The 56,980-nt window shown below is 36.9% G+C and carries 69 protein-coding genes and 2 pseudogenes (2 of these 71 only partly in view); 27 read left to right on the top strand and 44 right to left on the bottom strand.

Annotated features, from left to right (window positions below; translation table 11 throughout):
• Positions 1-862, top strand: the 3' end of a protein-coding gene (locus MIDI_RS02005; RefSeq protein ID WP_148234098.1) for an AsmA family protein. 1,796 nt of this gene lie to the left of the window's left edge; 862 of the gene's 2,658 nt are visible here — the last part of the coding sequence; the start codon falls outside the window, past its left edge; its stop codon occupies positions 860-862.
• A 21-nt stretch (positions 863-883) separates the two neighbouring features.
• Here MIDI_RS02005 and MIDI_RS06235 read toward each other — a convergent pair whose 3' ends face one another.
• From MIDI_RS06235 to MIDI_RS01985, 4 genes are read right to left on the bottom strand one after another with little or no spacing between them, the layout of a single operon-like run.
• Positions 884-1,456 (bottom strand): RDD family protein, encoded by a 573-nt coding sequence (locus tag MIDI_RS06235; RefSeq protein WP_013950919.1) that lies wholly within the window; start codon positions 1,454-1,456, stop codon positions 884-886.
• Positions 1,449-2,729 (bottom strand): serine--tRNA ligase, encoded by a 1,281-nt coding sequence (serS, locus tag MIDI_RS01995; RefSeq protein ID WP_013950918.1) that lies wholly within the window; start codon positions 2,727-2,729, stop codon positions 1,449-1,451. Before serS ends, MIDI_RS06235 begins: the two co-directional genes overlap by 8 nt.
• The gene (gene tatC / locus MIDI_RS01990) at positions 2,707-3,474 is read right to left on the bottom strand and encodes a twin-arginine translocase subunit TatC (RefSeq protein WP_013950917.1); all 768 of its coding nucleotides are present in this window, start codon (positions 3,472-3,474) and stop codon (positions 2,707-2,709) included. Before tatC ends, serS begins: the two co-directional genes overlap by 23 nt.
• A complete protein-coding gene (locus tag MIDI_RS01985) occupies positions 3,440-3,733 on the bottom strand; it encodes a hypothetical protein (protein WP_041185369.1) in 294 nt (97 codons plus the stop codon). The genes tatC and MIDI_RS01985 overlap by 35 nt, the downstream gene beginning before the upstream one ends.
• A gap of 126 nt (positions 3,734-3,859) precedes the next feature.
• Here MIDI_RS01985 and MIDI_RS01980 point away from each other — a divergent pair, with 126 nt between their 5' ends.
• From MIDI_RS01980 to MIDI_RS01965, 4 genes are all read left to right on the top strand, one after another.
• On the top strand, positions 3,860-4,147 hold the full coding sequence (locus tag MIDI_RS01980; protein ID WP_237697405.1) for a hypothetical protein: 288 nt from the start codon (positions 3,860-3,862) through the stop codon (positions 4,145-4,147).
• Entirely contained in the window at positions 4,147-4,470 is a 324-nt protein-coding gene (locus MIDI_RS01975; RefSeq protein WP_013950915.1) for a cell division protein ZapA, read from the top strand. Before MIDI_RS01980 ends, MIDI_RS01975 begins: the two co-directional genes overlap by 1 nt.
• A 1-nt stretch (position 4,471) precedes the next feature.
• Positions 4,472-4,897, top strand: a complete 426-nt coding sequence (locus tag MIDI_RS01970) for a 6-pyruvoyl trahydropterin synthase family protein (RefSeq protein WP_013950914.1) — start codon at positions 4,472-4,474, stop codon at positions 4,895-4,897.
• A gap of 182 nt (positions 4,898-5,079) precedes the next feature.
• Entirely contained in the window at positions 5,080-5,649 is a 570-nt protein-coding gene (locus MIDI_RS01965; RefSeq protein WP_013950913.1) for a hypothetical protein, read from the top strand.
• A 445-nt stretch (positions 5,650-6,094) separates the two neighbouring features.
• Here MIDI_RS01965 and MIDI_RS08460 read toward each other — a convergent pair whose 3' ends face one another.
• The 4 genes from MIDI_RS08460 to MIDI_RS01950 all read right to left on the bottom strand — a co-directional run bounded on the left by MIDI_RS08460 (position 6,095) and on the right by MIDI_RS01950 (position 9,244).
• A complete protein-coding gene (locus MIDI_RS08460; RefSeq protein ID WP_041185368.1) occupies positions 6,095-6,532 on the bottom strand; it encodes a hypothetical protein in 438 nt (145 codons plus the stop codon).
• The gene (locus tag MIDI_RS01955; RefSeq protein ID WP_013950912.1) at positions 6,529-6,858 is read right to left on the bottom strand and encodes a transposase; all 330 of its coding nucleotides are present in this window, start codon (positions 6,856-6,858) and stop codon (positions 6,529-6,531) included. The genes MIDI_RS08460 and MIDI_RS01955 overlap by 4 nt, the downstream gene beginning before the upstream one ends.
• Complete coding sequence (locus MIDI_RS09235; RefSeq protein ID WP_237697404.1) at positions 6,758-7,075, bottom strand: hypothetical protein; 318 nt, start codon at positions 7,073-7,075, stop codon at positions 6,758-6,760. The genes MIDI_RS01955 and MIDI_RS09235 overlap by 101 nt, the downstream gene beginning before the upstream one ends.
• Before the next feature lie 474 nt (positions 7,076-7,549).
• The gene (locus MIDI_RS01950) at positions 7,550-9,244 is read right to left on the bottom strand and encodes a protein-disulfide reductase DsbD family protein (protein WP_013950911.1); all 1,695 of its coding nucleotides are present in this window, start codon (positions 9,242-9,244) and stop codon (positions 7,550-7,552) included.
• Between the two features lie 72 nt (positions 9,245-9,316).
• Between MIDI_RS01950 and MIDI_RS01945 the strand changes: the two genes are divergently transcribed.
• On the top strand, positions 9,317-9,898 hold the full coding sequence (locus MIDI_RS01945; RefSeq protein ID WP_013950910.1) for a ribonuclease HII: 582 nt from the start codon (positions 9,317-9,319) through the stop codon (positions 9,896-9,898).
• Positions 9,899-10,176: 278 nt separating this feature from the next.
• Here the strand turns inward: MIDI_RS01945 and MIDI_RS01940 are convergent, their stop codons facing one another.
• From MIDI_RS01940 to MIDI_RS01915, 6 genes are all read right to left on the bottom strand, one after another.
• Positions 10,177-10,815, bottom strand: a complete 639-nt coding sequence (locus MIDI_RS01940) for a DsbA family protein (RefSeq protein ID WP_013950909.1) — start codon at positions 10,813-10,815, stop codon at positions 10,177-10,179.
• A 20-nt stretch (positions 10,816-10,835) separates the two neighbouring features.
• Positions 10,836-11,558 (bottom strand): ribonuclease PH, encoded by a 723-nt coding sequence (gene rph / locus MIDI_RS01935; protein WP_013950908.1) that lies wholly within the window; start codon positions 11,556-11,558, stop codon positions 10,836-10,838.
• Between the two features lie 2 nt (positions 11,559-11,560).
• Positions 11,561-12,208, bottom strand: coding sequence for a protein-L-isoaspartate O-methyltransferase family protein (locus MIDI_RS01930; RefSeq protein ID WP_013950907.1), 648 nt, complete (start codon positions 12,206-12,208; stop codon positions 11,561-11,563).
• Between the two features lie 84 nt (positions 12,209-12,292).
• Positions 12,293-13,084: an enoyl-ACP reductase FabI gene (locus MIDI_RS01925; RefSeq protein ID WP_013950906.1), complete on the bottom strand. Its 792-nt coding sequence runs from the start codon at positions 13,082-13,084 to the stop codon at positions 12,293-12,295.
• Positions 13,085-13,102: 18 nt separating this feature from the next.
• On the bottom strand, positions 13,103-13,597 hold the full coding sequence (locus MIDI_RS01920) for an RT0821/Lpp0805 family surface protein (RefSeq protein ID WP_013950905.1): 495 nt from the start codon (positions 13,595-13,597) through the stop codon (positions 13,103-13,105).
• 90 nt (positions 13,598-13,687) lie between these two features.
• Entirely contained in the window at positions 13,688-14,389 is a 702-nt protein-coding gene (locus MIDI_RS01915; protein WP_013950904.1) for a phosphatidylserine decarboxylase, read from the bottom strand.
• Between the two features lie 90 nt (positions 14,390-14,479).
• Between MIDI_RS01915 and MIDI_RS01910 the strand changes: the two genes are divergently transcribed.
• Positions 14,480-15,028, top strand: a complete 549-nt coding sequence (locus MIDI_RS01910) for an LOG family protein (protein WP_013950903.1) — start codon at positions 14,480-14,482, stop codon at positions 15,026-15,028.
• 714 nt (positions 15,029-15,742) lie between these two features.
• On the top strand, positions 15,743-15,865 hold the full coding sequence (locus MIDI_RS09675) for a hypothetical protein (RefSeq protein ID WP_272940980.1): 123 nt from the start codon (positions 15,743-15,745) through the stop codon (positions 15,863-15,865).
• 307 nt (positions 15,866-16,172) lie between these two features.
• Here MIDI_RS09675 and MIDI_RS06230 read toward each other — a convergent pair whose 3' ends face one another.
• The gene (locus MIDI_RS06230; protein ID WP_013950902.1) at positions 16,173-16,373 is read right to left on the bottom strand and encodes a hypothetical protein; all 201 of its coding nucleotides are present in this window, start codon (positions 16,371-16,373) and stop codon (positions 16,173-16,175) included.
• 54 nt (positions 16,374-16,427) lie between these two features.
• Positions 16,428-16,796, bottom strand: coding sequence for a hypothetical protein (locus MIDI_RS06225; protein WP_013950901.1), 369 nt, complete (start codon positions 16,794-16,796; stop codon positions 16,428-16,430).
• A gap of 577 nt (positions 16,797-17,373) precedes the next feature.
• On the opposite strand from MIDI_RS06225, the gene MIDI_RS08455 reads away from it, so the two are divergent.
• Positions 17,374-17,598 carry a hypothetical protein gene (locus tag MIDI_RS08455; RefSeq protein ID WP_160162204.1) on the top strand — a complete coding sequence of 75 codons (225 nt, stop codon included), beginning with the start codon at positions 17,374-17,376 and terminating at the stop codon, positions 17,596-17,598.
• Positions 17,599-17,860: 262 nt separating this feature from the next.
• Here MIDI_RS08455 and MIDI_RS01890 read toward each other — a convergent pair whose 3' ends face one another.
• The 4 genes from MIDI_RS01890 to gyrA form a co-directional block, all read right to left on the bottom strand.
• Positions 17,861-19,081, bottom strand: a complete 1,221-nt coding sequence (locus tag MIDI_RS01890) for a WlaTC/HtrL family glycosyltransferase (protein ID WP_272940992.1) — start codon at positions 19,079-19,081, stop codon at positions 17,861-17,863.
• Between the two features lie 64 nt (positions 19,082-19,145).
• Positions 19,146-19,379: an O-fucosyltransferase family protein gene (locus tag MIDI_RS01885; protein ID WP_160162202.1), complete on the bottom strand. Its 234-nt coding sequence runs from the start codon at positions 19,377-19,379 to the stop codon at positions 19,146-19,148.
• A 143-nt stretch (positions 19,380-19,522) separates the two neighbouring features.
• Positions 19,523-19,708, bottom strand: a complete 186-nt coding sequence (locus MIDI_RS08450; RefSeq protein ID WP_160162201.1) for a hypothetical protein — start codon at positions 19,706-19,708, stop codon at positions 19,523-19,525.
• Positions 19,709-19,844: 136 nt separating this feature from the next.
• Positions 19,845-22,553 carry a DNA gyrase subunit A gene (gene gyrA / locus MIDI_RS01875; RefSeq protein WP_041185633.1) on the bottom strand — a complete coding sequence of 903 codons (2,709 nt, stop codon included), beginning with the start codon at positions 22,551-22,553 and terminating at the stop codon, positions 19,845-19,847.
• 279 nt (positions 22,554-22,832) lie between these two features.
• Here gyrA and MIDI_RS09670 point away from each other — a divergent pair, with 279 nt between their 5' ends.
• The gene (locus MIDI_RS09670) at positions 22,833-22,961 is read left to right on the top strand and encodes a hypothetical protein (protein WP_272940948.1); all 129 of its coding nucleotides are present in this window, start codon (positions 22,833-22,835) and stop codon (positions 22,959-22,961) included.
• A gap of 556 nt (positions 22,962-23,517) precedes the next feature.
• A complete protein-coding gene (locus tag MIDI_RS01870; RefSeq protein ID WP_013950893.1) occupies positions 23,518-24,159 on the top strand; it encodes a carbonic anhydrase in 642 nt (213 codons plus the stop codon).
• A 440-nt stretch (positions 24,160-24,599) separates the two neighbouring features.
• Here the strand turns inward: MIDI_RS01870 and mltA are convergent, their stop codons facing one another.
• Positions 24,600-25,751, bottom strand: coding sequence for a murein transglycosylase A (gene mltA / locus MIDI_RS01865; RefSeq protein ID WP_052567667.1), 1,152 nt, complete (start codon positions 25,749-25,751; stop codon positions 24,600-24,602).
• Positions 25,721-26,368, bottom strand: a complete 648-nt coding sequence (locus MIDI_RS01860; protein ID WP_013950890.1) for a Tim44/TimA family putative adaptor protein — start codon at positions 26,366-26,368, stop codon at positions 25,721-25,723. Before MIDI_RS01860 ends, mltA begins: the two co-directional genes overlap by 31 nt.
• Before the next feature lie 108 nt (positions 26,369-26,476).
• On the opposite strand from MIDI_RS01860, the gene secB reads away from it, so the two are divergent.
• Genes secB through MIDI_RS08865 form a run of 3 tightly spaced genes read left to right on the top strand, consistent with a single transcriptional unit; the run spans position 26,477 to position 27,496 of the window.
• Entirely contained in the window at positions 26,477-26,950 is a 474-nt protein-coding gene (gene secB, locus MIDI_RS01855; RefSeq protein ID WP_013950889.1) for a protein-export chaperone SecB, read from the top strand.
• A 25-nt stretch (positions 26,951-26,975) separates the two neighbouring features.
• Positions 26,976-27,227, top strand: a complete 252-nt coding sequence (locus tag MIDI_RS01850; RefSeq protein WP_272940979.1) for a flagellar biosynthetic protein FliQ — start codon at positions 26,976-26,978, stop codon at positions 27,225-27,227.
• A 5-nt stretch (positions 27,228-27,232) separates the two neighbouring features.
• The gene (locus MIDI_RS08865) at positions 27,233-27,496 is read left to right on the top strand and encodes a hypothetical protein (protein WP_013950888.1); all 264 of its coding nucleotides are present in this window, start codon (positions 27,233-27,235) and stop codon (positions 27,494-27,496) included.
• 573 nt (positions 27,497-28,069) lie between these two features.
• Here MIDI_RS08865 and MIDI_RS09025 read toward each other — a convergent pair.
• The 9 genes from MIDI_RS09025 to MIDI_RS01810 all read right to left on the bottom strand — a co-directional run bounded on the left by MIDI_RS09025 (position 28,070) and on the right by MIDI_RS01810 (position 33,774).
• Positions 28,070-28,381, bottom strand: coding sequence for a hypothetical protein (locus MIDI_RS09025; RefSeq protein WP_272940991.1), 312 nt, complete (start codon positions 28,379-28,381; stop codon positions 28,070-28,072).
• 372 nt (positions 28,382-28,753) lie between these two features.
• The gene (rimM, locus tag MIDI_RS06210; protein WP_237697430.1) at positions 28,754-29,065 is read right to left on the bottom strand and encodes a ribosome maturation factor RimM; all 312 of its coding nucleotides are present in this window, start codon (positions 29,063-29,065) and stop codon (positions 28,754-28,756) included.
• Positions 29,035-29,268, bottom strand: coding sequence for a hypothetical protein (locus tag MIDI_RS01835; RefSeq protein WP_013950887.1), 234 nt, complete (start codon positions 29,266-29,268; stop codon positions 29,035-29,037). The genes rimM and MIDI_RS01835 overlap by 31 nt, the downstream gene beginning before the upstream one ends.
• 4 nt (positions 29,269-29,272) lie before the next feature.
• Complete coding sequence (gene rpsP, locus MIDI_RS01830; protein WP_013950886.1) at positions 29,273-29,533, bottom strand: 30S ribosomal protein S16; 261 nt, start codon at positions 29,531-29,533, stop codon at positions 29,273-29,275.
• A gap of 159 nt (positions 29,534-29,692) precedes the next feature.
• Positions 29,693-29,911 (bottom strand): hypothetical protein, encoded by a 219-nt coding sequence (locus MIDI_RS08445; protein WP_041185366.1) that lies wholly within the window; start codon positions 29,909-29,911, stop codon positions 29,693-29,695.
• Positions 29,908-30,093, bottom strand: a complete 186-nt coding sequence (locus MIDI_RS01820; RefSeq protein WP_041185365.1) for a transposase — start codon at positions 30,091-30,093, stop codon at positions 29,908-29,910. The genes MIDI_RS08445 and MIDI_RS01820 overlap by 4 nt, the downstream gene beginning before the upstream one ends.
• The gene (locus MIDI_RS07790; protein WP_041185426.1) at positions 30,053-30,280 is read right to left on the bottom strand and encodes a hypothetical protein; all 228 of its coding nucleotides are present in this window, start codon (positions 30,278-30,280) and stop codon (positions 30,053-30,055) included. The genes MIDI_RS01820 and MIDI_RS07790 overlap by 41 nt, the downstream gene beginning before the upstream one ends.
• Before the next feature lie 619 nt (positions 30,281-30,899).
• Positions 30,900-32,834: an ATP-dependent zinc metalloprotease FtsH gene (ftsH, locus tag MIDI_RS01815; protein ID WP_013950885.1), complete on the bottom strand. Its 1,935-nt coding sequence runs from the start codon at positions 32,832-32,834 to the stop codon at positions 30,900-30,902.
• Positions 32,835-32,913: 79 nt separating this feature from the next.
• Positions 32,914-33,774, bottom strand: coding sequence for a pyruvate, water dikinase regulatory protein (locus tag MIDI_RS01810; protein WP_013950884.1), 861 nt, complete (start codon positions 33,772-33,774; stop codon positions 32,914-32,916).
• Positions 33,775-33,922: 148 nt separating this feature from the next.
• On the opposite strand from MIDI_RS01810, the gene MIDI_RS01805 reads away from it, so the two are divergent.
• Positions 33,923-35,101 carry a hypothetical protein gene (locus tag MIDI_RS01805; RefSeq protein WP_013950883.1) on the top strand — a complete coding sequence of 393 codons (1,179 nt, stop codon included), beginning with the start codon at positions 33,923-33,925 and terminating at the stop codon, positions 35,099-35,101.
• A 5-nt stretch (positions 35,102-35,106) separates the two neighbouring features.
• Here the strand turns inward: MIDI_RS01805 and MIDI_RS01800 are convergent, their stop codons facing one another.
• The 6 genes from MIDI_RS01800 to dnaJ form a co-directional block, all read right to left on the bottom strand.
• Complete coding sequence (locus MIDI_RS01800; RefSeq protein WP_013950882.1) at positions 35,107-36,984, bottom strand: ribonucleoside-diphosphate reductase subunit alpha; 1,878 nt, start codon at positions 36,982-36,984, stop codon at positions 35,107-35,109.
• 117 nt (positions 36,985-37,101) lie between these two features.
• Positions 37,102-37,686 (bottom strand): 16S rRNA (guanine(966)-N(2))-methyltransferase RsmD, encoded by a 585-nt coding sequence (gene rsmD, locus MIDI_RS01795; protein ID WP_013950881.1) that lies wholly within the window; start codon positions 37,684-37,686, stop codon positions 37,102-37,104.
• A 16-nt stretch (positions 37,687-37,702) separates the two neighbouring features.
• Positions 37,703-41,065, bottom strand: a complete 3,363-nt coding sequence (dnaE, locus tag MIDI_RS01790; RefSeq protein WP_013950880.1) for a DNA polymerase III subunit alpha — start codon at positions 41,063-41,065, stop codon at positions 37,703-37,705.
• A gap of 450 nt (positions 41,066-41,515) precedes the next feature.
• Complete coding sequence (locus MIDI_RS08860; protein ID WP_192805755.1) at positions 41,516-41,677, bottom strand: hypothetical protein; 162 nt, start codon at positions 41,675-41,677, stop codon at positions 41,516-41,518.
• Between the two features lie 107 nt (positions 41,678-41,784).
• Positions 41,785-41,970 carry a transposase gene (locus tag MIDI_RS06815; RefSeq protein WP_041185411.1) on the bottom strand — a complete coding sequence of 62 codons (186 nt, stop codon included), beginning with the start codon at positions 41,968-41,970 and terminating at the stop codon, positions 41,785-41,787.
• A 433-nt stretch (positions 41,971-42,403) separates the two neighbouring features.
• A complete protein-coding gene (gene dnaJ, locus MIDI_RS01780) occupies positions 42,404-43,561 on the bottom strand; it encodes a molecular chaperone DnaJ (RefSeq protein ID WP_013950879.1) in 1,158 nt (385 codons plus the stop codon).
• Positions 43,562-43,712: 151 nt separating this feature from the next.
• Between dnaJ and MIDI_RS10150 the strand changes: the two genes are divergently transcribed.
• The 10 genes and pseudogenes from MIDI_RS10150 to MIDI_RS10570 form a co-directional block, all read left to right on the top strand.
• Positions 43,713-43,859 carry a DNA-3-methyladenine glycosylase gene (locus MIDI_RS10150; protein ID WP_083809677.1) on the top strand — a complete coding sequence of 49 codons (147 nt, stop codon included), beginning with the start codon at positions 43,713-43,715 and terminating at the stop codon, positions 43,857-43,859.
• A gap of 102 nt (positions 43,860-43,961) precedes the next feature.
• Complete coding sequence (locus MIDI_RS07785) at positions 43,962-44,186, top strand: hypothetical protein (RefSeq protein WP_148234092.1); 225 nt, start codon at positions 43,962-43,964, stop codon at positions 44,184-44,186.
• A 23-nt stretch (positions 44,187-44,209) separates the two neighbouring features.
• On the top strand, positions 44,210-44,437 hold the full coding sequence (locus MIDI_RS01775) for a hypothetical protein (protein ID WP_148234091.1): 228 nt from the start codon (positions 44,210-44,212) through the stop codon (positions 44,435-44,437).
• Positions 44,438-44,642: 205 nt separating this feature from the next.
• Positions 44,643-44,918, top strand: a complete 276-nt coding sequence (gene rpsT / locus MIDI_RS01770; protein WP_013950877.1) for a 30S ribosomal protein S20 — start codon at positions 44,643-44,645, stop codon at positions 44,916-44,918.
• Positions 44,919-44,931: 13 nt separating this feature from the next.
• Positions 44,932-45,636 carry a phosphatase PAP2 family protein gene (locus tag MIDI_RS01765; protein WP_013950876.1) on the top strand — a complete coding sequence of 235 codons (705 nt, stop codon included), beginning with the start codon at positions 44,932-44,934 and terminating at the stop codon, positions 45,634-45,636.
• Positions 45,632-46,561, top strand: a complete 930-nt coding sequence (gene ispH / locus MIDI_RS01760) for a 4-hydroxy-3-methylbut-2-enyl diphosphate reductase (protein ID WP_202795486.1) — start codon at positions 45,632-45,634, stop codon at positions 46,559-46,561. The genes MIDI_RS01765 and ispH overlap by 5 nt, the downstream gene beginning before the upstream one ends.
• On the top strand, positions 46,558-47,247 hold the full coding sequence (locus tag MIDI_RS01755; protein WP_013950874.1) for a glutathione S-transferase family protein: 690 nt from the start codon (positions 46,558-46,560) through the stop codon (positions 47,245-47,247). Before ispH ends, MIDI_RS01755 begins: the two co-directional genes overlap by 4 nt.
• Positions 47,248-47,250: 3 nt before the next feature.
• Complete coding sequence (locus MIDI_RS01750; protein ID WP_013950873.1) at positions 47,251-47,967, top strand: RsmE family RNA methyltransferase; 717 nt, start codon at positions 47,251-47,253, stop codon at positions 47,965-47,967.
• A 27-nt stretch (positions 47,968-47,994) separates the two neighbouring features.
• On the top strand, positions 47,995-49,203 hold the full coding sequence (gene gshA, locus MIDI_RS01745; protein ID WP_148234090.1) for a glutamate--cysteine ligase: 1,209 nt from the start codon (positions 47,995-47,997) through the stop codon (positions 49,201-49,203).
• Between the two features lie 84 nt (positions 49,204-49,287).
• Positions 49,288-49,910 (top strand): annotated as a pseudogene (locus MIDI_RS10570) (IS982 family transposase); the annotation flags it as partial.
• A gap of 376 nt (positions 49,911-50,286) precedes the next feature.
• On the opposite strand, the gene MIDI_RS01735 reads toward MIDI_RS10570, so the two are convergent.
• The 7 genes and pseudogenes from MIDI_RS01735 to MIDI_RS09660 all read right to left on the bottom strand — a co-directional run bounded on the left by MIDI_RS01735 (position 50,287) and on the right by MIDI_RS09660 (position 56,122).
• The gene (locus tag MIDI_RS01735) at positions 50,287-50,496 is read right to left on the bottom strand and encodes a hypothetical protein (RefSeq protein ID WP_041185363.1); all 210 of its coding nucleotides are present in this window, start codon (positions 50,494-50,496) and stop codon (positions 50,287-50,289) included.
• 40 nt (positions 50,497-50,536) lie between these two features.
• The gene (mnmE, locus tag MIDI_RS01730; RefSeq protein WP_013950870.1) at positions 50,537-51,649 is read right to left on the bottom strand and encodes a tRNA uridine-5-carboxymethylaminomethyl(34) synthesis GTPase MnmE; all 1,113 of its coding nucleotides are present in this window, start codon (positions 51,647-51,649) and stop codon (positions 50,537-50,539) included.
• A gap of 2 nt (positions 51,650-51,651) precedes the next feature.
• A pseudogene (locus MIDI_RS01725) lies at positions 51,652-52,224 on the bottom strand (epoxyqueuosine reductase QueH).
• 145 nt (positions 52,225-52,369) lie between these two features.
• Positions 52,370-53,230, bottom strand: coding sequence for a mechanosensitive ion channel family protein (locus MIDI_RS01720; protein ID WP_160162200.1), 861 nt, complete (start codon positions 53,228-53,230; stop codon positions 52,370-52,372).
• A gap of 180 nt (positions 53,231-53,410) precedes the next feature.
• Positions 53,411-55,450 carry a S9 family peptidase gene (locus MIDI_RS01715; protein WP_013950866.1) on the bottom strand — a complete coding sequence of 680 codons (2,040 nt, stop codon included), beginning with the start codon at positions 55,448-55,450 and terminating at the stop codon, positions 53,411-53,413.
• A 430-nt stretch (positions 55,451-55,880) separates the two neighbouring features.
• Positions 55,881-56,009, bottom strand: coding sequence for a hypothetical protein (locus MIDI_RS09665; protein ID WP_272940978.1), 129 nt, complete (start codon positions 56,007-56,009; stop codon positions 55,881-55,883).
• Positions 55,994-56,122: a hypothetical protein gene (locus MIDI_RS09660; protein WP_272940977.1), complete on the bottom strand. Its 129-nt coding sequence runs from the start codon at positions 56,120-56,122 to the stop codon at positions 55,994-55,996. The genes MIDI_RS09665 and MIDI_RS09660 overlap by 16 nt, the downstream gene beginning before the upstream one ends.
• A 407-nt stretch (positions 56,123-56,529) precedes the next feature.
• Here MIDI_RS09660 and MIDI_RS08435 point away from each other — a divergent pair, with 407 nt between their 5' ends.
• Both MIDI_RS08435 and MIDI_RS01710 read left to right on the top strand, forming a co-directional pair.
• Positions 56,530-56,673 carry a hypothetical protein gene (locus MIDI_RS08435; protein WP_160162198.1) on the top strand — a complete coding sequence of 48 codons (144 nt, stop codon included), beginning with the start codon at positions 56,530-56,532 and terminating at the stop codon, positions 56,671-56,673.
• A 151-nt stretch (positions 56,674-56,824) separates the two neighbouring features.
• A protein-coding gene (locus MIDI_RS01710) for a nucleotide transport protein (protein ID WP_013950863.1) crosses the window boundary here: on the top strand, positions 56,825-56,980 show its 5' end (the start). The gene runs 1,266 nt beyond the window's last position; 156 of the gene's 1,422 nt are visible here — the first part of the coding sequence; it begins with the start codon at positions 56,825-56,827; its stop codon lies beyond the right edge, outside the window.

Raw genomic sequence — 56,980 nt, 5'->3', positions numbered from 1 at the left:
CTTAACAACAGACAAGAGTTATGACAAAGTAAATACGTTTAGTTTATATAATTTCGATGGTTTAATAAAATTTAAGGCCTCACCGTTTATAATCGATGGAGTGAATACTATAGAAAACCTTAAGGCTTCCCTACAGCTTGACAATGGAATTATAAACCTAATAGACAGCAAATGTGATTTTTTTAATGGAGAAATCGCGTGGGTGGGAAGCCTCACTGCTGTAGAATATGTTCCTCAACTAAGCCTACGGTTTGTATTAAATAACGTCAACCCCGGCCTCGTATTAAAAACTTTTACTAATCTAGATAAGATGGATGGCTATATGAGTGCCAGCGGTTCCATCAATAGTAATGGAGAGACTTGGAGCTCTGCGATAAAAAAATCACTTGGACAAGTTAATATAATCGGTAAAAATATTAAGTGGACTGGTTTTGATTTAGACGAGATCACTAAAGCTCCTGATTTAACCTTAAGTGCTTCAGATAAAATAGCCAGAATAAACTATTATAGTAACTATGGCTCCTCATTTTTTAGTAACATGAAAGGAAGTATTGACATTAAAGGTTCATTATTGAGCTTTAATAATGTCGAATTATCAAACAATAGGGTAAGTGGGGCGATGGCTGCTAGGTACGATGTGCTTAGCCAAATGCTGAATTCTATTGCAAAATATTCCTTTATTCCAATTGGAGTAAATTCTCCCATAACTTTTGATGTGAAATCTATAGGCCAAATGCCAAAACTCAATACAGAATTCGACATAACCCAGGTAGTTAAATTCATCTCTTCGACTCAACCTGCCTCAGAACCTTTCAGTACTCCTACTAATGAAACAGAGTTGAGATCCACCGCAGCGGATTAATCAATACACGGATATTAGTAGTTAAATGTTAATCTTTTTCTCTACAGGTTTGGCATCACCACTCGGTCTCTTATCAAGAATTACTATAGTATTTGCAATCATATCATGTAAGCCTTGCTTTCTTTTAGTGAAAGAGGCCACAATAAAACCTATGCATAATAAAAGGGTTGAAGGAACATAAGAGAAAAACCTTATTATACACTGCTTCATTGTTGGAACAGCTCTAGACCTGGCATCAGCTATTTTACATCTTGTAATCATTTTTCCAGGAGTTTGACCTTTATAGTTCCAAAAACCAACAAAGAATAAGCCTATCATTAAAAACAATACAAACTGGACAAAAAAGTACTTGGCTAATATATGATTCTCACTTAAAAATTGCCATAATTCTTCAGAACTCACAGTATTATTTCTAGACCTAAAAAACTCGCCTATCATGACTGCTAGCCCTTTATTGTTGTACAGTAAAAAATCTAATGAGTTAGTAATAGGTGTTAACAGCAGAGCAATGATTAAAACGTCTATCGTACTAGAGAATATTCTGCGATTAAACGAAGCATACTCAAAGTTATCTAACAATTTCTTATCATCCATTTTTACTAGCCTTGATTACCGTTTTATTATTCATATAACTTTGTAACACTTTTGGGATAATAATGTCACCATTTTCGTTTTGATAATTTTCTATAATTGCCACCATAGCTCTCCCTACAGCCAAAGCAGAACCATTAAGCGTATGTAAAGTAACGATTTGTTTATTTCTTTCATCCCGGTAGCGTGCTTTCATTCTGCGTGCTTGAAAATCGCCACAATTAGAGCAGCTAGAAATCTCTCGATAACAATTTTGTCCTGGTAACCAGACCTCTATGTCATAAGTCTTCTTTGCAGAAAACCCCATATCCTGAGAGCATAGAAGCATAACTCTATATGGTAATTCTAACTTTTGTAACACACTCTCAGCAACTGAAGTCATACGTTCCAATTCATTCTCTGAGTCTTCTGGTTTGACTATGCTTACTAATTCTACTTTATGAAATTGATGTTGTCTTAACATTCCTCTAGTATCTTTACCAGCACTACCAGCTTCTGATCTAAAACATGGAGTATGAGCGGTCATCCTGAGAGGAAGCTGCTTTTCTTCAATTATCTGATCTGAAACTAGATTAGTTAATGGGACTTCTGCGGTTGGTATCAATCTAAATCCATCTTTGGTTTCAAAAGAGTCCTCACTAAATTTCGGCAGCTGACCAGTACCAAACATAGACTTTGCATTTACCATATAAGGCAAAGAAAATTCGGTATAACCAAACTGTTCAGTATGATGATCTAACATAAAATTTATTAACGCTCTCTCCATTAGTGCGAAGTCATTTTTCAGAATTACAAACCGAGAGCCAGAAATTTCAGCCGCTCTTTCAAAATCCATCCGGCCTTTATCGATATCAAAATGTTGTTTAGGGATAAAATCAAATTGTCTAACCTCTCCGACCTTCCTTATGACTATGTTATCTTCTTCACTCTTGCCAAATGGAACGTCAGTTGCTGGGTTATTTGGCAACCTACAAAGCAAATGTTGTAGCGCTGAATCTAGTTCTGCGATTTGTTGTTCAATTATTGGAGATTCTTTATTAATACTCTCCGCTTCTGAGAATAAACTTTCCGGTACAGGGCTGTTTTTTGATTTTAATATTCCTATCTGCTTTGCGATCTGATTTCTTTTATTTTGCAATTCTTGCAGGATAGATTTTTGTTTTCTGGTAGAGGCGTCTAATTCCAGTAATTGAGCAAGATCAATTTCCTCTCCACGTTTTTGCATACCTTCAATAAAGCTTTCTAGATTTTCCCTAATAAATTTTACGTCCCACATTTTTTCTGATTAACTTTCCTAAAATAATAGAGATTTCGTACAATAATAGTAGCGGAAGTGCAAGAGTGATTTGGCTAAATACATCCGGAGGGGTAAGAATAGCTGCAATAATAAAAATAATCACTATAGCATAACGCCTGAATCTTACTAAATGACCAACCTTAATAACTTCCATGCTAATTAAAATAACAAGAATGATAGGCAATTGAAATGCTAAGCCAAAACCTATTATTAAATCTAATATCAAATCAAGGTATTCACTAATCCTAGCTTCTAGAAGAATCGGTAAGTTAGAGTCAAAACCAAATTTCTCAAAGCTTAGAAAAAACCGCCACGCACCTGGGATCACCAAAAAGTAAACCATGGCTATACCCAACCCAAAAAGCAGTGTAGAAGAGATTACATAAGATAGAAAAATTATCTTTTCGCGTTTATATAGACCTGGGGTAATAAATAGATAAACTTGAGCAATAATAAAAGGAAAACTTAAAAAAAACCAGACATATAAAGATAGCTTTACATGCGTAGTTAGCCCTTCAGCAAGTCCGGTAAAGATTAATCTTCTTCCCTCTTTATAATTAAATGCTTCAGCAAGGGGAACCACTAAAATATTATAAATTTCTTCTGCAATAAAAAAGCAAATTATTGTGCAGAGAATAAACCATAAAACCGCAGAAATAACCCTAAGTTTTAAATCTCGATAATGCTCTTCAAATGTTTTTCTTACGAGTTTTTCTTTTGCCATCTTTTTTTAAGTTATTTAATTCTTTCTCTATCTCTTCTAAATCATAGGTCAGTTGAATTTCGCCCTCGAGATCAATTAAATGATCTTCTACATGCCTTAATTCTTTTTGAATAGGATACATACAACTTGAAATAATTTTTTTGCACTTTATTACTATATACCGCGTGTACTTCAAAGCTTTGAGACATTCCTGGGGGCCAAAAACTACTACGGCAACAATGCCAGCAACACCAAGCTCTGCAAGAGATATATCAAACATTCAAAAATCACTCTTATTGTAATTATTAATATTTTATCGTAGAATAGTACACTGTAAGGCGTTTTAATTATACCACAAAAATATCCTGGAGAAAACATTATGGGCGGTAAAAGCGCTCGGGAGCGTTTGTTTGATGCTATAGGTTGTCTTGAGAAATCTGTTAATCAAGCTATCGAAGAAAAAGAGGAAGCCTTTAATCGCATTGAGGAGTTGTTAGGCATAAATAGTGCATTAAAAGAAGAGATACAAAAACTTAAGAATGCTAATAATATAATGAATCAAGAGCTTCAGGAACTATCCCGTAAAGGTCCAACGCATGTAGCGATACATGAAGCACAACTGGATAGAAACTCGTCTTATGACGTCGATCTCTCTATAACCCAACTCAAAAATATGTTACTGAGGAAAAGTTAATGGCGATTGTGGATTTGAAAATAGGAAACTTATCTCTGCGAATTGAGTCAGAAGAAAAAGAAAAGATATTAATGTTAGCAGATGAAATCAACGGTAGAGTCAATCATCTTAAGTCAAATCTAAGAGGCTTAGCGGATATTAAGGCTATTTTAATTACTGTATTAATGCTGCAAGATGAGGTAACCAAAGCAAAAAACGCTTTTACCGCAAAAGCACAAGCTGTTGCAGAAGAGCAAAACCAAGCACTCACTAAATCATTTTATGAGCTGTTAGACCACGTTGGTGAAAAAATAAACGAATTAGCAAAAAATTTAACAAAATAATATGATTTCTTGCACAAGAAAAATAGAATTTGATGCAGCACATAGAGTAGTTGGGCATCAAGGTAAATGTTACAAATTGCATGGTCATAGATATATCGTTGAAGCAACTTTTGTAGCTAAGGAGCTATCTGATATTGGCATGGTTATAGATTTTTCTGATATAAAAGAAAAGCTTGGCGGCTGGGTAGGTAAAAATTGGGATCATAACGCCATCTTAAATATATCTGATAAAATTCTTGGAGATCAAATCAGTAGTAATATTGAGCAAACAATATACTATATGGACCAAAACCCAACCGCTGAAAATATGGCTAAGCATTTACTTCACGTTATATGCCCCCAGCTTTTTAAAGATTCGGGAATTAAGTGTATAAAAATCAGGCTCTACGAAACACCAAATTGCTATGCAGAAGCAGAAAAACAATAAGAGAATTCTCCAACGCATTTTTGGTCATAAATTTAATCCATTAAACCCTTTTATACACATTTGTGTAAAAAATTATCCCTTGAAGTTGCACATTTCAACACATACTATGATATGATAATCAATATGATAGCCATATAGGCTAGAGTGTTTGCATTGTTAACTATATTTCGGAGGTTTCATTTATGATAAACTACAATCATAATCCAACGCTATCTGTTACCCAAACCGACTTAGAAGACAACTCGGGAATTCAAAAACTATACCCGAGTTTAACAGACTTACAAGAGAATTTTGCCTATGAAAATTACAATCCAATGCTATATACTACCCACGGCGACTTAGAAACCAGCGAAGATACGTATGAGGCGCCGAAGCCTTCTGCCCCAACTGAATCTGAACTTCAACCGAGTTTAGCTTGTGGAGCTCCTGAACCATCTGCGCCGAAAGAAACAGAGCCCGAATCAGATTTAGCAGCAGCCTCAGTAGAATCACAATTTGAAGCTGACTTACAAGCAGATATAGCTCTGGAAGAGTCAAGATTTGAGGCCGATATGCAAGCAGCCATAACAGCTTCCTTAGAAGATAAATTTCAAGCTGATATAGAAACCGCTACAGCGGCTAGCTTAAAGAAAACTGGTTCTTCAGTCTACAGTTACGACCCTTACCAGTCATGTTCATCAGCTTTTAGGAGTGAAGACTATTTCTGGGAAGCTGGACATTCAAACTTAGATTCAGATTGGGTAATAGCTTAAAAAACCACTCTTATATGAAATTTATATCCACAGCTATAAATTTATCTATCTAAGCAATTTAGGCTACTATCATTTTTTAGTAGCCTAAATATGATTTCTTACCTACAATCTTCCGATCTGGTAATTTTCTACGTTTTTTTATCTACTTTCAATCCACTCAAGAAATTGCGTTAAGGAATCAACCTGGTCATCGTGCTCACAATTTGGAAAAGCTTATAATTCTCCGATAAAATCTACAAGCCAGTTTTGGATTCATAGGTAAATATATTCTACCACTTTCAAATATATTGGAGTTTATTATTAATCTAGTAGTTTTATCGAACTTAGGGGTATATTTAATAATATTAAGGCCGATTGCTGTGGTGTTTTCTTGAACAACCTGTTAGCCGCTCGCCCTTGTCCTCAACTATTACTGCGTTTGGCTTAAAATTGCTAGCACTATTGATTATAACCTTTCTAAGAGATGGATAATCCAATCTCTCTCTCGTAGCACATCAATTAAATAGTAATTTGCATTATATACTCCCCCAAGTTGTACTACACTATAATTATTAAGCCTAGAAGTTTTAATCGCACAGTCCCAGCTCTGATAAACCGTTTCAAACGCAGGCGGTTTTTCATAGTGTTTAATCTCAGTTTGACGTAAGGAGTATGCCCGTGAGCCTATTTTTCCATGAGATATATTGGGTTTGAAGACATAAGCCAAGAGCCCTGAGAAAGAGGTCTGCCAAGAAATTGTTTGGCGAGCGATGCCGTGGCGCTGGATTTGGCAAATCTCTTTCAATTGTCCGATGGCTGTTTCAATCAATCCACGCCCTGCAAGAAGCAGTTGTTTAAAAGCCGCAAGCGGGTTTTGTTTTCTTAAGCCGTGTGATGAGCTCAATACCTTGATTGCTCAGTGTTTTTGCTTATATACCACCGATCTCCGAATAGAAGGCCTGTCAAATATTGAGTCAGTTTCTCGACAACGGCTCGATCATCTGTATTACCCGAAGTCAGTGTGAATGACATAATCTCTCCTTGATCATTGAGGCCAAAGAACCATCCGGGTCGACGTTTCCCACGCTGAGCGACGCCTTTAAGGACCTTATTACGGCTAATACGTAAGTTATGACAAAACCTTCCAGCTTTTTGTTGAGTCAACGTACCTGTTTGTTTCCCTTTGCAGCAATTCAGCAGAATGACCAACGGAATGACCGCGTCTCGCATCCAGCTCAACAAAGCGATTGTAGCTGACAAGCTTTGGCAATTCCTCTCTGAGAGAGATTTGAACACAGTTTAGGTAAAAATCTTTGAATCCGGTAATGCCCTCAAATGAAACAAAACGAGGATCGTTATAACTTCGGAAAGCATCATCCCAGACTCTCGTTCCCTTTGTCTCTGCGAGTTTCTTAAGGATCTTTGGTACGTGAGTTGTCGCTTGCAAAAATCATCAATCAAACAAAATATTTCTACTAGGGAAACCACTTTCCTTATTTATCGTGAAATTGAGAGAAACTTAATGGTTACACAGCCTCTTTGAAGCCATATCAGATAATTTCTTTAAAACTTACCTCAAACTGGGGTTAATTAGAAGCCAATGCAAAAATATCGCTCATTTTTTCCTTCCTTCGTTAGGGCGCTACTGTATCGGGACTATAATGCACTTCATTAGCAATGCAACGTAAAATTTTTAGGGCCGCCAATTTTCAGCAAAATAACCTTAATTTAGTAAGGAGGTATACTGCTTATAAATGAAGAATTGAAAAAATAGAACTTGCCTCTCACTGCAAAAGAGTTGATTGGCGCCCCCCCCCCCGCGCCAGCGTCCTAAAAAAGGCCGCCAATTGCTCTCGGAGCGGTAAGAGGCTTTGGAATAAGCCTTTTCAACTATTCAAAGTTAAAGAAGTATATATCTCTTTCAATTACACTGATTGACCGCGTTTACGATATCTTTTTGCGATAAAATTTCTGGCAGAATTATTTTAGTTTTTGGACAATATACTATATTTAACGGTATGCCAACGCGGTTATGTTCTTTGATTAATTGCGCAGTTTCTTCTGATTTTTTAGTATAGTCAACCCGCATTAAAACTACGTTGCGCCTTTCTAAGAAATCAATTAAGCCTTCCTGTTCCAATACAAAATACTTATTATAATGACAATTCACACACCATGAGGCAGTCACATCCAATAACACAATTCTATTTTCTTCCAATAGGTGGGATAGAGTATGACTATCATAAGGGCTCCATCTTGCATCTGATTCTAAGTTCTGGTTTGTTTCAAGCTTATTAATTAATAGAGGAGTGGCAATTGAAGAGACTGCTAATACTGTAGCTATTACTATTAAACTTCTCGTATCTCTAGTATTAGAGAGGATAAATCTAGTAGTAACAAGTATGGCAATGAATAACAAAAAGCTTTTAAGGGTCAGCTGATAAAAAAGAATATATAAGAGCCAAAGAGTGGTGGCTACTAGACAGAGCGCCATAACCTTTTGTAATTTTAGCGTCCAAACGCCAGGTTTTGGAAAAATTTTTAGTATATTAGGAGCAGTGATCATTAGAATATAGGGCAGCGCCATACCAAGACCAATACTTAAGTAAATTATAAAAATCGCATATGATTTTTGGGTAATAGCAAAAGCGACTGAAGTTGATATGTAAGGTGCAGCGCACGGTGTTGCAAGTAATGTAGTTAAAACCCCTGAAGCAAAGCTACTTAAATAGCGCCAGTTTTTCTCGCTGATATTGACCAGTTTATCTAAAATTTTATTTGAGACTTTAAGATTAACTGCAAAATTTCCCCATAGATTATTGGCAAAGAGCATCAATATAATAACTAGTGCCATCAAAAATATTGGTTCATGAAAATGCATACCCCAACCAACCGAACGTCCTAAATTTCTCAAAGATACAACTACGGCAGCAAGCACTACAAATGCACTGATTATGCCAGCTATAGTACATAATAGTTCTGTTTTGGTATTAGCAAATTTTTTACTTCTTATTATGCCGAAAATTTTTAATGAAAGTACGGGAAGAACACAGGGCATAAAATTTAAGAATAACCCTCCTATCATGCCAAATATTACCATGAAAAGTAATTCATTTAGGTAGGTAGTAGTGGATTTTTGAGCAAGTTGTGATTCAAATGTATAATCAATTTGTTTACTAAATATTGCGCAAAAATCTTTACATGCCCCATATTCTAAATCTAATTGCACTTCTATAAGTTTTTGTGGATCAAGAGGGACTAGTTCTATAACAATCCTAGTGTTTTTCTCGTAAACGTAACTAATATTTTGATGTGGATCATTTTTTAGGCTAAGCCCCACCGGAAAGAAAACTTTGTAGTTAGCTAAATTGCTTATATTAGTAAGAGTTAACTGAAATGGGTAGCCTATATCTCCTTTTTTATTAGAATATATGTGGTAGCCGTCTTCTATTATTAGATCAATGAGTAGCTTATCTTTTTCTTGTGACAACTCAAAGCGTACGGGCTCCTTCAGCTGTTCTTTTTGAGAAACCAGCTCTGGCGCATCTTTAGCATAACAAAAGTCATTAAATAAAAACAAATATACAAAAAACAATATAAATTTTTTATGTAGCATTTCAATAGGGTAAGCTTTATGTGAATTATATCATAAACTATTACTTAAAAAGTTCAACCATAGCGCCAAAATATGACGGAGAAAAAGATAATTTTAGGAGTTGATGAAGTAGGACGAGGACCACTTGCTGGGCCAGTTGTGGCCGCAGCAGTTATTTTATTTGATGGACATGAAAATATATTAATCAAAGATTCAAAAAAAATTCCAAAAAATAAAATTGGCTCTATTGCTAATGAAATTAAAAAGTATTCTGCCTATGCAATAGGAATGGCTTCAGTTGCGGAGATAAATGAATTAAATATATTACAAGCAACAATGCTTGCGATGCGTCGGGCTATAGCTGGAATAGAGCAAAATTACCACCTTATAAGAATTGACGGTAACCAAAATCCTTTTAAGGAGTCGATAGAGCTTGGAAAAACAGTAGAGCTTTTAATTGATGGCGATGTAATATGTAGGTCCATAGCTGCGGCCTCTATTATCGCTAAAAGCTATAGAGATAATCTTATGAGAGAACTGCACCACCAATATCCCTATTATTGCTGGCATGAAAACAAAGGATACGGCACAAAAAATCATATCAAAGCAATAAGGGAACATGGGATATCAAACCTTCATAGAGATCTATTTTGTAGGAAATTTATAGTAAATTGATTAGCGTTTGGTACATCATCGCTCTGCTTGTAGTATGTGCTCTTCCTTCAGCAAGATATTAAGAGATGATCTACGAAAGAAAAGGGGCTCGTTTGCTTTTTTTTGACGGTGCCCTTCTTTAACAAGCGAAGCTTGCTAAGGAGCAGAAGAGAAGCCATTGTTTTTTAGTGTAAGCTCGATTCGGAGTGAGCCCATCTAGTTCCTTAAGTTAGAGAAGCATACTTAGTACTATAGGGTTTCGCTACATTGTTAATTTAGCAACAAATTGCATCGAGCTTCTATTTGTTAGGGATGTTGTTGTATAATTTGATCCTTGAATCAATTTTTGTCGCTAGCGAGTCGTAAGCAATAGCTCCTTCTATCCTTTCTCCATTAAGAAAAAAAACTGGAGTCGCATTTATCTCCAGTATTTTAGAAGCCCTAAAGGCCTCACGATATATGCCGTCTTTAAGCTCCTTATTCTGTAAACACTTATCAAAATCACTTTTTTCCATGCCAGATAGCTTCGCTATATTACAAAGTGATTTTTCAAAATTGGTACTATATCCCCACGATTCTTGTGATAAGAACAAGCCATTCAAGAAAGGAAAATAGTTCTTGCTACAAGAAGCCAACATAGCAGCGACTAAAGAGGGCTTATTAGTTGGAAAGTTTCTGTGCACATATACCAAAGTGCCTTTATCTATATAATTCTCTTTAATTTTAGGTAAAGTACTGATATGGAAATCTGCACAGTGAGGGCACGCAAGCGAGGAGTATTCTATTAATACTATCCTAGCATTTTGATTACCTAAAAATTTATCATTGGGATTAATTTTAAGCACCTCAGCTTTTTCGTTTTTAGTTGCCGCTACGCTAGATAAAATTGGAGTGAAAAATAATAGAGCGCAACAAATAATAATTTGTATAAAATTCATTTTACTTAAACATTTAAAAGTTATGACATTATTTTTAATGTTTCTCTCTGTTTTAGCAATAACTTTTGAGTTCCTTCTTTAGCTATTTTTAGTAATTCACTAAATTCTTCTTCATTAAAAGAAGTCTTCTCTCCCGTCGCTTGGATTTCTATTAATTTGTTAAAGCCGTCAAAAACAAAGTTAGCATCGATATCAGCCTTACTGTCTTCGTTATAATCCAAATCAAGTAATGGTTTACTATTAATAATACCACAAGAAACAGCAGCTATCTGCGTTTTCAGCGGAGAGCGCTTTATTATTCCAGAATGTATCATAGTTTTTATCGCTTCGCATAAAGCTATATACCCTCCGGTGATAGCAGCGGTTCTGGTGCCGCCATCAGCCTGTATTACATCACAGTCTATAATAATCCGCCTCTCGCCTAAAATTTTTAAATCAATAGCAGCCCTAAGTGATCTGCCAATCAGCCTTTGTATTTCTTGAGTTCTTCCTTCTTGTTTGCCTTTAGTTGCTTCACGTTGAATGCGTGAACCTGTTGATCGTGGTAGCATGCCGTATTCAGCAGCAACCCAGCCTTGTCCTGTATTCCTTAGGAATTGCGGGACTTTTTCATCAAGGCTTGCAGTGCATATTACGGTCGTTTCACCAAATTTTATTAAACAAGATCCTTCGGCGTGTTTATTGTAGCCAGCTATAATTTCTACCGGCCTTAATTCGTTATAGTATCTATTATACGATCTCATGATTATTCTATATAGTTCAGGTTACAATGGTATATGTCTTGACGGTATAATTGATCTTGATGTTTCGTATATAGAACTGCCATAGCCACACCAGAAGATGTTTGCTCAATGTTTACTAATCTTCCGCCATTGCTTAATTGTTCAAACAATATTTCAGATGTTTTCCGGAGTGCTCCGTTAATAAAGATAATATCATAAGGAGCTTTGTCAGGGTGACCATAGCTGAAGTCAGCGGAGTGAATAGCAAAATTATCAATACCTAAAATACTTAAATTGTGTTTTGCACTCACTATTAAATGTAAATTATTTTCAACGCCGACTACAGCTCTAGATAGCAATGCGAGAACCGCAGTTGAGTATCCTAGGCCGCATCCAATATCTAGAACTATATCTGTTTTTTTAATAGTGCAGGCTTGAAGCATTTTTGCAAAAATAACTGGTTCCAAAATAATTCTACCGGAACCGGCGCTTATACTACCTTCGCTATATGCAACTGGCTGGAATCTATCTTCTACAAATATATGCTTAGGAACAAACTTTAACGCAGTTAGTACGGCAATATCAGTGATATTATTTGGTACTATCTGATTTTGTACCATATTATTTCTAGCCTTCACTAAATTTTGATCTTCTGTAGTTAAATTTTGCATAAGGATTAAATCTTCTACTATAGAAAACAGATTTAAACACTCTTATCGGATAATTGCAATCTTTTAAAGCAGCTGAAGATATGCCTAATTTGAATCTTGAGACATTTTCATTCCAACAGAATGATAACCGCTATCTACATGAAGAATTTCGCCTGTTACTCCGGAGCTCAAGTCGCTCAACAGGTAAAGAGCGCTGCGGCCGACATCATGGATATCTATATTTCTCCTTAAAGGAGCATTTTGCTCAGTCCAGCTTAGTACCGATTTGAAATCAGAAATTCCAGAAGCAGCAAGAGTCCTAACAGGTCCTGCGGAAATTGCGTTAACTCTAATATTGTTTTTTCCTAAGTCGGTAGCAATATATCTAACGCTGGCTTCTAAAGCTGCCTTTGCAACTCCCATAACATTATAGTTAGGAACCGCTTTTTCAGCACCATAATAAGAGAGGGTAATAATGGAACCGCCATCAGTCATCAATTCAGCTGCATATTTTGAAACTTCTGCAAAAGAATAGCAAGAGACATTCATAGTTAAAGCAAAATTCTCTAAGCTAGTATCTAAATACCTTCCACTTAGCTCATCCTTATTGGAGAAGGCTATTGCGTGCACTAAAAAATCGAGCTTGCCCCACTTTTCTTTTATTAGAGCAAAAATTTTTTTCAATGACTCCTGGTCACAAACATCACACATAACAAGAAAATCAGAACCCAAGCCAGCAGCAAGCGGGGTCACTCTTTTTTCTAATATCTCACCTTGATAAGAAAAAGCTAATTTTGCTCCATGATTAGCACACTCTTGAGCAATTCCCCAAGCCATAGATTTATCATTAGCAAGACCCATTATTAAGCCTTTTTTACCTTCAAGTAATTTACTCATTTATAACCTTTCCAAATTTTATTGAATTATTTCCCAAGCCCCATCATCTCTTCTGCAAGCCCGACCGAATGCTTGTTGAGTTTTACCTCCAATCTTTACGATTTGAGTATACTCACGACAATTTTGATCTTGCACTACATAAGTTCTAGTTGGCACCACATACCCGCTCACACCGGTATCTGGGTTTTTCCAGGAAACTCGTTGCCCAGTTTTAGCGTATTCCAAGGCTTTTTGCTGTGTTCTATTCATAGCCTCTATATCAGCATGGTCCAATTGCGCTCCAATAGAGTGCCCCATTACACCGCCAGCTAGGGCTCCGACTGTAATTGCAGCCGCATTTCCAGCTCCACCTCCGATATGAGACCCTAAAAGGCCGCCAGCGATGACTCCCCCCACTGTGCCTAAGTGGGTTTTGTTTATCTTACCAGCTTGATTAGTTGAGGGTACACATCCTAAAACCGCTAAAGATAATATAACTGGGGTGGTGACAGTTTTTAGCGAGAATTTATTCATAATTTTTCTCAAATCGTTAATCAGAATCAACCTTGAGCATTCTATTTTTAAAAATAGGATAAAGCAAATAAAAATAATTAAAGGGGCTAGCTATCTACTTTCCCAAGTTATTTCTTCTTTCTCATTAGTGCCACTTAACATGGCCACAATAGTTTCTCCACCAATTGCGGTTTGCCCTTCTTTAACAAGAATTTTAGCGGTATCTGGAAGATAAATGTCAACTCTGCTGCCAAACCTAATTATACCAAATCTCCTACCAGCAAGTACCTGCTCATTCTCTTTAGCGTTACAAACAATCCTCCTTGCTATCAAGCCAGCTATTTGTACCAATGCCACATTTTGGTTATCAGGAGTTTTAATTAGTAATGACTGTCTTTCATTATCTTCACTTGCTTTATCCAAAGAGGCATTTAAAAATTTGCCTGGGTGATAATGGGCCTTCTCAATAACTCCATCTACAGCTATTCGATTAACATGCACATCAAAAACATTTAAGAATATGCTAATTCTCGTCATTTCTTTTTCTGCCATATCAAGCTCTTTAGGAGGAGCTGCCCTGGTAATCCTTTGTATAAGACCATCAGCTGGGCTTATAACTAGACCTTTAGCAACCGGGGTGATTCTTTCTGGATCGCGGAAAAAATAAATGCACCATATAGTAAGTATAACCCCTATCCAACCGAATGTGTTAGACATCGCAAACAAAACAAACGTTGCTAATACAAAACATAAAATAAAGACATAACCTTCTTTATGAATTGTAGGCACCCAATCTTTAAAGCTTTCAAACATTTTCTTTTAGTGTTATATGTTTTCCATAAAAATGAGTTATACCACAAACTTAATTATTAGAAAGCGTAATTTTAAAATACAAGTGTCAACATGAGCTATCATAATGTATGTGTTTTTTGCGGAGCGAGTGAATTAGTCGATAATAAATACAAGGAACTAGCTGCGAAATTTGGGGAAGAAATAGGAAAAACAAAACGCCATTTGATATATGGCGGAGGCGGTTCGGGCTTAATGGGTATAGTTTCGAAATCTGCAAAAGAAAGCGGAGCGAGAGTAACTGGAATATTTCCTAAAATAATAGAGAGAGTTGAGCTATTAAGCTGGGAAGTTGATGAATTAATTTTTGTAGATAACTTGTTTATCCGAAAAGAGCGGATGCTAAAAGAGTCAGACGCTTTTGTTATTTTGCCTGGTGGATTTGGCACCCTTGATGAACTATTTGAAGTTGTTACTTTAAAAAATCTTTGTATTAATGGCGTTTGTGAAAAGCCAGTCTTTATATTAAATCAAGATAATTTTTGGGGCCCTTTGTTTGACTTATTTGAAAAAGTTATCAATGAAAAATTTGCAAGTCCTGCAATTAAGTCTAATTATGAGTTCGTTAATAGTATTGAAGAACTAATTAATCGCTTGAAGTGAGCGAGATGGATAAAGTTACATAAAAAGGGTATACAATTTTAGAAACTTAACTCTTTAAGGATAATTGGCAGCACTTCTGGCGCGTCTAAAAAATCTCTGGGCGCACCAAGTTGTTCCAAAAAAGAAGTAGAAATGTATTGAAACGAGTTAAGCTGAACCCAACTGCGCATTTGTACCGTTGACACATAAAGAGTTTTTCATAGTGCATTAAGGCGAGTTGGCGACTGAAAACAGCCTGCCCTCTGCCCCTTTGCAGGCGGAGCTTGCAAGGCAAGCCATAAAAAAGCAGACGCGCCGCCCATTCAACAAACTATCTCTTATAGCAAATTCAGTAACATTTGGGCTCAAGAATGATAGAGCGAGACGAGCGACGAATAACGCCAGCGCAAAATGCTAGCCAATTATACTTATATATTAGGGATAGCTCAAGCTTTTTATATTCCTTTAACAACTTTTAGGTGCTCGGTAATACTTCTACACTTGTTATCAATCCGAGGTCATTCCAAATACAGAAATCAGTACTTGGAGTACTTACCCACCGGTGTGTTACAAGTTTCAGCATCATTACATCCGATTGCTCCATCTCCGCACAATTGAAGCGCTAGTGTACTATTGGATGCAATACCAGCTATTGCTGTTTTTAATTCCCCATCTTTGTAAACTAAACCATACTTACCATGTATAATCGCCTTAATATTGCCGATTAACTTGAGGGTGCCGAAAACCTCATCTTTTACTTTTGATAATGACGTGCATAAAGACGAGGTAGTAGTGGTAGGCGTTGTTGCTACAGTAGTTGAGGAAGTTGGTTGCTGTAGTGGTTGTGTCCGGCGCTAAACTTTCGGCCAGAAGTCCTGCATATACTATATATACTTGCCCTGCATCAGCTTTATCACTTGGATCAGCATAATGAGCTCCAATTAGGATATCAACAAGCCCATCGTTTGTTTATATCTCCAGCGGATGATACTGAATATCCTGCATAATTACCAGCTGTGATACCATTAATTTTGAAGCCATTAGTGCTATTTAAGTTAGAAAGCTCTAAAGTAGGCCAAAGGAAGATTTACCAAATACTATATATCCCTGTCCTGAGCCATCTTTACCAGAAACATCAGCCCAAGGAGCGCCAATAATATCGCTTTTACCGTCCTCTATTTATATCTCCGGCCGATGAAACAGAAGATCCTGTACCATCAGGACCTGCAATATCCCTGATAACAAAGCCATTTGTGCCATTTAAATCAAAAAGCTTTAACGGAGAAGAAAAAGAATATTTCCCAAACACTGCATAGGCTTTTCCTGGAGCACCGTTACCACTCGGTGCACCAATAATAAAGTCCATTCCGGCTGCTGCCCATCACCATTTATATCTCCAGCAACAGAATGTCCTGCGAAGTCACAAGCTGTGCTTCCGTCTATAATGAAGCCCGTTTATGCCGTTCAAGCTAGAAAGCTCTAAAGGAGAGGTAAAAGAAGATTTGCCAAAAATTACACACACTTGACCGGCATCAGTCCTGCTAGATGGGTCGGCACCAGAGGCGCCGAGATAAATATCATCCTTTACCATCACCATTGATGCCCCCCCAACCGAAGATACTGAGATCCCTGCATAACCATCTTTTGCAATACCATTGGATAATAAAAAGCCATTGGTACCATTCAAGCTGGATCCCTCTAAAGGGGATTCAAAGGAAGATTTACCAAAAATTACATATATCTTTCCTAAATAATTATTCGCGTGCTCGGCACCAATAATAACGTTCATTTATGCCATCTCCGTTATATCCCCCCCTCCAGCTGAGAATAATGTAGTTCCTATACGTTCCGCCAGTGGGTCATACCATTAATCACCACTCCAAAAGTGCTGGAAGTTAGGAGCGAGAGAGTTCGAAAGCGTCATTGGTTATTGGAGAAGTAGTTGTTGTATTTAGGTGTAGTGGTTGTAATTTGAGGAGTAGTTGTTGTTGATGTACTAGCTGTTGTGGTTGTTGTCAAGGCAGTTGTAGTAGTTATCGTTGGCAATGCCTGGTAATTATAGACAGCAATAAGAGGGTGTTGATATCTTCGCAGTAAAACGGGAGTAGAAATGGACAATCAAGTGTAAATATTGCGGCTCTAGCGAGCAGGTGAAGAATGGCGTGGTATAGGGACAGCAAGAGGTAAATAGGTACAAGAATTGCAAAAAGAATTACCCGAGAAGGTGATAAGCGGCAGAATACACTATGAATGATAGACTTAAAACCTAACCTTGAGGACTGTGGAATTAGGATGATAGAGAGACTGACTGGAATCCATAACAGCTAAATATCTTCATGGATCGAAGGACGGGGGGGGGACGCTATGTGCAAGAAAAGTTAGATAAGAGCTGCAACAGCACAAAGTCACTTAAGGATATCGAGGTCCTAGAGATTGAGGAGCTGTGCACATATATAAAAAAAGACCAAAGAATGGAAGTGGGGTACACCTTTATATTGATTGCAGTTGATAGAGGAGCGGGTGAAATTATTGATTTTGAAGTAGGTGACGGGAGCAAGGTAACCCACCTGAACCTGTCATTTAGGCTTTGAGGAACGTTATAAAATTGAGCATGTACAGATGATTACAGCGTTTATGAATACTATAAAATCTCCACGCACCATCACAAAACAAAAAGCTGAGACCTCATTTGTAGAATCAAAGAATTCTTTAAGAGGCATTATCCAGCTAGTTTTAATCGGAGAACAGAGCGCTATAGCAATCCCTGAGGATGCTTTGCGCTACTCTTACCCTCTTCTTCCATGGGCATTCGCTGGATTTGAAACTTCTATCTATAAATGTTAGGCAATGCCATTACAATTTACCGTTCTTCTTAGAAAATTTTAATAACATATACCACCACCTGTTACCTTTATAATTAATGCTTGGATAAATTAAATTAATAAAATCAGGATATCTTAAAGCAATAGTTCCCATAACTCGTTGGTCATCACCTGAATCTATATTGTTATCCATTAGCTCTTTTAAAGTTCTATTCCATATTACATTGTATAGTTTCCAAGATGGGATATCACCTATTTGAATATTACCTGCAACTTTCTGAACTTGACCAACATATGACATCAGTTTATTTTCTATTTCATAATTTTCAAAGTCATTGATTATACCAGCGGATATTTGATTATGTGTCATATAATCAAGAGTAGGAAATTGAGTACTAAAATACCTCGAATTTCTCAAAATCCCTATATCACACCAAACGAAGAAGTCAGAATTATAATAATTGTTCTTTATGACACCAATAACAAATTTAACCTTTTCAGCCCAAATTATATATAGCTCGGGAGAATGCTGCTTATTGCTATCATTTGCATACATTTTCTTGTACTTTTCATAAAAGCTATAATGATAAAGCTCTTTGAAATCCTTTATTATTAATTTGAGAGGTAAATCTCCACGATATTTTTTTATTAGAGGAGCAGACTCTTCATCTGTATATGCCGCTAAATTAAATGGAATTTGTAAAAAGCTTTGCATCCATTTGTCATATTGATCAGACGAAAATTTACTTCTGATTTTATAATAAGCAGTCACAACAGTCGGTTTACTCTGAGTTGCATCTTCTAAGTTCACTTTGCATACATATTTTTTTCCTGTATAACCAGAACAAATGCTTAATTCTTCAAGCCCCCCTGTATAAATATTAAACTCTTTCTTATGATAATTTTCCAGTATCTCTTTGGATTGCTCGCTATCTAGCTGCAAAGTCTTGATAAGCTCTGGTATGGTATTGTTATTTTTATCAAGTAAAATCCAATTTTCTGGATAGGCACTTAAATCCATCAAAGCCTTTTTCCAATAGCTTTTTCGTTTATCATAGATATTTTGATAAAATTTTTGGTTATATTTAAACTTCGGAGCTATAGTAATATGATCTTTCGTTTGATTCATATAAGCTGCCCACCAACTAGATGTGCTATTAGCAATAATGTTATGGCTGCACTTACTCATCAAAAACAAACTCTCTAAGCTAGAAGGTCCCTTGCCAACAAAACTAAGATTATCTGTCTCCAGCCAATTCTTTTTTTGAGAAATCTAAGCCATCAGAAAAGACAAAGAAGTTTGCTGTTGGGATAATCTAATTAGCAAATCTTATAGCCTCCTTCTGATAATCTATAGGAAGCATGGTTTCGTAGAAACGATCCTTCAAAAAATCTCCTCCTCTTACACGTATACAAACACTATTATTTTTAGATATCTCTTCTAAAAGGGGTTGCAACTTTTGTATATCAAGATTTCTAGGGGCTACCTGCTTTATAATTTCATCTTTAAAATCCTTAAAATAAATTTCTGACTCAAAATAGTCATTCATAATAAGTATCCCACGGTTTTTTGCTTCGTGATAGGTAAAAAAACCTTCTTTCATTAACAGATTTAATACTAAATAGCTTTTCATTCAGCCAATTATTTATTTGATGCGTACCTAGCCAGTGCACTATTTTTATAAAAGTGCTATTAGTAAACCTTATCTTCTACACTAAAGTAATCCAGTGCGTAACTCCTGTCTAACGGGTCTAAAATATGCTCATCCTCTTTTGCCCCTTCTATTATATATAATTCACTATTAGTTTTCTTGGCTAAAGAATATGAGGCTGCGAATTGAAATAGCTGACTACCGATCCCACAACGCGGCTTTAACACAACTGTCCCCTTAAAGGGGTATGCTATGATACCAAAATAGCAAATAACAAATAATAAAAAAGCCAACCAAAGAGTAAGGAAAGAGTTTAACCCTACGCACAAGAACACTTTCATTAATTATCAATCAATTAAGTTATTAAAGGCTTAATTGATGATTTTCTAATTCAGAATTATCGTTAGGAATTTTTGCAACAGCAGTAACTTTTTCAGCATCTTGTACAGTAATTATCTTCACACCAACCGCACCACGCCCTGTAATTCTAATAGTATCAGCTTGAGTTCTTATTACGGTCCCGGCACCTGTCATTAACATTACATCCTCATCTGCTCTAATAGGGAAGGTAGAAATAACTTTACCGTTCCTCGGCGTAACATTCACATTTGCAATGCCTTGCCCCCCTCTATTTGTAATTCTGTACTCATAAGCTGAGGTGCGTTTTCCGAAGCCGTTTTCCGTCACAACCAATATAAATTCTTCATTTTTAGCTAAGGAAAGTACTTCTTCAGTATTAATTAAAGCTAAATTAAAGTTAGCAATGGCGTGCTCTACTAGCATTACAGAGTCGAGTTTTGCAATCTCCAACCTTTTTTCAACCGGTATCTTTAAATATTCATCTTTTTTATCCTGCTCGATCGCAATACCATTCAAAACTGCAGTAGACACCACCTTATCATCTTTTTTTGCAAGTTTCACAGCCTTAACGCCATCTGAAGCTCTGCTTTTGAATACCCTCAGTGCTTCAACTGAGAACCTTATTGATTTACCTTGTTGAGTCGAAAGCATAATATGATCAAATTCAGTGCAGACTACAACTCCTATTAGCTTATCATCTTCATCCATCTTAATTGCCACCTTTCCATTTGACTGTATGCGAGCAAAGTCAGACAAAGCATTACGTCTTGCGTTGCCTTTTGCAGTTGCAAAAACAATATATAATCCATCACCCAGTAAATCTTGATCATTAACCTGCATAATATTGGTGATTTTTTCTGCTGTAGAGAGATTCAAAATATTCACTAGCGCCCTACCCTTACTTTGCAACGAGCCTAGAGGGAGCTTATAAACTTTTATTTTATAAACCTTTCCGGAATCAGAAAAGAATAATAGAGAGGTATGAGTATCAGTAATGATTACATCAGTTGTGATATCATCGTCATTAACTTGAATAGCTGAGCGGCCTTTCCCCCCTCTCCTTTGAGCTTTATAAGTTGCAAGTGGTACCCTTTTTATGTAACCACTTCTGGTTACTGTGACCACCATATCTTCACGTTGAATTAAATCCTCATCACTAACATCTATTTGATCTGTGATAATCTGAGTGCGGCGCGGAGTAGCAAATCTATCTTTTATCTCTTTTAGCTCACTTTTTATAATTGAGTATAACCTTTGAGTAGAACCTAGCATTTCTAGATAATCCGCAATTTCCGTCCCAAGTTCGGCTAAGTCCTGGTCTATCTTGCTTTTCTCAAGACCGGTAAGTCTTTGTAGGCGCATTTCTAGAATAGCTTTGACTTGCTCTTCCGTTAAGTGGCAGACGCCATCTTTTATCTCATTTCTATAGTCATCAACTAGTTTAAGTAGTGGTAAGACGACTTCTGCACTCCATTTTCTGTTTAATAATTGAACTTTCGCTTTGTTAGGATCAGCAGAATTTTTAATTAAAGTAATAACCTCATCAATATTAGCAACTGCAATTGCAAGGCCTATCAAAACATGAGCTTTATCCCTTGCTTTAGTTAATAAAAATGAGGTACGTCTACGTACTACTTCTTCTCTGAATTTTACGAATGCTCTTACAACACTATGGATATTCATTACAGTCGGCCTGCCATCAAGAAGCGCCAGCATATTTACCGCGAAGCTAGTTTGTAGCTGAGTATGGCTATAAAGCTGATTCAACATAACTTCAGGCACTACATCCTTTTTTAATTCTATAACAACTCGGACCCCTAATTTATTGGTCTCGTCTCTAATCTCAGAAATTCCCTCAATCACTTTCTCTTTCAGCAACTCTTCTACAGATTTAATCAGCTCCGCTTTATTAACCTGATAAGGAACCTCGGTAATAATTAGAGCTTTACGGCTTCCAAAAGCTTCTATTTCAACCTTACCCCGTAAAGTTATTGAGCCTCTTCCAGTAAGTAGCGCTTGACGTATGCGGTTAATACCCAAGATTTCACCGCCAGTTGGGAAATCCGGACCGTGTACATATTCTAGAAGCTCTTCAGGAGTAATTTGATCATTTTTTATATAGGCAATACACGCATCTAACACTTCACCCATATTATGAGGTGGAATATTAGTAGCCATTCCAACTGCAATACCGTTAGCCCCATTTATGAGTAGGTTTGGAAATCTTGCTGGCAAAACCTTTGGCTCTTTTTCAGAACCGTCATAGTTATCCTGAAAATCTACGGTGTTATTCTCAATATCAAATAAAAGAGCTGCTGCAACTTTTGCAAGTCTCACCTCTGTGTATCTCATTTGCGCAGGAGAATCTCCATCCATAGAACCAAAGTTACCTTGTCCATCAATTAATGGATCACGCAATGAGAAATCCTGCGCCATCCTGACCATCGATAGATAAACAGGATCATTACCGTGAGGGTGATACTTACCAAGCACTTCCCCAACAATTCTCGCAGACTTTCTATAAGGCTTATCATGAGCATTGCCAGTTTCATGCATTGCATAGAGTACTCTTCGATGTACTGGCTTTAAGCCATCTCTACAATCTGGCAAAGCGCGGCTTACTATAACACTCATCGCATAATCCAAATAGGATTTTTGCATCTCATTTTCTATTGAGACTCTAACTACCGAATTGTTTCGATCTTTCTCCACAGCCAACCTTTTTTTGTTGGGATTTTAGCCAAATTCTAAGGAAAAGGCAATCAGCAAATCGTTTTGTAAATGGCGTTGCCTAGTAATTATAGACAGCAATAAGAGGGTGTTGATATCTTCGCAGTAAAACGGGAGTAGGAAATGACAATCAAGTGTAAATATTGCGGCTCCAGCGAGCAGGTGAAGAATGGCGTGGTATAGGGACAGCAAGAGGTAATGGGGTGCAAGAATTGCAAAAAGAATTACCGAGAAGGTGATAAGCGGCAGAATACACTATGAATGATAGACTTAAAACCTAACCTTGAGGACTGCGGGATTAGGATGATAGAGAGACTGACTGGAATCCATAACAGCCAAATATCTTCATGGATCGAAGGACGGGGGGACGCTATGTGCAAGAAAAGTTAGATAAGAGCTTGCAACAGCACAAAGTCACTTAAGGATATCGAGGTCCTAGAGATTGACGAGCTGTGCACATATATAAAAAAAGACCAAAGAATGGAAGTGGGAGTACACCTTTATATGGATTGCTGTTGATAGAGGAGCGGGTGAAATTATTGATTTTGGAAGGTAGGTGACGGGAGCAAGGCAACCCACCTGAACCTGGCATTTAGGCTTTGAGGAACGTTATAAAATTGAGCATGTACAGATGATTACAGCGTTTACGAATACTATAAAATCTCCACGCACCATCACAAAACAAAGGCTGAGACATCATTGTGGTAGAATCAAAGAATTCTTTAAGAGGCATTATCTAGCTAGTTTTAATCGAAGAACGAAGCGCTATAGCAAACCCCTGAGGATGCTTTGCGCTACTCTTACCCTCTTCTTCCATAGGCATTTGCTGGATTTGAAACTCCTACCTATAAATATTAGGCAATGCCAACTAAACTAATCGCTACTTTTGACTTTACCATGGCTTATTGTATAGTTGCTTCTGATTAGTTTTAATTAATTGTAAGCAATGAGTGCTGAGATAGAATCTCTTATTAATGGTTATCATTTATTCAGAAAAAAGTACTTCAGTAAGTATAATAAACACTATGAAAGGCTAGTGAAGTACGGTCAGAAGCCCAAGTTTTTGGTTGTTGCATGTTCAGATTCTCGGGTTGATCCTGCGTTGCTACTGAGTTGTGAGCCAGGCGATCTATTTGTGGTTAGAAATGTTGCGAACTTAATTCCTCTTTATGAGATTGGCGGCGGATACCATAGCACAAGCGCGGCCCTGGAGTTTGGGATATGTTCTCTTGGTATTAAAAATATACTAATTTTAGGACATACACAATGTGGGGGCGTTGCTAATATGTTAGAAACAAAAAAACGACCTATGCTAAAGGAAAGCTTCATAGCTAAGTGGATGGAGTTAGCAAATATGGCTTGCAGCGATGCTATAAATAGCTGTAATCACCTTTCGAAAGAGGAACAAGTTGATCAATGCTGCAGGTACGCGGTGGTAGGGTCGCTCAAAAATCTGTTAACTTTTCCATGGATTTTGGACCGCGTAAATAGCAGCGCCTTGGAAATTCATCTGTGGAATTTTGACCTAAAAAGGGGGATTTTAGAAGTGTATAATAAAGAGCAAGACAAATTCTTGCATTTATTCTAGGGGGGGGGTTTATACGCTTGCTTGACTGAAACTGTTGAATTGCCTCGGAAGTCCTCTTAAACGTGCCAATTACCTCTTAGTATAAGGAGGCTTCTAGGGATGGGGGACATACGCTTTTTGTATCGCTTTCAGCCGCATTCTCAGAGCCTAACTTTCTGCACGAGCCTATCGCTTTGGGTGCAATATTCCCGAGGGGGATATCTGCTAGTTATTTGTTTGCTTACTTAGCAACCGTGGTATTAGGGTCTGTATCCATTATCAATTTACCAGCAATGGCGTAGCCGTCTGGCTCCATCTCTGTAATAATTATTTTAACCTTTTCTTTCCTTAACATAAGGGCAGAGTTACGGCGTCTGTTACAGCTTGCACCAACGCCCTTTTTTGTTTGTTGGTATGCCCCCTGATAGCATGTGGATATTTATTATTGGCATAATTTTTAATTAAAAAGCTTTTTGTGTAGTGGGGACATATACCGATTTTGGAAGTAATATGTAGCACCTTCCTATGCTGCTGGTGCTACTGGCCAAGACTTCTGCTCTTGTTCCTCTACCAAAGAAGATATCAGCTCTTATTGCTCCTCTTATAGCACCTCCGGTATCCTGAGCAACCATAAGCCGGTTATAAGGATCGGTGGACCTACTATACTCAGTGGTTGGCAAGTTTGTCTCGAGCCAAAAGGGAGCACCATAAGGGTAAAGCTTTGCATCTATTGCAATAGACCTTTCACCCTTTAAAGGCACACCTTGCCCACCGATAGGGCTTTCTCCATATACTTCTCTAAAAAAGACATATGACTTGTTCTCTTCCATTAAACGTATACCCCTTTTAGGATTTTTATCAAGCCATTCCATAATTTGAGTTGCAGTACAAACACCTTCAATACCATATTTTTTAAAAACTGAGCCAACGCTAGTGTAAGGAAAACCGTTCTGGCATGCATAACCCAATTTCACTTCTTGGCCACCCGGTAATCTGACAACTCCAGAACCTTGGATGTGAAGAAAAAAGGCTCTAGCCTTACTGTCGACCCATACTATCTCAAGCTTTTTGTTTTTCAGCGCGCCTCTATTAATTGAAGCATGACAGAAACCGTTACAGCCCTTTAATTTTTCGATATTAGGAGGGGTTTTGTATACAGGATACCTATATTTTTTTGTTGGTTTTCTACTGCCGTTTAATTCTATTTCATAATAGCCGGTCATCCTGCCGATATCGCTACCTTTTTCATCCGTTATAGAATAAACGGTAAACCACTTTTCAAAGAATTCCCTTGCTTCTTGATCAGATTCTATTTCCGAGATTAGCCCAGCAACGCATATCTGCTGCCAATCTTCAGATTTGCCTCCAATGCTGGTCAATCCGCTGATCGGGTCGCCCGACTTCCTTTTCATCATTGCGTCACAGGACTTCAAAAACGCTTTAAAAGCTGCCAAGTGTCTGTCGTTTTTCCAGCCTTTCAAATTTGCAAAAGAAGATTTATTAAAATGTGCCTCTCTAATTACTCCGCCTTCAGAGCAACTGGTAGAAAAAAGCATTACAAATAATAAAAAAGCTATTTTTTTTATGTCGAATTCGTATTTGTTAAGAACCACACCTTATCCTTCCTTAAATTACGAGTAAAAATCCATAAGTCTTGGTTTGTTACTGCTGTACTAGAGTTTCCATCCAGTACATTTCCTAGATAATCTTTTAAAGCGGTCACTTGATCACTAGTGATTTTTACTGCAATAGTTGCAGTATCTCCCGATAAATCTGCATCTGTTATTTCTATTTCATTTATTCCAACCACCATTTTCTCTAAAACTTGTTTCTGGGCAATTCTTGCATCTATAGCACTTACAAAATCTTTAAATACTGAGGGAGCAAGCAAATTTTTTAAAGTTTCTTTATCGTTTTTGGCAAAGGCTTGGATAATGATATTGAAAGCGGCTTTTGCTCCTTTTAAGAATGTATCAGCATTGAATGAAGGTTCTTTCTTTCTGATATTATCAAAAACATCTCTGATATTTTGAGGGAGCCCAGCCTCGATCGCAGAAACTATTTCAATATCAACTTTTTCTCGCGAAGCAGCATTTTTTTTGTATAATTGCTCTATAATTGGGTCCATTTTATTATTTTCGGCGAAATCATCGTCGCTTCTACCCAATATACTAAATAGCTTTGAGATGATAACTACCGCTACAATTGCTAAGATAATAAGATCGAGCATGGTCACCTGATTATTTACACTAAAAATCTTGTATCAGATATCCTTTGTATTGTGCAAGTTAATTTGCTATAACTTCCCTAATTAATTTCTAATAACGTTAAATATCATATGACTGACCAAAATAAACAAACAGCAAGTAACGCTATTTCAGTTAATGCTCAATATATCAAGGATATTTCTTTTGAAAACCCAAGAGCCCCTTTTCCTTTCATGCAGCAGGAACAGCCTGCGATTAACTTGGATTTAGAAATAAATGTCAATATTTTAGAGAAGAATACTTATGAGGTTATATTAAAAATTGAGGCAGATGCTAAAGTAGAAGATCAAAATCTCTTTTTAGTTGAGTTGCAATATGCAGGAGTTTTCACTATCGATGAGGGAAATATGGATCAAGCGCAGAAAGAATTAATTTTATCTGTAAACTGCCCAAATATAATATTTCCGTATGCGAGGCGTATATTATCTGATATTACAAGAGACGGCGGTTACCCACCATTAATGATATCTCCTATTGACTTTCTTGGATTATATCTTCAACGTAAAAGTCAAGATAGCGACTCTACAGATAAAACCATAAATTAAAGTGTAAAAAGTGGAACCGGAAGCAGTGATAGATATAACAAAAGAAGCTTTGTTTGTCCTACTTAAGGTATCAATGCCTCTGCTGCTTGTGGCATTGGTCGTGGGCTCTCTGGTCTCCTTGGTACAGGCTCTAACTCAGATACAGGAACCAACTCTTACTTTTGTTCCAAAACTTGTGTTTTTAATGTTTACTATGCTCATTATGATTCCTTATATCGGTCATGCCATGTCGAGTTTTTTTGAAAGAATTTCTTCACTGATTATTAACTTAGGGTAATTTTTATGAATAAAAATTACTTACTGATTTTTACTATGCTTTTTCTAACATCGTGTTCAGGCTTTCCTAGTTACAGTGGTAGATACCAGGATAATTCAAGAGATTTTGAAGAAAAGAGAGAGCCAAGAGATAATCAACGTATTGCGGGACTAAAGAAAAATCCTATAATAATTCCAGATAGTACTGTAAAGGTTGGAACTGCTGCTAAACAAAATAGCCAAAATCCCCCCCCCTCAAAAACAGGAAGGATTCTCTCAAAAGATGCTTAATATTGCTAAACAAGCTGTAGGAGAATAGTGTACCTAAAGTTTTTAATTTTGAATGCGAGGTGTAGAGAATACCTATGAAAGAATGGAATTCTATTCTCCATACGTGTGTTTTTCTATGCATCCTATCATATAACCCTGCGGTATCAAGTTTCACAATTTGTTCTATGCCCTCAAGGATCTGGGGAAGAATTGACTTCAATAACCTTCGGGCCCCTTGCTGGATCTTAGAATACTAACTCCAGCAGCTCTCTTTAGTCCTAAACTTTTTGCGCAATTTATTGCCATCTTGCTCTCTGTGGGAGAAAGCTTTACTTTTGAGGGCGCTTCCGCCTTAAGTGCAGGTTGGACCTAAAATCATCGTGCGCTACTTTGCGTTGCATCGCGGCAACAATACCGTGTTACCCCAATTACAAAACATCTAATATCGCACCCATCGGCCTCTCTAACGAATTTTTGTACTAAATAATATTTGCTTTAACGCTTTTGAAAGCTCCAATAACGCTAGAAGCTGCTTTTTGACTTTCTGCAAGCACTACTCCTTTCTCCCTTGTGTACCTTCTAATAATTTAATTATTAAGGGCACCCCCACCTACAAGCTTTAATTAGATGTTTGGTATCTTCTGGTGAGTTTGCAAAACTTGTAATAGGCATATCCATACCTTTATCTGCAAGTATTTGAAGACACTTTAACTTATCTCTGGAATTACTAATTGAAACGGCATCATTAAGGCGGAAAGCTCCCAATACCTGGAACCGCCTAACCAGAACACAGCCATAAAACGTCATACTAGGCTTGAGCCTAGGAACCAACTCTGCATCGATTTCCTTTAACACTGGTTCGCCGCCTCTGTGATAAATTGCAGGGACACCGGCTCGGATATTGATATAGCAGTTACTGACTTAACAAAAAGATATACTACGGCCCTGTGCTTCAGCTGCTTCCATAATCCGTTTATTAGAATGGAGTTCCGGATTAGAAGCCAGTAAGACTATGTTTAAAGCGGTTTTTTTATCTACATAATTCGTATAACACTTAACTGCTTCTCGATCACTCATTTTTTTAACAAGAACTGAACAATCGGATCCACTTAACTTTTATTGCTCTTAAACCCGAGGACAAGTAGAGAACACCATTCTTCACAACCAACTACAAATTTACCTGCAGACATATTTTTTTGAAAAAAGCAAATCCTCTTCTTAATTAATTTTTATAATTAATGCAATTGGAGAAAAAGTAAAGGATTTTACTCGTGGGCTTCATTTCTCTTCATCTGAGGCAGTTTTGATAATTATTTTTTTATTTATTAAGTCAACTTCGGGAACGAATATTTTGTTAAAAGGGTGATATATTGAGTCTTTCTTATTTATCAAATTGACTTCTAAAAGATCGCCAGCGCCGAAGTTTTCTACATTACTTACTTCGCCGATATATTCTCCGGTTTCTGAAAAAACTTCAATACCGATCAGGTCCACATAATAAAAATCTTCCAGTGGTGTTGGGGGAAGAGAAGATCTTTTGACAAATAGATCGGTCCCCCTTAAAGCTTCAGCCTGATCTCTTGAATCAATACCATCAATTTTAGCAATGTAGTAACTTTTTTTTCCGAAATTATTTTTATTTCATAAGTCTCGCTACTTTTGTCAAAAATCAGACCATTTAAGGCATCAAGATCTTTTGGAGATGAGAGAAATAAATGAAGCTGAACATACCCTTTTAAACTGTTTGCCCGACCTATGGTCGCGATCTTAACGTCAAAATCACGTCCAGCCATTCCTTTAAGCTGATAAGCCTAACTCAGATCCTCTTAAAAGCCTTTTGACTGTTGCAGTAGGTTGAGCACCGACAGAAAGCCAATGTTTAATTTTTTCAGCATCTGCCACAACTCTTTCTGGAGAATCACTTGGCAAAAGGGGATTATAATTTCCGACTTTTGCAATATACTTCCCATCCCTTGGACTTCTTGAGTCAGCAACAACTATCCTATAATAAGGCCTACCTTTTGCTCCAGCTCTGGCTAATCTTATTTTAGCAGCCATTTCTTAATACCCATAATTAAAATTCTTAATAACACTTTGGCTTGTTTATAACAAAAACAAGAAATTGTAAATCTATAAAATATTAATTCAAAGTTAAGAGCAATAACAATTTAATCATTGAAAAACCTCAGTTTGACGTAAGGAGTAGGGACCGTGAGCCTATTTTTCCTGAGATATATTGGGTTTGAAGACATAAGCCAAGAGCCCTGAGAAAGAGGTCTGCCAAGAAATTGTTTGGCGAGCGATGCCGTGGCGCTGGATTTGGCAAATCTCTTTCAATTGTCCGATGGCTGTTTCAATCAATCCACGCCCTGCAAGAAGCAGTTGTTTAAAAGCCGCAAGCGGGTTTTGTTTTCTTAAGCCGTGTGATGAGCTCAATACCTTGATTGCTCAGTGTTTTTGCTTATATACCACCGATCTCCGAATAGAAGGCCTGTCAAATATTGAGTCAGTTTCTCGACAGCGGCTCGATCATCTGTATTACCCGAAGTCAGTGTGAATGACATAATCTCTCCTTGATCATTGAGGCCAAAGAACCATCCGGGTCGACGTTTTCCCACGCTGAGTGATGTCTTTAAAGACCTTATTACGGCTAATGTTTAGGTAAAAATCTTTGAATCCGGTAATGCCCTCAAATGAAACAAAACGAGGATCGTTATAACTTCGGAGAGCATCATCCCAGACTCTCGTTCCCTTTGTCTCTGCGAGTTTCTTAAGGATCTTTGGTACGTGAGTTGTCGCTTGCAAAAATCATCAATCAAACAAAATATTTCTACTAGGGAAACCACTTTCCTTATTTATCGTGAAATTGAGAAAAACTTAATGGTTACACAGCTTCTTTAAAACCATATCAGATAATTTCTTTAAAACTTACCTAAAACTGGGGTTATACTGCTTATAAACGAAGAGTTGAAAAGAATTTAAGGAAACGGTTAAGAACGCTTGGAAACTGCTAAAGCGCCAGCCTTTAAAGCTTCTCGCTACCCAAGGGTAGGCTTTTTGACCGCTAGAGCGTCCAAATTCTCACGGGCGTGCCCGTTATCTCTTTCGCAACTATAGACTTTGAAATAAGCCTATCCAATTCTTCAAGTTAAAAGAGGTATAGAAAGCAAATTGTAACCGCATGAGTAAAAGGGAACTGGGGCGCCAGTCAAATTACTTAGTTATAGAGCCATGAATAAGCAAAGACTTGATTGGCGCGTAAAAACCTAGTTGTCTTATATGCGCTCCATGTAAACCTCATTTTGTTTTTTCCCTTGCTCAAGAATGACCTTTGCAATGCCTTGTTAAAGATAAAGCGAGACTACTAGTTCTTTTATAAATTTCCAACTACATCTACATATTTCTCTATGTATTAGAAGTAGACTCAAGCTTCTTGAATACCGCTGCTTTCTTTCAATTTAGGTTTTACAGGTTTTGGCTCTGATCCGGCTTTTGGGATAGAAACGCTAGGTTTATTTGCAGCTTTCTTGTTTTCATCTTCCTTACGTATTGTTGGCTTGCCATTGATGAGGTCCTGCATTTCCTGACCACTTAAAACTTCGTATTCTAAAAGACCTTGGGCAATATCTTCTAATTGATCTCTATGTTTAGTTAGAATAGCTTTAGCCGTGTTGTAAGCTTCGTCAATAATCTTTTTAATCTCTTCATCGATTTTAGTGGCGAGTTCATTAGAAATATGATTAGAGCGGCCAATTGAATGCCCTAAAAACACTTCTTCTTTGTCATCTCCTACGAGAACAGGGCCAATCGAATCACTTAAGCCCCACTGCGTCACCATCTTTCTAGCAATTTGTGTGGCAACTTTAATATCATTGCCAGCACCGGTGGTGATTTTGTCTAGACTAAAGACGATTTCTTCTGCGACACGTCCTCCCATTGCAACGGCTAGATCTGCTTTCAATTTAGCCTTTGTCATTGATAATCGATCGCTCTCAGGTAAGCGCATGGTCACTCCAAGGGCCCTGCCTCTTGGAATAATTGTTGCTTTATGTAAAGGATCAGAGTCAGGCAAATGTAAAGCAACTAAAGCATGACCGGCCTCATGGTATGCAGTTAATTTTTTATCGTCATCTGTCATGACCAGAGATTTACGTTCGGCACCCATCATTACTTTATCTTTGGCAAATTCCATCTCCTGCATAGATACCATATTGCGATCTCGTCTTGCGGCCATTAAGGCAGCTTCATTTATAAGATTTTTCAGGTCCGCACCAGAAAACCCTGGAGTGCCCCTTGCAAGAACTCTGATATCAACATCAGGGGCAATTGGAACAGCTTTGGCATGCACAGCTAGGATTTGCTCTCTGCCTTTAATATCTGGAATAGGCACGACGATCTGTCTATCAAACCTTCCAGGCCTCAAAAGGGCTGGATCAAGTACATCAGGTCTGTTTGTTGCAGCCATCACTATCACACCTTCGTTATCAGAAAATCCATCCATTTCAACAAGTAATTGGTTTAATGTCTGCTCTCTTTCATCATTTCCTCCACCAAGACCTGCACCTCGGTGTCTACCCACAGCGTCAATTTCATCAATAAAAACTATACAAGGAGATTGCTTTTTAGCTTGAGCAAACATATCTCTTACTCTGCTTGCACCAACACCTACAAACATTTCGACAAAATCAGAACCCGAAATAGTAAAAAAAGGTACTCCTGCTTCTCCAGCGACAGCTCGAGCTAATAACGTCTTACCAGTTCCTGGTGAACCAACTAAAAGGCAACCCCTTGGGATTTTTCCCCCTAATTTTTGAAATTTGCCGGGATTTTTTAAAAAGTCTACAATTTCAACTAATTCTTCTTTAGCTTCATCAACCCCTGCAACATCTGCAAAAGTTACTACCTTGTTAGGATCAGATACCAATCTTGCTTTGGAACGTCCAAACCCAAGTGCTTTCCCTCCTCCAGACTGCATATTCTTCATGAAATATACCCAAACTCCAATTAAGAGTATAACTGGAAACCAGGAGGATAAAAGAGCTACAAGGTTACCAAAGGAAGTTTCTAGCGGTGCTATATCAATAGCAACTTCTTTTACTTTCATTTTTTCTATTAGGTTAGGATAATATCTTGGGATTAATGTGACAAATGACCCACCCTCGGTGTATTTGCCTTCTACTAAGTCTCCTCTAATTGTCACAGATTTTACAGACCCGCTGTCAATTTGGTCTAGGAATTCCGAAAATATGACTTTTTTGGCGGTAAGGTTAATATCACCCAACATGTTGTAAACTATTATTAGTACACCAACAATCGCTATCCAAATAGTAAAATTGTTTCCACCTTTTAATTGCTTCATTCCGACACCTAAAGATTTAAATTCTTAAAATTAATTATAAGCAAAACGTATATTAACATATAGATCAATAATTTGCATGCTATAAAAGTATTTTGTATTCACCCTTTTTAGCCGCATAAATATTGATTATTTCTGCTGCTACTTCTTCTATTGCTTTTCTGCTTACGTCTATTATTGGTATTTTATTTTTGCGAAATATTTCAAGAGCATAGCTTAATTCTGCCTTAATATTTTCAATTTCTGTATAATTATCGACCTCTTTGTTTACATTTAAATTATATGAATTTAACCTATTGGATCTTATTTGAGATAAAATTTCGGCAGAGATAGTTAATCCTATAAGTACCGGTTTTTTTATGTCAGACAAATTAGCTTCTATACCGTTAATAATGGGAAGATTTGCAACCTTATAACCTCGTTGTGCTAGATAAAGAGAAGTAGGTGATTTGGAGGTTCTTGAGACACCCAAAATTAGGATATCAGCCTCGTTAACATCCTTAAAATCATGTCCATCATCATGCTGTAACGTGAAATTTAATATATCAATCCTTTTATAATAATTAGCGTCAAGTTTCTTATATTTTCCAGGAATTCCTCCGTGTTTTATTTCAACATTAGCAAAATTTGCCAGCTCATTGATGACATTTTCTAAAGCAAATATTGCTAAGACGCCTATACTTTTGCACTTCTTTTCTAGGTATAGCCTTAATTTTACGTCTAGCATTGTATAAAGCACTATGCTATTACTGTTTGGTTCAATCTCTGATAAAATGTCGTTTACCGTATTTTTTGATCTAACTAATGGCCATAGATATTCTGTCATTTCTATTTGTTCCTCAAATTGCGCGGCTATTGCTTTGGCAATTGTAGTAACTGTCTCTCCTGAGGCATCTGAAATTAAATATAATTTTATTTTAATTTTTTCGGTCAAATTTAACATAGTACATTAAAATTTTTGCACTCATGGTGTTGTTTTTCTACCTATGGTGTTATAATTAAAGTCAGTAATTTATGCTTAGAGAGCAATCAATAATTAGTTACCAGTCCAGGACTATAAATTAAGTTAAAATTTTTTTAAAGAAAAGAAAATGTCAGTAATAAAACTAATAGTAGAAGGGACGAAAATAGCCTTTAAAAGTGGCGTTATGCTCAAATTAGGGATGGACGTTCTAGTGGAAGATACAAAAAAAACGCTAGAAGAGAATATGGCTGAAAAAGAAAAACCTAACACATTTTGGGCTAAGGTGAAAGGCGGCGTCTCAAAAGCAATAGATATTGCCACTTCACCAACAGCTGGTAGAATCATCTCCATAGGAAGTGCTGTTTTTACAGCAGCTACTGGAGGCTTAGCATGGCCTCTTGCTGTCGCTGTAGTCGCAACTACCGTTGCAGCAGCAGGTATAGGTGTTTCTATACAAGCATATAGATTAAGAAGTTTTCAAAGAAGCAAGCTAGAACTAGCTATATTGAAGGAACTAGAAAAAGATCCGGCTAAGGTTAAAGAAGTGTTAGACAGCGGTAAGTTCAATGACTTAAAATTGAATGAAAACTCAATAGAAAAGAACCGAAGAGTTAGTGTTTTCAAGGTAGCTGGTAAGGAAATGGGTAGCTCTTTAGCGGAAAATACCGCTGCTACCGCATTGTCTGTTTTATCTGCTGATATACCAATGCTCGTGATAAACAGCATTACAACACTTTTAAATTATACTAATAACTCCAAGATGAGAGCATCGCAGGATAAGCTCTATGCGGTGCAAAAGAAGGAATCTGATAGAATGAAATCCGAGCTTGGTTTAGATGTCGTATCTAAAGATGTGGAGAAACTGAGAGAGCTTTATAAGAGTGCTACCGGCAAAGAGTTTGAACACAAAACCCCAACTTTTGGAAGCGCACTTTATGAGACTGTAGTAAAGGGTACGTCGAGTAAGGAAACTCTACTTCAATATACTGCCTCACATAACCCTTATATTAGTAAAGAGCCTTCCTTAGTTCATACTCCAGAGGAAAAAGTCCCAGCAAAGCAAGTAGAGCTCCAGGTACAGGTAAAACGCGATTTAGATGACATTACTAAAGAAATGGCGAGTGCTACAGAAACAAAAGCTCCCACGGAGCAAACTGAGCAGTATGCATACCAACGGCCAGTAGAGCGTCCAGCAGCTCATATCTTGAAGGAGATTTTACGAGAAGGCCCTCAAGCGCATACTAAGCAGGTGCCGAAAGAGAGGGTGCGAACAACAGGCAACAGCGGAGCTGCTATTGCTGGTTAGTTGAGCTACTGGCAGCCTAGGCACTCTTCATATTTGTTTGACTCCATATTGGATTGAGCATTTGAAACTACTGGTGTAAGGTTAATAGCTAACTGTACTGGTTGTTTTTCCTCCGCTTTTATTGAAACTTTATCAGCTCTTTGTAGAGATTTAGAACGACAGTAGTACATACTTTTTACGCCCTTCTCCCAGGCGCTGAAGTGTAATTTATGTAAATCTCTTTTATGAATATCTGCGGGAATAAAGATATTTAAGGATTGAGCTTGACATATATACGAGGTTCTATCTGCAGCCAGCTCAATAAGCCAGCGCTGGTCTATTTCCATAGCGGTCTTAAATACATCCTTTTCATTTTTGTCCAAGAAACTTAGGTGTTGTATAGAACCTTCATAATTCATGATAGAAGACCAGGTTTCTGGAGTGTCAAATCCTTTAGCGGCAAGAAGCTTTTTCAAATGCTTATTTCTTACATTAAATGACCCAGTTAGAGTCTTTTGAGTATATGTGTTTGCATTGTAAGGCTCAATTCCTGGTGAAGAATTTGCTGCGATGATTGAAATAGAAGCGGTTGGTGCTATAGCAATTTTATTAGAAAATCTTTCCATAATTCCTGCATCTTTTGCATCAGGGCAGGGACCCTTTTCTTCAGCAAGTAATACTGAAGCTTTGTCAGCTTCTTCTTTAATATAAGAAAATATCTTTTTGTTCCATGCCTTAGCCATAGCCGATTCAAAAGGAACTTTTTTAGATTGCAAGAATGAGTGGAAGCCCATTACTCCAAGACCCACACTTCTTTCTCTAAAAGCTGAATATCTGGCTTTATCTTGGGCTCTAGGGGCCTTATCTATGAAGCCCTGAAGGATATTGTCTAAGAACCTCATGACATCAATTATGAAGTTTTTATCATCCTTCCATTCATCGTATGTCTCTAAATTAAGAGAAGAAAGGCAACAAACCGCAGTTCTGTCTTGGTTTAAATGATCTTTACCGGTTGCAAGAGTAATTTCGCTACATAAATTCGAGGTTTTAATTTCGAGCCCAAGCTTTTTATATGATTCAGGAGCAGCTTTATTAACATGGTCAATAAATAATAGATAAGGTTCGCCTACCTCTACCCTTGCTAACAAGATCCTAATCCACAAATCCCTTGCTCTCATAATATTAGTTATATGTCCATCCTTAGGGCTTCTTAATTCCCAGACGCCATCACCTCTCACGGCCTCCATAAAGCTATCTGGTATGACGACCCCATGATGCAAGTTTAAAGATTTTCTATTAGGATCTCCTCCTGTTGGACGTCTTAGCTCTATAAATTCTTCTATTTCAGGGTGCCAAACTGGTAGATATACAGCGGAACTACCTCTTCTTAGGCTTCCTTGTGATATTGCCAAAGTTAACCTATCTTGCACTCCTATAAAAGGTATGATTCCAGAGGTTTTGCCATTATCACGTACCTTTTCGCCAATTGACCTTACTCCTCCCCAATATGTTCCTATGCCACCGCCTCTTGAGGCAAGCCAAACATTTTCATTCCAGGTATCGACTATGTCTTCTAAACTATCGCCGACTTCGTTTAAAAAACAAGAGATAGGTAAACCTCGGTTGGTGCCACCATTACTCAATACAGGAGTTGAAGGCATAAACCATAATTTGCTGATATAATCATAAAGTCTTTGTGCATGTTCTTGGTTGTCGGCGTAATAACAAGCTACTCTTGCGAATAGGTCTTGAAACTTTTCTCCATTAAGGAGATACCTATCTTCTAAAACAGCTTTACCAAAATCTGTTAACAAATTGTCCCTTTCAGTGTCAATTTTAATAGAAAAGTTGTCTTTATATTCAGATTTGGATGGGGTCTTTTTAGCAACAGCTGCACTATTCATAGCAAAATTATATGAAAATCGAGTTAACACCGTGTATACTATATATAGTATTTTATTTTGCAATATTTTTTATTTAACACTACATATAGTTTTGTATAAGTAGAGGTTTTATACTATTTATGAGGGTGTGCGATAAAAGGACAGGCAGCTATTACCGTACTCTCTCCTATCGATTAACGTCAATTTATCGTCAACTTTTTCTCTTACTTCTTTCTTAGAAGACTCAACTATTATTAGAGTATTTTTATTTAACCAGTTACCTCTTTGTAAAGATTCAATGATCTTATTTAACAAATTGAGTCTATACGGTGGATCTATATATATTAAATCGTAAATCTCCGAGTTAGATCCTAGATCTTGAGCATTAGCAAGAACAACTCTAGCATTTGATATACAATCTAATTTTTCTAAATTGAGCTTAACAATTTCTAAATGCTGATAACAATTATCAATAAACGCCACTAAAGAAGCTTCTCTAGATAACGCTTCAACACCGAAAGAGCCGATACCGCAGCAGAGATCCAAAACTTTTTTACCTTTTAGGACGCTTACGTGTTCATCACCAAAGAAATTCCTCAATATATTGAAAACAGCTGCCCTTAGTTTTTCAGTAGTAGGACGTATTTTCTTTGCTTCTAATTTAATAGTTCTAGTTGCCGTAATAAGCTTTCTATTTTTATACTTGCCTGCTACTATCCTCATTATTGCTCTACAACTCTTATATTATCAATTTTTTTAGTTCTTCCAATCCTTTGTAATCTATAAATAACGGTTTCTCTAAACCAAAATGTACCACGCTTCCATCATCCAATTCCGCATATAACTTTATGGGTAGCCCAGTATCTGTAACTTTAGTACTGATCTCTTGGATAGAGATTTTATCCTTAATATAGATATGACAAGCACAGAGAGTGCTTTTCATCGTATGATGTATCTCTGAAATTTTTTCAGCAACCATTCTAGTGCCGTTTTCATCGTTTTTGATTTCAATATCGCATATAATTGTTTGTCCTTCTTGTAGTATATCATTGCTTTCTATGAGAAGTTTTTCATTGAATATCGATATATCTAGAATACCTGTTGTATCTGTTATTTGTAGAAAAGCAAATTTTCCACGCTTTGAGGATTTAACTTTTTTAGAAGAAACAACGCCTGCAACTCTACATTTGTAGAAGTTTTTTATTTCTAAACTGAGGACGTTTTCCACACTTAGAATTCCTAGTTTTTTCAACCTTTCTTGGTACTCGTTTAATGGGTGAGCCGAAAGATAAAAGCCAAGTGCTTCAAATTCAAAAGCCAGTTTTCTTCTATCTTCCCAATCAGCAACTGCACTTAAAGAAAGGCCTTGGTCATTTTCTTCGTCAAAGAATAAAGAGCCTTGAGATTGATCTTCAAGTTTGTTTGATTGAGAATATCTTATTAATTTTTTTAAGTTTGCAAATAGTTCAGCTCTATTAGGATAAAGTGAATCAAATGTGCCTGCCTTTATCAAATTTTCCATAGCGCGCTTGTTGATAAGATTATGGCACCTTTCGATGAATTGGTGTATATTCTGAAATTGTGCAGTTCTTCTTTCTTCTTGTATGTCTACCGTTGCTTTGATTCCTACACCCCTGATGGCTGCTAAGCCATAACGGATTTTATCTCCGTCTACTGTAAAATATGCATTGGAGCTATTGATATTAGGAAGTAATATATCTATACCAAACAGTTTCGCATCGTTACAAAACATGCCTATTTTACTTGTATCATGGATCTCTAAGTTCATTGAAGCAGTTAAGAATTCGGCAGTATAATGGGTTTTTAGATACGCAGTTTGGTAAGTGATAACTGCATATGCAGCCGCATGTGACTTATTAAAGCCGTAACTTGCAAATTTCTCTATCAAGGCAAATATTTCAGCAGCTCTTTGTTCTTTTATTTCGTTAGCGATGCATCTTTCAATAAAAATAGCTCGTTGTTCATCCATTTCTTGCTTATTTTTTTTACCCATTGCTCTTCTTAAAAGGTCGGCTTCACCAAGACTGTATCCAGCAAGTATTTGGGCAAGCTCCATAACTTGCTCTTGATAGATAATAATTCCATATGTTTCTTTAAGAAGATTTTCTAAGCTTGGGTGTATATAATCTGGAGTTTCGAGGCCATGTTTCCTGTTGACATAACTTGGGATATTGTCCATAGGTCCTGGCCTGTATAATGAGGTAAGTGCTATAACGTCGCCAAAAAAATCGGGCTTGAGTTGTTTTATTGCCTCTCTCATTCCAGCGCCCTCAAGCTGGAATATTCCAACAGTATGACCTTGTGAAAGCAGTTGGTAGGTTTTTTTATCTTCAAAATCAATATTTGCAAGATTAATCCTTATTCCCCGGTTTTTTTCAATAAGCTGGACTGTTTGTGATATCACGGTTAAGGTTTTGAGACCCAAAAAGTCAAATTTCATTAAGCCTGCTGCATCTGCGTATTTTAATGAATACTGTATGGTTTGCATTGAAGAATTAGAATCCATATAGAGGGGCACCAACTCTATCAATGGCCTATCGGCAATTATAATTCCTGCTGCGTGTGTTGAGACGTGCCTGTTAATTCCTTCTAGTTCTAAGCTTATAGAAAGAAGTTTTTCAAGATCTGGGTCATCATCACACATGTCTTGTAATTGCTTATCTAGAGCTATTGCTTCTGATAAGGTGATCGGATTAGCCGGGTTATTCGGCACCATTTTGCAAATCTTATCGACTAAACCATAAGGGATCTGCATTACTCTTCCAACATCTCTTAAAACAGCTCTAGCTTGTAGTTTTCCAAAAGTAATAATCTGCGCAACTCTTTCTGCACCGTACTTGTCTTTTACATAATTAATCACCTCATCTCGACGCTCTTGACAGAAATCGATATCAAAATCAGGCATCGAAACTCTTTCTGGGTTCAAAAATCTCTCAAATAGAAGACCAAATTTTATTGGATCTAAATCAGTGATTTCCAGCGCCCATGCAACAATAGAGCCAGCTCCTGAACCCCGACCAGGGCCTACTGAAATCCCATTCCCTTTGCTCCACTTGATAAAATCAGAGACAATTAAGAAGTATCCGGGGAACTGCATTTTATTGATAACACCAAGCTCAAACTCAAGCCGCTTAAAATATTCTTGCTGATTTATATTGTATTTTACTGAATTGAGTCTTTTTCTTAAACCATCTATAGCCTGCTTCTGTAGCTCTAAGGTTTCATCTTCAATTAGATGTGAAAATTTTGGTAAAATAGGCTTCCTTGTCTCTGAAAAAACAGAGGATTTTAAAGCTATTAACTTAGTGTTTTCAATTGCTTCTGGTAAGTCTGAAAACAGAGCTCTCATTTCTTCTTCGTTTTTAAAATAGTGATCGGGATCTGATCTTTCTCTATTATCTTCTAAGATATAGCTACTGTTTGCTATACATAGCAAAGCATCATGTGCTTCAGATAAATTAGCTCTTAAAAATGAAATGGGGTTAGTGGCAACGATAGGAATATCTTTTTCAAATGCTTTATCTAGGAGCCAGTGCTCATGAAATTGCCAATTATTTTTTTCAGTTCTAATTAGTTCTAAGAATAGATTTTCTTTAAAGCTATTATGAAATTGTTCTAGTAAACGCTCAGCGACTTTATACTGTTCTTTTTTAATAAGAGCAGCCATGGGGCTTTCAAATGAATTAAATAAAGCGATTAGTCCTTTAGAATAGTTAAGAAGCCGAGAAATTTTTATATGGGGCTGTGAGTCAGAATAGCTTAAAAAAGATAAACTGACTAACTCCAAAAGATTTTGATAGCCATCTTGATCTTTTGCAATTAAAGCTATTTCAGAATGCGGTTCCCGTTTATCTGTATCGGCTTCTAAATCTATTTTTAGTATAGTGCCAATCAGGGGCTTAATCCCATTTTTTAAACACTCCATACTAAACTCAAGAGAACCAAATAAATTGCCCCGGTCCATAAGGCAAAGAGCTGGCATGTTATCCGCCTTGGCTTTATTAATGAGGTCTGGGATTTTTATAATACTCTTACCCAAGGAATAGTCTGAATGAGCGCGTAAATGTATAAAACTAGTCATATTTCTTATAAAACAGCAAGATACCTGAGTATTAAAATAATTCTTTACAAAAAATTTTTTTTATTATAACAATCATCGCTTATGTGCGAAGAAATTTCGTCAATATTTCTTTGGAAAAGCAAAATTACGAATTTTTAAAAGCTTATAACATAGATAATAACTATCTGCATCAAGATAAAAAATATTAACTTTAGAAGATGCAGCGGTTATCGACTATGGTATAAGCAGCTACTGTGCAGAAAGTGTTAGTTTGAATGAGAATAATGAATATACAACTTTCCTGTTTTCCCTTAAACAAAAAATATTACTCAGTATATTATTAACTCTAATTGCAATAAGTCTCATTGTTGATAATAAACTTACTATAATACTGAATCTTATTTACAGCACGGCCTGTTTAGTGAAAGCATCTTCTTTTCCAGAAAGGAACTAAAATGAAATCTACTTCTCTTAGGCGCATTGCTTCACCTCAGTTTGACGTAAGGAGTATGCCCGTGAGCCTATTTTTCCATGAGATATATTGGGTTTGAAGACATAAACCAAGAGCCCTGAGAAAGAGGTCTGCCAAGAAATTGTTTGGCGAGCGATGCCGGTGTGTGCTGGATTTGTCAAATCTCTTTCAATTGTCCGATGGCTGTTTCAATCAACCCACGCCCTGCAAGAAGCAGTTGTTTAAAAGCCGCAAGCGGGTTTTGTTTTTCTTAAGCCGTGTGATGAGCTCAATACCTTGATTGCTCAGTGTTTTTGCTTATATACCACCGATCTCCGAATAGAAGGCCTGTCAAATATTGAGTCAGTTTCTCGACAACGGCTCGATCATCTGTATTACCCGAAGTCAGTGTGAATGACATAATCTCTCCTTGATCATTGAGGCCAAAGAACCATCCGGGTCGACGTTTTCCCACGCTGAGTGATGTCTTTAAAGACCTTATTACGGCTAATGTTTAGGTAAAATTCCACATTTCACATATCGACTTCCCTGATGTACTGTGTATATCATCCATATGGGTCTTTTTTGCATTCCTTTAAAATCTTAGTAGTACCTAGTGAATCTAAGGAGCTGCCTAGATTCCTTGAAGAAGACTTTTTGTTGATTGTGTTTCCAAGTTGGAGTTCTTTATTATCAGATCTTGTCTGCTCTAACAGGGTAGAGACTTTACATTCTGCAGTAACAGCCACACTTCATAATACCTAAGCTTATCAAGAATGACAGTTTTGCATACATAGAGAACCCCTTCAACTCACACGATATTAATGTACTATGCACCACATAACTCGCTTCAGCACAAAAGCATTATTTATCAGTCTATTAAAGGAGGCTGTTCGTTAGATATGCAGCTATTTATCTTTTTTATCACCCCAGAAATTTTTTACCCGCTGAAAAAAACTTTCTGATTCAGGGCTTGAACCAGTTGAGCTTTCTTTCTCAAACTCTTCAAGCAACTCCTTCTGCCTAATTGTTAAGTTAATTGGAGTCTCTAGAGCAGCTTTAACATATAAATCACCAAAAACATTATTTGACTTCATGATGAGCATTCCTTTACCGGCCAATCTGAATTGAGAGCCAGACTGGGTTCCAGCAGGTATTGATAATATAGCGGTAGCACCATTTATACAAGGCACTTCAACCTTGCCTCCTAACACTGCGGTTGTAAACTTAATTGGTAAATCGCAATATAGATCATTATCTTTTCTTTTAAAAATAGGGTGCTTCTTAATAGATACAAAAATATATAAATCACCTGAAGGGCTGCCTTTTAATCCAGCCTCCCCTTCACCACTTACTCTAATCTTTGTTTCATCCTCAACTCCAGCTGGAATTGATACAGCGACACTTTTTTCTTTTTCTACTCTGCCCTGGCCATGACAAGATTTACATGGATCTTTTATGACTGAGCCAGTGCCACTACAAGTCCTACAAGCGGTTTCTACTGTAAAAAATCCTTGCTGCACTCTTATAGCGCCGGTTCCTCCGCATGCTAAGCAGCTTGTGTAACCAGACCTATTAGTTCTGCCAGTGCCGCCGCAAGGGTCACATTTAACTCCCGTTTTATACTTTATAGTATGTTTTTTGCCATGATATGCTTCTTCTAAGGTAATACTTAAATTATATCTAAGGTCAGAGCCTCTTACTGCATTACTTTTCTTCCTTGATCCACGCGCTGAAGAGCCAAAACCAGACCCAAAGATGTTACTAAACACGTCAGCAAAATCAGAAAAATCCTCACCAAATCCACTTTGAAACCCACCACCGGCTCCAGCTGCTCCGTTTCCAAAAGCTGCATCTCCGTATCTATCGTATGCTGCTCTTTTTGAATCATCTTTTAGGACTTCATAAGCGTCATTTAATTCTTTAAATTTTCTTTCAGCCTCTTTGTCTCCTGGATTCCTATCAGGGTGGTATTTCATTGCTAATTTGCGATAGACTCTTTTAATTTCGTCCTGGCTAGCATTCTTTGCCACTCCTAGTGTCTCATAATAATCTTTCTTACTCATTGGGGTCTAAAATTAATATTTTCTCGTCCTAGGTAGTGCTATTAACAGTTAATATCAAGACAGGCAAATAAATTTAATGTCTAAAAATTACCTTATGAATTTTATAATCGGCATGTAGTTGAAGTTGCCAAAGATCTCTTAGGTAAAAAAGCTGGTTTTTGGAGGAATAGAGGGAATTGATGCTTATCGAGGTTTCGATGATGAGGCTTCTCATGCGTTTAAAGGGCCGACCACTAGATCAAAAATTATGTTCGGTAGGAGCCGGGGGATACACTTATGTGTGTATTATTTTGTTTAAATGTTACTGCTGAAGAGGTGTGAGAAGCCGCAGCAGTTTTAATAAGGGGGTTGAAGTTACCGGAACTTCACTTGGATAATTAACCCCAGTTTGAGATGATTTTTGCAAGCGACAACTCACGTACCAAAGATCCTTAAGAAACTCGCAGAGACAAAGGGAACGAGAGTCTGGGATGATGCTTTCCGAAGTTATAACGATCCTCGTTTTGTTTCATTTGAGGGCATTACCGGATTCAAAGATTTTTACCTAAACTGTTTTCAAATCTCTCTCAGAGAGGAATTGCCAAATCCAGCACACCACGGCGTCGCTCGCCAAACAATTTCTTAACAGACCTCTTCTCGGGGTGGCTCTTGGCTTATGTCTTCAACCCGATACATCTCATGGAAAATAGGCTCGCCGGGGGGGCCTACTCCTTACGTCAAACTGAGGCTATTAAAGCGAGTATCTACGGTAAATATGGATTGGTTTATGAAGATGGGGTCTTAAATAAATTAATAGTTGCCTCATCTTTAGATAACAATTTTTCCAATGATTTGTGGCAGTGGAGCAGCTGGCTGCGAAGTAGAAACGGATTGTAGTGGTGCAACTATTCGAAGTGTTTCAGAAGATTTTCGTATCTATGATGATCTTGGTATAACTAGTAATCTTTCAGATTATTTGAGTTGTTAGAGTGTAAACTAAATAAAAATTATATCTAATTATGGCAAGCTAGCAAATTTAGCTTGACTATTTCCTTAATAAATATATCATAAGCTGAGAATTTTTTAGTTTTTTTTACGTTGTATGGCAAATCATAAATCAGCTCTGAAAGCTCACAAACAGTCTGTTGTAAGGGCTGCAAGAAATTCTTCCGTCAAGAGCAGGGTTAAAACATTCTCAAATAAAGTTGTCGCTGCTATAAATAACGGGAGTTTTGAGAGTTCAGTTCAATCTCTTAGAGTAGCTGAATCGGAAATTATGAAAAGTGTCACGAAGGGCGTTTTAAAGTTAAATACCGCAGCTAGAAAAGTTAGCAAACTCGCTAAAAAAGTTAAATCTCTCGAAGCTAGAGCTGCATAAATTTTTGCTGAGCATGAAACACTTCTCCTTGGTTGTAGCTTTTTGCTTTTTTTTAGGAGGATTATTTTTTTACTTTCCGGAGATAGATTTATACTTAGCATCTCTTTTTTATAATTCTGATGTTGGCTTTAAAAACCAGGGTTATTATTTGAAGAATTTTAATCCGGGAATGCTTTTATTGGATTATGGAGCTGTTTATATAGTTCCAGTTTTGTTTGTGGCCTTTATATTCTTTTTTTCATTAAGATTATATAAGCAAAATCAATCGTTTCATTATAAGCACTATCTTCCTGTAATTTATATAGTACTTGCGACTCTAATAGGTCCTCTTTTATTGGTTAACACAATGAAAGATGGAATTTTTTGTCGAGCGAGACCCGAATCTATTGAAGAATTCAAGGGATATAAAAAATTTACTCCTGCTTTTACTCTAAGCGATCAATGTAGTAAAAACTGCTCTTTTGTTTCTGGACATGCTGCTGCGATCTTTATGTTGTTCTCACTAGCGTTCCTAATTGAAAATCAAAAGAAGAGAAGAAAAGCTATTTTATATATAACTATTTTGGGACTGTTAGTGGGGATAGGGCGTATGGCATTTGGCAAACATTTTGCGAGCGATATAGTCTTTTCAGGCTTTTTCATTTATATTGTGTCGTATCTCTTGGCACTATTGTTTAAACTTCCGAGTACCAATGGAACCGGTAAAACGGCAAATTAAAGTTGTTTTGGCTAACCCACGGGGGTTTTGTGCAGGGGTTGAGAGAGCTATAGAAATTGTGGAGCGTGCTTTAAAAAAATATGGGGCTCCTGTATATATAAAGCATGAAATTGTACACAACAGATATGTTGTTAATTCTTTAAAAGACAAAGGGGCTATTTTTACTGATGATATAGAATCAATTCCAAATGGGGCAGTAGTAATCTTCTCTGCTCATGGTGTTTCTAAAAAAGTTGAAGATGATGCAAAATATAAAGAACTTTATATATTAGATGCTACATGCCCATTGGTAAAAAAAGTTCATAGAGAAGCACAAAAATATGTGGCTTCCGGAAGGAAGCTAGTATTAATAGGACACAAGAATCACCCTGAGATTGAGGGAACTAGTGGAAGGGTCGCAGCTGATCAAGTTGTATTAGTGGAGGATTTAGAGCAAATAGAAAACCTTCCTTTCAAATCTGATGAAAAATTGGCATATGTAACTCAAACTACGCTTAGTATAGACGATACAAAAAATCTCGTTAATACTTTATATGAAAGATATACCGATATAGACGGGCCTGCCTTAAAAGATATTTGTTATGCAACTCAAAATAGACAAGATGCTATTAAAGAAATGGCAAAATATATTGATGTTCTGTTGGTTATTGGAGCAACAAATAGTTCTAACTCAAGTAGATTAAGAGATCTAGGGGAATCACAGGGAGTTGCATCTTATTTAATTGCTGATGAAACGCAAATCAATTTAGATTGGTTTGAGGGCAAACAGGCGGTAGGAATCACGGCTGGCGCTTCTGCTCCAGAGGTCTTGTTAAAACAGGTTCTAGATTTGCTTAGTAAATACCATCAAATTGTGTTAGAAGAAGTGGATGGCGTAGTTGAAAATTTAAAATTTAAAATTCCAAGAGAATTAGAAGACTTATGAGCTGGATTTTGTACCATTATCCTTTGTGCCCTTTTTCAAGAAAAATTCGAATTATTTTAAAAGAAAAAGGGGTGCAATTCGAACTAGTTTTAGAAAAATATTGGGAGCGCAGAAAATCCTTTTTAAGCTTAAACCCAAGTGGAAGCACGCCGGTACTCTTAAATAAAGAAAATAATAAAGTATATTATGGAAATTTTTCTCTATTTGAATTTATTGAACAAAATTTCCTCGAACAAGCTATTTTGCCTTTTGACTACCAAAGTCAATATCAGGTAAGAAATATAGCTGAATGGTTTGATACTAAGTTTTATAATGAAGTTACTAAATATTTAATTGAAGAAAAGGTTATTAAAAATGCTTCAATTAATTTTAATTCTATGCCGCCGAATTCTTCTGCAATTAGAGCGGCTAAAAAAAATATATTGCTGCACTTAGATTATATAGACTTTTTGTTAAAGAAAAATTGTGGCGATTATATAACGGGCGAGAAAGTCGGCTTAGCAGATTTTTCTGCTGCTGCTCAGTTATCAGTTTTAGACTATATGGGAGATGTACCTTGGGAATATAGCGTTGCGGTGAAATCATGGTATGCTTTAGTAAAGTCTAGGCCCTCATTTAGAGATATTTTAAATGACGAAGTACCTGGCTTGTACAAATCTTCTCATTATGAAAATCCTGATTTTTAAAAAATGGCAAAGTCTTTGGTAAGGCTTTATATCAGCGCTAACCTTGCGACTGATGAGATACTGGAATTGTCGGGTAAATCCTACAATTATTTAATTAACGTCATGCGAAAAAGGCTTGGAGATGAAGTAGTCGTCTTCAATAGCCAAAACGGAGAATTTATAACAAGCATTCGTCAGATCACCAAAAAGAGTTTGACCCTGGAAATAACAGCCTTGTCCAAAGAGAAGGTAGAGATTAGAAGGCATTTAACTCTAGCTTTTTCTCCATTAAAGGGAGACAATAATAGTTTAATTATACAAAAAGCTACTGAGCTTGGCATTAATCAAATTACACCTGTGCTTACCGATCGAACTATAGTGAGAAGTATTAATAATGAAAAATTACTCTCAATAGCAATTGAAGCTGCAGAGCAATCAGAAAGGGTAGATCTTCCTGACATATTACAACCCGTTGGTCTCAGTAAATTATTTGATAATAAATATGACTTAGCGATTTTCTGCGATGAGCAAGAACGTAATGCTAGTATATTTGATGTGCTAGATAAAGATTTTTGTGCTATACTAGTTCTTGTAGGGCCGGAAGGCGGTTTTACTGATAACGAAAGAGAATTTTTACTCTCAAAACAAGAGGTGAGGGCGGTGTGCCTAAATCATAACATATTACGTGCTGAAACTGCTGTTATATCAGCGATTTCGGTGGTGCAGTCATTCTTTTTATAATTAATTACTTAATTTTGAGGTATAATTTTGTTACCAACTCAAGCTGTGATGTCGGCAGATTTAAACGCGCTTAATAGCGTCATAAAAAGTAGCCTCTCTCAAATTCAAGACTGGATTGAAGAAAAAAGAGATGGAAGAAACTGGCCAATTTACCATTCTCTAGATTTGAGAATTTCGAATTATAAAATATGTCATGTTGACAGCAATTTATTTCCTGGTGGTTTTCATAATTTATCTATTAACGGCATCCAGGAATCGATTCAAAACTTTAAGAAAATTTTAGCGCAGTATCAAAAAATACTCATAGTTATTGAAAATTTCACTCGTAATTACGCTTATTTTAATAATGTCTTGCAATTACAATCCATAATTTCAAGTGCAACTAACGCTGAAATCAAATTAGCAACTATTGGAGATGTGGCTAATAAGTTTATTAAAGCAGAAGAAGGGCCTACAACATTCACTCACGCCCTACAAAGAAAATCTGGTAAAGTTTTTATAACTGATGGAGCTAGCGATTGGTATCCAGACTTTATATTGTTGAACAATGACTTAACCGAAGCATTTCCAGAGGAATTAGAAAATATTGAACAAAAAATCCTACCCGATCCACAACACGGATGGCATAGCAGAAAAAAATCTAATCATTTTAAAATATATAATGAATTGATAGAAGAGGCATCACAAATAATTAAAATTGATCCATTTTTAATTTCTGCTGAATTTGATACCGTGGGTGGCGTTAATTTCCGCGATAAAATAGGGTTAAAAGAGTTAAAAGGCACCGCAGACCAAATTATTAGTAGGATAAAAACTACATACGCAGACCATAATATCACAGTATCTCCATATTTATTTCTAAAATCTAATAAAGGTACTCTTGGTATGGGAATTCTTGAGATTCAAGATACCGATACGATACTTACAATTAACAAAAAGTATAGGCATAGTATGCACGCCATTAAAAGCGGAGTTTTAAATGATGAAATTCTAATCCAGGAAGGTATTAGAACGGCTAAAACCCTAGATGGCTATCCTGCAGAGACAGTAATTTATAGTGTGAATGGAGAAATAGTAGGAGAGATGATTCGATATAATGATCAGAAAACTATTTATCAGAGCCTTAACTCTAGTGGGATGAAATTTTCTTCTGGTGCTGAATTTAATATAGAAGTGCCTCTTGGGTATATTAAATGGTTCATAAATAAGGTAGCAAATTTAGTTTGTATATTATAATGGCAGTTTAGGATGAAGAAGATATGAAGAACTTTTCCTTCTATCTTATCTTGAACTGACATTATTATAGAATCTAGGATGATGCTTTCCGAAGTTATAACGATCCTCGTTTTGTTTCATTTGAGGGCATTACCGGATTCAAAGATTTTTACCTAAACTGTGTTCAAATCTCTCTCAGAGAGGGATTGCCGAAGCTTATCAGCTACAATCGCTTTGTTGAGCTGATGCGAGACGCGGTCATCCCGTTGGTCATTCTGCTGAATTGCTGCAAAGGGAAACAAACAGGTACGTTGACTCAACAAAAAGCTGGAAGGTTTGTCATAACTTACGTATTAGCCGTAATAAGGTCCTTAAAGGCATCGCTTAGCGTGGGAAAACGTCGACCCGGATGGTTCTTTGGCCTCAATGATCAAGGAGAGATTATGTCATTCACACTGACTTCGGGTAATACAGATGATCGAGCCGTTGTCGAGAAACTGACTCAATATTTGACAGGCCTTCTATTCGGAGATCGGTGGTATATAAGCAAAAACACTGAGCAATCAAGGTATTGAGCTCATCACACGGCTTAAGAAAAACATGAAAAACAAAACCCGCGCTTGCGGCTTTTAAACAACTACTTCTTGCAAGGGCGTGGATTGATTGAAACAGCCATCGGACAATTGAAAGAGATTTGCCAAATCCAGAACCAGAGCAGACGACACAGAATATCCCGCTGCATCATGTGCTTGAAATCCCATTGATAACCACCCCAAAAGTCGTTGAATTTAGAATGGATGATAGCTCAAAAATCCCCTTTTCCATAAGATGACCTCAAATCATATAGCTACCTAAAACCCCGTGGGAGGTAGGCATGTTAACCTTAGCGGTTAGCCTAAGGGCGACAGTCCCCCTATAGCCGAGCATTACTCCCGCTCCAAAAATTTTGGGCTTATTTTTGATGAGAAATCATAGACAGCGCCACCCAAGCGCACCCAGCAACGAGTGCAACTGTCGCTAATTTATGTCAATATTTATTTAATATATTTTCAAATATTGAATCATTTGTCAAATATATTGCTGGATAGAGCAGATAAGCAGTGACTACTTACCAATGCAAAAATTGCTAAATATTTCATCTAGAATTTCTTCAACCCCTATCTTGCCGGTCAACATACCGATATATTCGCTGGCAATCCTGACATCTTGAGAAGCAATTTCTAATTTCTTATTAATATTAAATTGCTGCAGGTGCGTAAGGCATTGTTCAAGGCCTTTTTTCTGCCTTATTCTAGTGGTAACAGGTGATAACACTGCCTCTTGGTATTTATTTTTATTTTATTCTGCAGTAAATTTAAAAATTATCTATTCCATAACCGCTTACCGTTGAAATAGCACCTACTTCGTCCTCTCTGTTAAATTCAGCAAGTTTTTCTGTTAATAAGTTTATACTGCTTGCTACATCTTGCCTGCTCATTAAGTCAACCTTATTAATCATCCAGATTACCTCTGCATCACTAAAATTATCGAGATGACTAATAAAATCGGCAACAGAATTTAATACAATAATATTAATATCCGCTTCCTTTATCGCTTGCTTTGCCCTTCTAATCCCTTCCTTCTCTATTAAGTCATTCGCTTCTCTAATACCCGCAGTGTCAGAAAGCAAAACTGCGAACCCGCCTAAGTCAAGTTTAACTTGAATAACGTCACGCGTAGTTCCTGCGATATCTGAAACTATCGCGATTTCTTTTTTAGCTAACAGATTCATTAAACTTGACTTACCAACATTAGGGGCACCACTAATCACAATATTTATACCATTCATGATAGAAACCCCCTGATCATGCCCTCTGAGGTGCAAATTAATTTCCTCAATTAAAGACTGCACAGTTTTTGCGGCCCAATCAAGGACCTCTTCTGGAATATCATCTTCTGGAAAATCTATTAGTGCCTCAAGCTGGGATAGAACACCAATTAAATCAGTGCGCCATTTATTATAAGTGTCCGATAATTCTCCTCTCAACTGCTTTTGAGCAATAATTTTTTGCATGGAAGTTTCAGCATCTAAAAAGTCGGCAAGACCCTCTGCTTTCACCAAATCCATTTTGCCATTATAAAAGGCAATTTTCGTGAATTCTCCAGGCTCTGCAATTCTCAAGAAAGTCACTTTACTGAGTTCAGCTAAAACATCATTTATAATCGCAATGCTGCCATGTAAATGAATCTCTAAGATATCCTCTCCATTAAAGCTATGCGGTGAGGCAAAAAAAAGCAAAATTACTTCATCTAGGACTTGCTCTCTATTTAGGGTATATATAGTAGCCAACGTAGCCCTTTTATGTTCTAACTCTTTTTCATATCCAATCAATTTTGCTACCGCGCGGGCTTGGGGGCCAGAAATTCTTATGACTGCAACGCCTGACTTTCCTAAAACTGTTGAAAGAGCAAATATTGTGTCATGCATTTTTAGGACCCTTGTTCCAGCTTTTTTTGATAGAAATTTTCACATATTGCTATCTTTTCTCTGCCATTTTTTTCACTCCAGAAATTAGTGTCCCGAAACGAATATATACAGCCGCAATACTCTTGTTTGTAAAAATTCTCTTCTTTTGAAATTTCACACATTCTACCACTTCCCCCATTTTTACGCCAATTATAGGTTCAATAAGAAACTCCTTCATAATTTGCCGCAGCTCTTATTCCGCAATCAATAAAGAGCCGTCCTTTCAAATCGCATATCAAAACACATAGTGCACCTTATGCCTCTCTCTGGTCCCTTTTCCATACCTTTGGCCCTCTCAAACCAGTTTTGCACATCGTAACCTGCATCAACAAACTCTATACCCAACTTCTCTGCGTATCTGATATTCTCATTTTTTCGCGTTTCATATTCTTTTTTAGGATGAATATTAGGATTATAGAAAAAAATGGTTAATCTAAATCTATACCGGAAGCAACGATTGCTTCTATAACCTCTCCTGAACAAGGGGCACAACAAGAATGCAACAAAGCTTTTTTGTTGGGGGAAGAGGGCCCCATCCCTTCAAAAGGAAAATCTAGTGGCTCTCTATTAGGCTTATACATATCATTATTTGAGTTTTTTTGGATTTTAAGCAAATTCTTCGTATAGAGCAAGCTTTAAATTAAGCTGATCAACCAATTTCTTCTCTATTTTGCTTCTTAATTAAGCTAATAACAAATCATGTTTTTTGACCATTTCAGCGATCTCAACTAATAAATTGTTCCGGAATTTACCAAATTTACCTACTTCGGTATACTTCGAAAAACCTTTGATACTTAACCTGATCACATTTTGTGAAATTTCTATAATATCAATGCTAATGCTTTCTCTACCATCAATTTCTTTATGCGTTTTGATAAAACTCTTAATATCTTTTATTAAACCAATAATTTTTTTATAGTCGGCACAAAGGACTTTAATTTCTTCGGAAAAAATACGGTGTGATAATCTTGAAGAATTTTCTATTGAAGCGGTTAAGAAAGCAGAATTAGGAATAAAAACTTGTTTCTTATCTTCGGTTCTAACTGTTGTCATCCGCCAGTCTACCTTTTCAATAGTTCCTACACAATTCCTTCCCTCTACTCTCACAAATTCTCCAATTATAAATGGTTTATCTAAATAAATCATGATTGTTCCAAAAAAATTTGAGAGTAGCTCCCTAGAAGCAAAACCTACTGCTAAACCGCTTATCCCCCCAAGAGCTAATATTCCATTAATATTAACTCCAAGTGCTTGCATAATAGCTAAAGCTGCAACTATATATATTATTGCTTTAATTAACTTAGAAGGAATATCGATTGCTACCTTATCCATTTTAGGAGTATTCTTCTTTGGTGGAGCTATTAACCCTGCCTCTAGTTTATCAACCTCTAATATGGCTGCTTGAGCAAAAACAAAAATAATTGCAACCATTCTAAGAGCTGCGATTAAATCAAAGGGAAGTTTACAATATCTACATATAAGTTCTGCTATATAAGCTATGCTAAAAATCCATAGAGCCTTAGGAAGAGGACTTTCTACCATTCTCATAATTTCGATATACCAATGGAATTCCTTATTTTTCCTGGTAGAATTTAAAAAATTCTTATTCTATTAAACACAACCCTAAGCAGAAAATTGGCAGATACAGTAAATGATATAATCACTAAGCTCTCTAATAATACCGCAATCCAGCCAGTACTGTTAAATAAGCTCACTGTTTGTTTAATTATTGATATGCTGTTCGCCATAATATAAACCCAATATAAATGCATATTCCAACGCTAATTCCCGCAAGAATTCAAACCTGCCCGAAGGCCCCCCATGGCCAGAACTCATGTCAGTCTTTAACAGTAGCATATTATCATCTTTTTTGGTGTGACGCAATAGAGCAACCCACTTGGCAGGTTCCCAATACGTTACCCTTGGATCAGTGAGCCCTGCAGTCACAAATAAATGTGGATAACGCTGTGGAACAACGTTATCGTAAGGTGAATATGATTTTATATACTCATAAAACTCTTTTTCTTTAGGGTTACCCCACTCCTTAAACTCGCCAGGAGTAAGTGGTAAAGATTCGTCAAGCATAGTACTTAAGACGTCAACAAATGGAACATGTGCAACTGCTGCTTTATAAAGTTCTGGTCTCATATTTATACAAGCTCCAACTAGCATACCGCCCGCGCTCCCTCCACTAATCACTATTTTACCTGGAGCAGTATATTTATCTTCTATGAGCTTCTCTGCTGATTCTATAAAATCAGTAAAAGTATTCTTTTTATTTAAAAACTTTGCTGCTTCGTGCCAAGATTTTCCTAATTCATCACCACCCCTAATATGGGCTATAGCATAGGTAAAACCTCTATCCACCAAAGAGAAGATATGTGACCTAAAGCTAGCTGGCACTGCATACCCATATGAGCCGTAGCCGTACAAATACAGCGGATCCGAGCCATCCAGCTTTGCCTTCTCTTTATTATATATAATGGAAATAGGGATGCTAATATTATCACTGGTCTCAGCCCAAATTCTCCTTAAAATATATTTTGAGGGATCAAAGCCCCCTGGTATTCTTTGTACTTTTAAAACCTTTTTTTCGCCCGTAACGAAATCATAATCTATAGTGGTCCTTGGAGTCTTCAAAGAGCTATATAGGTACCTTAAGGCACGATCATTAAAGGTATTATGTATAATAAAAATTTCATAGAATTCGCCTTCAACATCAATTCTTTGGATTTTATTTTCTAGTAAATTAATTATTTCTATTTTAGCTCGCCCCTTTAACCTAGTTAGTAAAACTAAATAGTCCTCATAAGCGTAAATATCTTGGATATAGTAATCAGAGGAAGGTACAAATTCCTGCCAATTTTTTAGATCATTAATTGAAACCTGAATAACTCTAAAATTAGGAGCAACATCATTGATTCTCAAGAAAAAGCTATCTCGGGTATGCACAACCTCATAGATATGGTTATTTGTTCTACTATGTATAACTTGCGGCAGTTGATGCGGATTACGAGAATCAATAAAATGGTACTCAGAAGCAGTCGCACTTTTTGACATGAAAAATATATAATTTTTACTACTACTTTTTTCTATGGCTACAGAAAAAGTGTTGTCTTTTTCTTGGTATAAAAGTTTATCATCCTTCTTTTCCTTACCAACTTCATGATAATAAATTCTATCAGCTCGCCAAAATTTGCCAGCAGGAGTATAAAAAAATCCTTTCCCTAACCCATCCCACTCTATATTTCCAATTACGTCATCAACATTATTTTCTATTATTTCTCCGCTTTCTATATCCTTAACATAAACCATATATCTCTCATCACCACCATAATCGGCCAGATAAGCAATTTTCTTATGATCTGGAGAAATCTTAAGAGTGCTTACTCTTAAATACTTTTCATTCAGGGCTAGCTGATTTTCGTCTAATAAAATTTCTTCCCTCTCATTATTCTCTTTCTTTCTAGCGTGGATCCAATACTGCTGTCCCTCCAGGATATAGGAATAGTAATAATACCAACCATTTAAATATGGTACAGTTTTGTCAGCTTCCTCTAACTTTCCTCTCATCTCAATAAAAATTTTATCTACTAAATCCTTTGAAATATGAGCGTCAGTATATGCATTTTCTTGATTTAAATAACTTAATATCTCAGGATCCTTCACATCCGGCCAATTTGGGTCCCTTAACCAGTGATAATAATCTATCCTTCCATCTATAGTTTTATATTCTTTTCTTAAAGCGATCGGCTTAGTCATTTCAATTAATTACAAAAAGATTATTGTGGTTCATAATAAGTAATATTATAATAATCTTCATTAAGTATTTTTTACCCATAGTGGCATTGCCTAGTATTTAGTAGATAGGAGTTTCAAATCCAGCAAATGCCTATGGAAGAAGAGGGTAAGAGTAGCGCAAAGCATCCTCAGGGGTTTGCTATAGCGCTTCGTTCTTCGATTAAAACTAGCTAGATAATGCCTCTTAAAGAATTCTTTGATTCTACCACAATGATGTCCCAGCCTTTGTTTTGTGATGGTGCACGGAGATTTTGTAGTATTCATAAACGCTGTAATCATCTGTACATGCTCAATTTTATAACGTTCCTCAAAGCCTAAATGACAGGTTCAGGTAGGTTGCCTTGCTCCCGTCAACCTACCTTCAAAATCAATAATTTCACCTGATCCTCTATCAACAGCAATCAATATAAAGGTGTACTCCCACTTCCATTCTATATGTGCACAGCTCCTCAATCTCTAGGACCTCGATATCCTTAAGTGACTTTGTGCTGTTGCAGCTCTTATCTAACTTTTCTTGCACATAGCGTCCCCCCGTCCTTCGATCCATGAAGATATTTGGCCGTTATGGATTCCAGTCAGTCTCTCTATCGTCCTAATTCCACACTCCTCAAGGTTAGGTTTTAAGTCTATCATTCATAGTGTATTCTGCCGCTTATCACCTTCTCGGTAATTCTTTTTGCAATTCTTGCACCCTATTACCTCTTGCTGTCCCTATACCACGCCATTCTTCACCTGCTCGCTGGAGCCGCAATATTTACACTTGATTGTCATTTCTACTCCCGTTTTACTGCGAAGATATCAACACCCTCTTATTGCTGTCTATAATTACCAGGCATTGCCACGGCTAATACTTAAGTTATGACGGGCCTTCCATTCGGAGATCGGTGGTATATAAGCAAAAACACTGAGCAATCAAGGTATTGAACTCTTCACACAGCTTAAGGAAAACATGAAAAACAAAACCCGCTTGCGGCTTTTAAACAGCTGCTTCTTGCAGGGCGTGGATTGATTGAAACAGCCATCGGACAATTGAAAGAGATTTGCCAAATCCAGCACCACGGCATCGCTCGCTAAACAATTTCTTGGCAGACCTCTCTTCTCGGGGGCTCTTGGCTTGTGTCTTCAAACCCAATATATCTCATGGAAAAATAGGCTCACGGGCATACTCCTTAACGTCAAACTGAGGTTACTATAATGCACGAAGCCGATTTTTAATAAAAATTTAACAAACGGATTTATTGGATGCATATTTGTTTAATTATTTTAATTAAATGTGTTTAATCTTTTATAGATACATATAACCTTTGTCGTGACGAAAAAATATTCTTTTTTTAAATGATTAAATATGAACACAAAAAGCTGTTCTTCATCTGCGCTTTGATGATTTTAACAGTATATGTATTTGGACTTACAAGAGCAGTTAAAGACGCTTTAGTCATATCCGCTTTGGGGGTCGAGGTCATTACAACTCTAAAATTATACGGTACCTTG

Source organism: Candidatus Midichloria mitochondrii IricVA, from assembly GCF_000219355.1.
GTDB lineage: Bacteria > Pseudomonadota > Alphaproteobacteria > Rickettsiales > Midichloriaceae > Midichloria > Midichloria mitochondrii.
This window is presented reverse-complemented; position numbering and strand designations above follow the sequence as displayed.

Bases quoted from the DNA above. Each gene is read 5' to 3' on its own strand.
- MIDI_RS01985 (WP_041185369.1), bottom strand. From the start codon at position 3,733: ATGTTTGATATATCTCTTGCAGAGCTTGGTGTTGCTGGCATTGTTGCC.
- ftsH (WP_013950885.1), bottom strand. From the start codon at position 32,834: ATGAAGCAATTAAAAGGTGGAAACAATTTTACTATTTGGATAGCGATT.
- MIDI_RS01910 (WP_013950903.1), top strand. From the start codon at position 14,480: ATGAGCTATCATAATGTATGTGTTTTTTGCGGAGCGAGTGAATTAGTC.
- dnaE (WP_013950880.1), bottom strand. From the start codon at position 41,065: ATGACTAGTTTTATACATTTACGCGCTCATTCAGACTATTCCTTGGGT.
- rph (WP_013950908.1), bottom strand. From the start codon at position 11,558: ATGAGATCGTATAATAGATACTATAACGAATTAAGGCCGGTAGAAATT.
- MIDI_RS09660 (WP_272940977.1), bottom strand. From the start codon at position 56,122: ATGATAGACTTAAAACCTAACCTTGAGGAGTGTGGAATTAGGACGATA.
- MIDI_RS01715 (WP_013950866.1), bottom strand. From the start codon at position 55,450: ATGACTAAGCCGATCGCTTTAAGAAAAGAATATAAAACTATAGATGGA.
- tatC (WP_013950917.1), bottom strand. From the start codon at position 3,474: ATGGCAAAAGAAAAACTCGTAAGAAAAACATTTGAAGAGCATTATCGA.
- MIDI_RS01945 (WP_013950910.1), top strand. From the start codon at position 9,317: ATGACGGAGAAAAAGATAATTTTAGGAGTTGATGAAGTAGGACGAGGA.
- MIDI_RS01805 (WP_013950883.1), top strand. From the start codon at position 33,923: ATGTCAGTAATAAAACTAATAGTAGAAGGGACGAAAATAGCCTTTAAA.
- MIDI_RS09670 (WP_272940948.1), top strand. From the start codon at position 22,833: ATGATAGACTTAAAACCTAACCTTGAGGACTGCGGGATTAGGATGATA.
- MIDI_RS01860 (WP_013950890.1), bottom strand. From the start codon at position 26,368: ATGCTCGATCTTATTATCTTAGCAATTGTAGCGGTAGTTATCATCTCA.
- MIDI_RS01975 (WP_013950915.1), top strand. From the start codon at position 4,147: ATGGCGATTGTGGATTTGAAAATAGGAAACTTATCTCTGCGAATTGAG.
- dnaJ (WP_013950879.1), bottom strand. From the start codon at position 43,561: ATGAGTAAGAAAGATTATTATGAGACACTAGGAGTGGCAAAGAATGCT.
- MIDI_RS01965 (WP_013950913.1), top strand. From the start codon at position 5,080: ATGATAAACTACAATCATAATCCAACGCTATCTGTTACCCAAACCGAC.
- MIDI_RS01920 (WP_013950905.1), bottom strand. From the start codon at position 13,597: ATGAATAAATTCTCGCTAAAAACTGTCACCACCCCAGTTATATTATCT.
- MIDI_RS06230 (WP_013950902.1), bottom strand. From the start codon at position 16,373: ATGGACTTTATTATTGGTGCACCGAGTGGTAACGGTGCTCCAGGAAAA.
- MIDI_RS01870 (WP_013950893.1), top strand. From the start codon at position 23,518: ATGAGTGCTGAGATAGAATCTCTTATTAATGGTTATCATTTATTCAGA.
- rpsT (WP_013950877.1), top strand. From the start codon at position 44,643: ATGGCAAATCATAAATCAGCTCTGAAAGCTCACAAACAGTCTGTTGTA.
- secB (WP_013950889.1), top strand. From the start codon at position 26,477: ATGACTGACCAAAATAAACAAACAGCAAGTAACGCTATTTCAGTTAAT.
- MIDI_RS08865 (WP_013950888.1), top strand. From the start codon at position 27,233: ATGAATAAAAATTACTTACTGATTTTTACTATGCTTTTTCTAACATCG.
- MIDI_RS01915 (WP_013950904.1), bottom strand. From the start codon at position 14,389: ATGTTTGAAAGCTTTAAAGATTGGGTGCCTACAATTCATAAAGAAGGT.
- MIDI_RS01955 (WP_013950912.1), bottom strand. From the start codon at position 6,858: ATGCGAGACGCGGTCATTCCGTTGGTCATTCTGCTGAATTGCTGCAAA.
- MIDI_RS06235 (WP_013950919.1), bottom strand. From the start codon at position 1,456: ATGGATGATAAGAAATTGTTAGATAACTTTGAGTATGCTTCGTTTAAT.
- MIDI_RS01755 (WP_013950874.1), top strand. From the start codon at position 46,558: ATGAGCTGGATTTTGTACCATTATCCTTTGTGCCCTTTTTCAAGAAAA.
- MIDI_RS01810 (WP_013950884.1), bottom strand. From the start codon at position 33,774: ATGTTAAATTTGACCGAAAAAATTAAAATAAAATTATATTTAATTTCA.
- rsmD (WP_013950881.1), bottom strand. From the start codon at position 37,686: ATGAGGATAGTAGCAGGCAAGTATAAAAATAGAAAGCTTATTACGGCA.
- MIDI_RS01885 (WP_160162202.1), bottom strand. From the start codon at position 19,379: ATGAATGACTATTTTGAGTCAGAAATTTATTTTAAGGATTTTAAAGAT.
- MIDI_RS01750 (WP_013950873.1), top strand. From the start codon at position 47,251: ATGGCAAAGTCTTTGGTAAGGCTTTATATCAGCGCTAACCTTGCGACT.
- MIDI_RS01800 (WP_013950882.1), bottom strand. From the start codon at position 36,984: ATGAATAGTGCAGCTGTTGCTAAAAAGACCCCATCCAAATCTGAATAT.
- rpsP (WP_013950886.1), bottom strand. From the start codon at position 29,533: ATGGCTGCTAAAATAAGATTAGCCAGAGCTGGAGCAAAAGGTAGGCCT.
- serS (WP_013950918.1), bottom strand. From the start codon at position 2,729: ATGTGGGACGTAAAATTTATTAGGGAAAATCTAGAAAGCTTTATTGAA.
- MIDI_RS01925 (WP_013950906.1), bottom strand. From the start codon at position 13,084: ATGAGTAAATTACTTGAAGGTAAAAAAGGCTTAATAATGGGTCTTGCT.
- mnmE (WP_013950870.1), bottom strand. From the start codon at position 51,649: ATGCATGACACAATATTTGCTCTTTCAACAGTTTTAGGAAAGTCAGGC.
- MIDI_RS06225 (WP_013950901.1), bottom strand. From the start codon at position 16,796: ATGAACGTTATTATTGGTGCCGAGCACGCGAATAATTATTTAGGAAAG.
- MIDI_RS01930 (WP_013950907.1), bottom strand. From the start codon at position 12,208: ATGCAAAATTTAACTACAGAAGATCAAAATTTAGTGAAGGCTAGAAAT.
- MIDI_RS01720 (WP_160162200.1), bottom strand. From the start codon at position 53,230: ATGGTAGAAAGTCCTCTTCCTAAGGCTCTATGGATTTTTAGCATAGCT.
- MIDI_RS01940 (WP_013950909.1), bottom strand. From the start codon at position 10,815: ATGAATTTTATACAAATTATTATTTGTTGCGCTCTATTATTTTTCACT.
- MIDI_RS01765 (WP_013950876.1), top strand. From the start codon at position 44,932: ATGAAACACTTCTCCTTGGTTGTAGCTTTTTGCTTTTTTTTAGGAGGA.
- MIDI_RS01970 (WP_013950914.1), top strand. From the start codon at position 4,472: ATGATTTCTTGCACAAGAAAAATAGAATTTGATGCAGCACATAGAGTA.
- MIDI_RS01835 (WP_013950887.1), bottom strand. From the start codon at position 29,268: ATGGCTGGACGTGATTTTGACGTTAAGATCGCGACCATAGGTCGGGCA.
- MIDI_RS01950 (WP_013950911.1), bottom strand. From the start codon at position 9,244: ATGCTACATAAAAAATTTATATTGTTTTTTGTATATTTGTTTTTATTT.